General features: G+C 29.8%; 43 protein-coding genes, 1 pseudogene and 1 other annotated feature. Of the genes and pseudogenes, 40 read left to right on the plus strand and 4 right to left on the minus strand.

Annotation, left to right across the window (positions count from 1 at the left end; translation table 11 throughout):
- The 31 genes from BM384_RS00905 to BM384_RS01055 form a co-directional block, all read left to right on the plus strand.
- A partial coding sequence (locus tag BM384_RS00905; RefSeq protein ID WP_278280883.1) for a flagellin occupies positions 1-458 on the plus strand: 458 nt, incomplete at its 5' end.
- Positions 459-592: 134 nt separating this feature from the next.
- A complete protein-coding gene (locus tag BM384_RS00910) occupies positions 593-2,833 on the plus strand; it encodes a tetratricopeptide repeat-containing glycosyltransferase family 2 protein (RefSeq protein ID WP_090009724.1) in 2,241 nt (746 codons plus the stop codon).
- A gap of 783 nt (positions 2,834-3,616) precedes the next feature.
- Positions 3,617-4,468, plus strand: a complete 852-nt coding sequence (locus tag BM384_RS00915; protein WP_090009728.1) for a flagellin — start codon at positions 3,617-3,619, stop codon at positions 4,466-4,468.
- Positions 4,469-4,701: 233 nt separating this feature from the next.
- Positions 4,702-5,109, plus strand: a complete 408-nt coding sequence (gene flgB, locus BM384_RS00920; RefSeq protein WP_090009731.1) for a flagellar basal body rod protein FlgB — start codon at positions 4,702-4,704, stop codon at positions 5,107-5,109.
- 1 nt (position 5,110) lies between these two features.
- The gene (flgC, locus tag BM384_RS00925) at positions 5,111-5,515 is read left to right on the plus strand and encodes a flagellar basal body rod protein FlgC (protein WP_090009734.1); all 405 of its coding nucleotides are present in this window, start codon (positions 5,111-5,113) and stop codon (positions 5,513-5,515) included.
- A gap of 11 nt (positions 5,516-5,526) precedes the next feature.
- Complete coding sequence (gene fliE, locus BM384_RS00930) at positions 5,527-5,829, plus strand: flagellar hook-basal body complex protein FliE (protein WP_090009737.1); 303 nt, start codon at positions 5,527-5,529, stop codon at positions 5,827-5,829.
- Between the two features lie 17 nt (positions 5,830-5,846).
- The gene (gene fliF, locus BM384_RS00935; protein ID WP_090009740.1) at positions 5,847-7,409 is read left to right on the plus strand and encodes a flagellar basal-body MS-ring/collar protein FliF; all 1,563 of its coding nucleotides are present in this window, start codon (positions 5,847-5,849) and stop codon (positions 7,407-7,409) included.
- 6 nt (positions 7,410-7,415) lie between these two features.
- Positions 7,416-8,432, plus strand: a complete 1,017-nt coding sequence (gene fliG, locus BM384_RS00940) for a flagellar motor switch protein FliG (protein ID WP_090009743.1) — start codon at positions 7,416-7,418, stop codon at positions 8,430-8,432.
- Positions 8,416-9,177: a FliH/SctL family protein gene (locus tag BM384_RS00945; RefSeq protein ID WP_090009747.1), complete on the plus strand. Its 762-nt coding sequence runs from the start codon at positions 8,416-8,418 to the stop codon at positions 9,175-9,177. Before fliG ends, BM384_RS00945 begins: the two co-directional genes overlap by 17 nt.
- A gap of 2 nt (positions 9,178-9,179) precedes the next feature.
- Complete coding sequence (gene fliI, locus BM384_RS00950; RefSeq protein WP_090009750.1) at positions 9,180-10,502, plus strand: flagellar protein export ATPase FliI; 1,323 nt, start codon at positions 9,180-9,182, stop codon at positions 10,500-10,502.
- A 15-nt stretch (positions 10,503-10,517) separates the two neighbouring features.
- Positions 10,518-10,961: a flagellar export protein FliJ gene (fliJ, locus tag BM384_RS00955; protein ID WP_090009753.1), complete on the plus strand. Its 444-nt coding sequence runs from the start codon at positions 10,518-10,520 to the stop codon at positions 10,959-10,961.
- A gap of 2 nt (positions 10,962-10,963) precedes the next feature.
- Positions 10,964-12,310, plus strand: coding sequence for a flagellar hook-length control protein FliK (locus BM384_RS00960; RefSeq protein WP_090009757.1), 1,347 nt, complete (start codon positions 10,964-10,966; stop codon positions 12,308-12,310).
- Positions 12,311-12,320: 10 nt separating this feature from the next.
- Complete coding sequence (locus BM384_RS00965) at positions 12,321-12,998, plus strand: flagellar hook assembly protein FlgD (protein ID WP_090009760.1); 678 nt, start codon at positions 12,321-12,323, stop codon at positions 12,996-12,998.
- A gap of 54 nt (positions 12,999-13,052) precedes the next feature.
- The gene (locus BM384_RS00970) at positions 13,053-13,442 is read left to right on the plus strand and encodes a TIGR02530 family flagellar biosynthesis protein (RefSeq protein ID WP_090009763.1); all 390 of its coding nucleotides are present in this window, start codon (positions 13,053-13,055) and stop codon (positions 13,440-13,442) included.
- A gap of 81 nt (positions 13,443-13,523) precedes the next feature.
- Positions 13,524-16,229 (plus strand): flagellar hook-basal body complex protein, encoded by a 2,706-nt coding sequence (locus BM384_RS00975; protein WP_090009766.1) that lies wholly within the window; start codon positions 13,524-13,526, stop codon positions 16,227-16,229.
- Positions 16,230-16,331: 102 nt separating this feature from the next.
- Positions 16,332-16,523 carry a flagellar FlbD family protein gene (locus BM384_RS00980; protein ID WP_090009768.1) on the plus strand — a complete coding sequence of 64 codons (192 nt, stop codon included), beginning with the start codon at positions 16,332-16,334 and terminating at the stop codon, positions 16,521-16,523.
- A gap of 11 nt (positions 16,524-16,534) precedes the next feature.
- Positions 16,535-17,341 carry a motility protein A gene (locus BM384_RS00985; RefSeq protein ID WP_090009771.1) on the plus strand — a complete coding sequence of 269 codons (807 nt, stop codon included), beginning with the start codon at positions 16,535-16,537 and terminating at the stop codon, positions 17,339-17,341.
- A 3-nt stretch (positions 17,342-17,344) separates the two neighbouring features.
- Positions 17,345-18,073, plus strand: a complete 729-nt coding sequence (locus BM384_RS00990) for an OmpA family protein (RefSeq protein ID WP_090009774.1) — start codon at positions 17,345-17,347, stop codon at positions 18,071-18,073.
- Positions 18,074-18,116: 43 nt separating this feature from the next.
- The gene (locus tag BM384_RS00995; protein ID WP_090009777.1) at positions 18,117-18,608 is read left to right on the plus strand and encodes a flagellar basal body-associated FliL family protein; all 492 of its coding nucleotides are present in this window, start codon (positions 18,117-18,119) and stop codon (positions 18,606-18,608) included.
- A 1-nt stretch (position 18,609) separates the two neighbouring features.
- Complete coding sequence (locus tag BM384_RS01000) at positions 18,610-19,005, plus strand: flagellar biosynthetic protein FliO (protein ID WP_090009780.1); 396 nt, start codon at positions 18,610-18,612, stop codon at positions 19,003-19,005.
- Positions 18,989-19,762 (plus strand): flagellar type III secretion system pore protein FliP, encoded by a 774-nt coding sequence (gene fliP / locus BM384_RS01005; protein WP_090009783.1) that lies wholly within the window; start codon positions 18,989-18,991, stop codon positions 19,760-19,762. Before BM384_RS01000 ends, fliP begins: the two co-directional genes overlap by 17 nt.
- A gap of 12 nt (positions 19,763-19,774) precedes the next feature.
- Positions 19,775-20,044, plus strand: a complete 270-nt coding sequence (fliQ, locus tag BM384_RS01010) for a flagellar biosynthesis protein FliQ (protein ID WP_090009785.1) — start codon at positions 19,775-19,777, stop codon at positions 20,042-20,044.
- A 13-nt stretch (positions 20,045-20,057) separates the two neighbouring features.
- Positions 20,058-21,896 (plus strand): fused FliR family export protein/FlhB family type III secretion system protein, encoded by a 1,839-nt coding sequence (locus tag BM384_RS01015; protein ID WP_090009787.1) that lies wholly within the window; start codon positions 20,058-20,060, stop codon positions 21,894-21,896.
- A gap of 37 nt (positions 21,897-21,933) precedes the next feature.
- A complete protein-coding gene (gene flhA, locus BM384_RS01020; RefSeq protein ID WP_090009790.1) occupies positions 21,934-24,000 on the plus strand; it encodes a flagellar biosynthesis protein FlhA in 2,067 nt (688 codons plus the stop codon).
- 1 nt (position 24,001) lies between these two features.
- Positions 24,002-25,147, plus strand: coding sequence for a flagellar biosynthesis GTPase FlhF (flhF, locus tag BM384_RS01025; RefSeq protein ID WP_090009793.1), 1,146 nt, complete (start codon positions 24,002-24,004; stop codon positions 25,145-25,147).
- Complete coding sequence (locus BM384_RS01030) at positions 25,141-26,001, plus strand: MinD/ParA family protein (protein ID WP_090009795.1); 861 nt, start codon at positions 25,141-25,143, stop codon at positions 25,999-26,001. The genes flhF and BM384_RS01030 overlap by 7 nt, the downstream gene beginning before the upstream one ends.
- Positions 26,002-26,011: 10 nt before the next feature.
- Complete coding sequence (locus BM384_RS01035) at positions 26,012-26,602, plus strand: flagellar brake protein (protein WP_090009798.1); 591 nt, start codon at positions 26,012-26,014, stop codon at positions 26,600-26,602.
- Between the two features lie 50 nt (positions 26,603-26,652).
- Entirely contained in the window at positions 26,653-27,378 is a 726-nt protein-coding gene (locus tag BM384_RS01040) for a FliA/WhiG family RNA polymerase sigma factor (protein ID WP_090009801.1), read from the plus strand.
- 15 nt (positions 27,379-27,393) lie between these two features.
- Complete coding sequence (locus tag BM384_RS01045) at positions 27,394-27,840, plus strand: DUF6115 domain-containing protein (RefSeq protein WP_090009804.1); 447 nt, start codon at positions 27,394-27,396, stop codon at positions 27,838-27,840.
- A 197-nt stretch (positions 27,841-28,037) separates the two neighbouring features.
- Positions 28,038-28,805, plus strand: coding sequence for a flagellar hook-basal body complex protein (locus BM384_RS01050; RefSeq protein WP_090009807.1), 768 nt, complete (start codon positions 28,038-28,040; stop codon positions 28,803-28,805).
- Between the two features lie 22 nt (positions 28,806-28,827).
- Positions 28,828-29,595, plus strand: a complete 768-nt coding sequence (locus tag BM384_RS01055) for a flagellar hook-basal body complex protein (RefSeq protein ID WP_090009810.1) — start codon at positions 28,828-28,830, stop codon at positions 29,593-29,595.
- A 43-nt stretch (positions 29,596-29,638) separates the two neighbouring features.
- Here BM384_RS01055 and BM384_RS01060 read toward each other — a convergent pair whose 3' ends face one another.
- The gene (locus BM384_RS01060; protein ID WP_090009814.1) at positions 29,639-31,279 is read right to left on the minus strand and encodes a putative manganese-dependent inorganic diphosphatase; all 1,641 of its coding nucleotides are present in this window, start codon (positions 31,277-31,279) and stop codon (positions 29,639-29,641) included.
- 169 nt (positions 31,280-31,448) lie between these two features.
- Here BM384_RS01060 and BM384_RS01065 point away from each other — a divergent pair, with 169 nt between their 5' ends.
- Complete coding sequence (locus BM384_RS01065; protein ID WP_090009816.1) at positions 31,449-33,992, plus strand: calcium-translocating P-type ATPase, PMCA-type; 2,544 nt, start codon at positions 31,449-31,451, stop codon at positions 33,990-33,992.
- Between the two features lie 52 nt (positions 33,993-34,044).
- Here the strand turns inward: BM384_RS01065 and BM384_RS01070 are convergent, their stop codons facing one another.
- Positions 34,045-34,455, minus strand: coding sequence for a hypothetical protein (locus BM384_RS01070; protein WP_090009819.1), 411 nt, complete (start codon positions 34,453-34,455; stop codon positions 34,045-34,047).
- A 200-nt stretch (positions 34,456-34,655) separates the two neighbouring features.
- Positions 34,656-35,195: a QueT transporter family protein gene (locus BM384_RS01075; RefSeq protein ID WP_090009822.1), complete on the minus strand. Its 540-nt coding sequence runs from the start codon at positions 35,193-35,195 to the stop codon at positions 34,656-34,658.
- 525 nt (positions 35,196-35,720) lie between these two features.
- Here BM384_RS01075 and BM384_RS01085 point away from each other — a divergent pair.
- The 7 genes and pseudogenes from BM384_RS01085 to sigF all read left to right on the plus strand — a co-directional run bounded on the left by BM384_RS01085 (position 35,721) and on the right by sigF (position 43,419).
- Positions 35,721-36,671 (plus strand): annotated as a pseudogene (locus BM384_RS01085) (DUF4003 family protein).
- A gap of 8 nt (positions 36,672-36,679) precedes the next feature.
- Positions 36,680-37,723: a DNA polymerase IV gene (locus tag BM384_RS01090; protein WP_090009830.1), complete on the plus strand. Its 1,044-nt coding sequence runs from the start codon at positions 36,680-36,682 to the stop codon at positions 37,721-37,723.
- Positions 37,724-37,784: 61 nt separating this feature from the next.
- Positions 37,785-38,033 (plus strand) — a binding site (T-box leader).
- Between the two features lie 66 nt (positions 38,034-38,099).
- Positions 38,100-39,263: a tryptophan synthase subunit beta gene (gene trpB, locus BM384_RS01095; protein WP_090009834.1), complete on the plus strand. Its 1,164-nt coding sequence runs from the start codon at positions 38,100-38,102 to the stop codon at positions 39,261-39,263.
- Positions 39,264-39,400: 137 nt separating this feature from the next.
- Positions 39,401-41,683 carry an AAA family ATPase gene (locus BM384_RS01100; RefSeq protein WP_090009852.1) on the plus strand — a complete coding sequence of 761 codons (2,283 nt, stop codon included), beginning with the start codon at positions 39,401-39,403 and terminating at the stop codon, positions 41,681-41,683.
- 183 nt (positions 41,684-41,866) lie between these two features.
- Positions 41,867-42,202, plus strand: coding sequence for an anti-sigma F factor antagonist (gene spoIIAA, locus BM384_RS01105; RefSeq protein WP_090009837.1), 336 nt, complete (start codon positions 41,867-41,869; stop codon positions 42,200-42,202).
- Positions 42,203-42,217: 15 nt separating this feature from the next.
- Positions 42,218-42,649 (plus strand): anti-sigma F factor, encoded by a 432-nt coding sequence (spoIIAB, locus tag BM384_RS01110; protein ID WP_090009840.1) that lies wholly within the window; start codon positions 42,218-42,220, stop codon positions 42,647-42,649.
- A gap of 11 nt (positions 42,650-42,660) precedes the next feature.
- Positions 42,661-43,419: an RNA polymerase sporulation sigma factor SigF gene (gene sigF, locus BM384_RS01115; RefSeq protein ID WP_090009843.1), complete on the plus strand. Its 759-nt coding sequence runs from the start codon at positions 42,661-42,663 to the stop codon at positions 43,417-43,419.
- Positions 43,420-43,487: 68 nt separating this feature from the next.
- On the opposite strand, the gene BM384_RS01120 is transcribed toward sigF, so the two are convergent.
- On the minus strand, positions 43,488-44,369 hold the full coding sequence (locus BM384_RS01120; protein ID WP_090009846.1) for a 3D domain-containing protein: 882 nt from the start codon (positions 44,367-44,369) through the stop codon (positions 43,488-43,490).
- A 287-nt stretch (positions 44,370-44,656) separates the two neighbouring features.
- On the opposite strand from BM384_RS01120, the gene BM384_RS18090 reads away from it, so the two are divergent.
- The coding region (locus BM384_RS18090; protein WP_242945921.1) for a transposase at positions 44,657-44,839 on the plus strand (183 nt) is incomplete at its 3' end.

Consider the following 44,839-nt stretch of genomic DNA (forward strand, 5'->3'; position numbering starts at 1 on the left):
AAGCTGAAATAGATAGAATTGCTCAAACAACAGAATTCAATACTCAAAACCTTTTCTCAAATGGGACAAGTGTTACATTCCAAGTAGGAGCAAATGCAGGACAAACTATTTCAGTTGCATTTGGACAAATGACAGCAGAAGCTCTAAGTGTTAGTGGTGTTTCAGTTAACGATGATGATACTGCAAAATCTGCAATCAGCACAATTAATGCTGCAATAGTAAAAGTATCAAGTCAAAGATCAGCATTAGGTGCAGTACAAAATAGATTAGAGCATACAATAGCAAACTTAGATAATGCATCAGAAAACTTAACAGCAGCAGAAAGTAGAATAAGAGATGTAAATATGGCTAAGGAAATGTCAACTTACTCAAAAGAAAATATTCTACAACAAGCAGCTCAGGCGATGTTAGCTCAAGCTAATCAATTACCACAAAATGTTCTTCAATTATTAAGATAGTAGATATTAAAAAAATAAAAGAAGCTTAGAAAAGGTAAACTCATTTATTTGAGTTTACCTTTTTTGTTCAAGAAATCTGTATTTATTACGATAATTATTTATGTGTTGTTATAGAGTATTAAGGAGTGACGAAAATGAAGCTAAGTGTAGCTATGATTGTAAAAAATGAAGAAAACAATTTAGACAGAACGTTAAAAGCTTTAATGGATTTAAATAAAAAATTGGATCTAGAAATAATTATTGTTGATACTGGAAGTACAGATAAAACAATGGATATTGCAAGAAAATATACAGATAAGTTATATGAACATAAATGGTCTGGAAACTTCTCGGAAATGAGAAATATAAGTTTAAGCTATTGTAGTGGCGATTGGGTTTTAGTATTAGATGCAGATGAAGTTTTAGAAGATCCAGATAAATTAATAGAGTTTTTATATTCTGATAAAGGGGAATTATTTAATTCAGCTACAATAAGAATAAGAAATTATGATAAGGATGATGATAAGTATACTAATGAAGCATCGCTTATAAGATTATTTAGAAATAGTAAAGGCTTAAAATATACAGGAAAGGTTCATGAACAACCAGTATATAAAAAGCCACTAGCAAATAGTGAAGTATCTTTTAAACATTATGGATATAGTGCGGATGATTATGAACTTATGAATTATAAGTTTGAAAGAAATAAAGAACTATTAGAAGATGAATTAAAAACAGCTAAAGGTGATTATAAAATATATGTTCTGTTCCAATTAAGTAAAACATATTCTATGGCTAATAAGAATGATACGGCATTAAAATATATTAAAAAAGCATATGATCTTGAGAAAAAGAGAAAAGATAAAGATACTATACATAGTTTTGTATATCATTGGTATGCGTCTGTACTTTTTAATAGAAAAGAATATGAAAAGACTATAAAGATTTGTAAGGAATTTGAAGAGTATTGTGATGATAACTTAGATTTATTTTATATGATGGCAATAAGTTATTCCTGCAGAGAAGATTTTAAAGCAGCTTATAAATATTATGACAAATATTTTTGCTTGAGAGAAAAAAGACTAGATGGAGAGTTAAATAGAGATTTAAGCTTAACAGAAGGTTCACTTAAAAGTTATGATAAAATGATATCTAATATAATCATATGCTATTATAAAGAGAAAAAATATGATAAAGCTATAAGCGAATTTAAAAAGAATAGTAAGGAAGTTAAATTTGGTAATGATATTGAGGCTTTATATGTATTTTGCTGTATGGTTACAAAAAGATTATCAAAAGTAATAGATTTTTATAAAGATAAAAAAATTAGAGATGAAGATGTTGAAAGCGTTATTATGAATTTTAACAACATTGATACTTATGAATATGTACAAGATATAAAAGAAGTTGAAAAAGTTTTATCTGAAATTGATGAAAGAGTAAAGATATATTTTGATTGTGTTAAAAACAGCTGTTATAAGGATGCTGATAAAATAGATTATTCTATTATGTATGAATGGAAATGTAGTATTTTAGAAAGAGCTATAGTAAATGACTCTAAAAATATTGAATTAATTAAAGATAATACGAATGAAGTTATAAAAGCTTATATTGAGAAAGTTTGTAATAATTTTGAGTGTCTTGAAGTTGTATATAATTATACTAAGGAGAAATTTTTGTCTACTGAAATAAAAGATTTGAATTTTGTATGCAATATAGAAAATGTATTGATGTTTAATGGATCTATTTCAAAGGACAAATTTGAAGATTTAGTATTTAGAGTTTTAGCTAATAAATCATTATATAGAAGTTTTGTATATAATATAGAACAAATAGGTGAAATTAATTTAAGATTAGTATTAGATTCATATGATAGAGTATGCTATGATATAGAAAAAGAGATAAAATCATATTCTAAAGATAGACTAAGCTATGTGAAAAAACTTAGAAGCATAATGGAAGATAGCAAGGCTTATACAAAAGTTATAAAAACATTTATAAGTAAAGTTACAGATAATCCAATAAGTGAAGAAATGATTAGAGAAAAAGAAAATATATTTAACATAATAGAAAATATGATTTCTAATAATAATATAAATGCTGCTGAAGATTTATTGATTAATCTTGAAGAGGTTTTTAAATTTGATGGAAAAATATATAATTATAAAGGAGTTATATATTTTATAAAACAAGATTATACTAATGCTTTAGAAAACTTATCATTAGCTGCAATTTTAATGGAAGATAAGTTTGATTCACTGTTTAATATAGCTTGTGTAATGGAAAATATGAAGAGGATTAATGATGCTAAAAAATTCTATGAATTATCATATAAGTGTTGTGGTGATGATAGTATGAAAGAACAAATAAATGAAATTTTACAAAGCCTAAATTAGAATGATATATAATTATAATTTGTATTAAGTTTAGTTATAAAGATTCTTTATAGAAAAGTTATTAGGATGTTTGGATTATGGCTAGTATAGCCTGTATTAATTAAATTAAAATTATTATTTGAAAGCTGTTAGCAAATGCTGACAGCTTTTTGGTTGTTAGAAGGAAGTGTAAAAGATGTTATGATAATTCATATGGTTCTTGTTGAAGCATCAGGAAGAGTTGGATTAGATGATCTTTTGGAGACTTTCTTTGCAATATAAATTAAAGCTTATTCTGATTTTTTAATTAAAGAAGGAAAACCAAGTGTAGTTATAATAACTCATGTCCCAGCAAGTACATATTTGTGGTATGAGTCATTAAAGGTTATGGGCCTTGATAAAGAAGTTCATATAATATACTGGGCACTGGGATTATGACCTTATACCTAGTATGGAATAGGTTTTGATAAATTGTTAAGTTTTGCTAATAACTATATAGCTATATCTAAAGAGGTGTATAATTAAAGTATAGAAAATTATGTTGCATCTGCTAAAGAGTTTAAAAAGCAAAAAAGTATATAATAAGTTTAAAAAAGCAATAGAAAAATATATTTAGCAATTTAGAGGAATTTAAAAGGTGTAGAAGAATAATTATAACAGAGCAAATGAATTTCAAAATTCAAATATGATGATAAATTTATTTTTTTTTGTTTGGTATAAAAAGGATTTAATTCAAAATTTAGTGCTCTATAAAGAATGAGTACAACTAGACGATAATAATAAAAAGAGTAGGAGGAAATATATATGAGATTATGCCATAATATGAATTCTTTGAGTTTATATAATAAATATAAAAAGAATTTAAGTGTATCACAAAGTACATTAAATAAAATAACTTCAGGAGTAAAGATAAATTCAGCAAAGGATAATCCAGATAAAATAGGGCAGTCAGAAGCTATGAGAATAAAGATAAAAAGTATGCAAACTGCTCAAAAAAATATGCAAGATGGATCATCTATGCTACAAGTGGCAGATGGTGCACTGCAACAAGTTAATAATATGCTTTCTAGATTGAAAGAGTTAGCTGTTAGTGCTGCTGATGATACTAAAACAGAGGGTGACAAAAAAATTATTCAAGAAGAGGCAAAACAAATATTATCAGGTATAAATGATATAGCTTCCAATACTGAATTTAATGGAATTAAGCTTATAGGAAAGGAAACTGTTATTGATAATAAAAAGCCAGAGTATCAGATAGCAACAACAGGAGCTGAAGTTGGAGATAATATGAAGGTTCCTATATATAATATCAATACTGGTTTTATTGAAGATGAAGACGGAAATAGATTGTGCGATATTGATTTAGTCAATAATCCAAGTCAAGCCATTGGTGTTGTAAGTGCATCTATAAATATTGTAAATGAAATTAGATCAGTATATGGAGCTATTAATAATAAGTTTGATTCTTCTTATGAGAGACTTCAAAGTAGTACTGATATAGCTGAAAATGCAAGTAGTAAGTTAACAGATGCAGATATTGCTGAGGAAATGGTTAACTATTCTAAAACACAAATATTATATGAAGCACAAATTGCATTGATTGCTCAAAGCAATAGATTTCCAATGGATGCCTTGAAAGTTTTGGATAAATTATAAAAGTTATGAAGTAATAGCTAAAAACTATAGTTATGGTTTTAAAAGTTATTACTTTTTCTTTTTGAATAAAAATATTCAGACTTTATAAAAAACATAATTTTAGATATGGAAAAATGTGACGTAATAGATTATAATAATCTTATGTAAGTATAAAGGATGAGACATTATATTACAAAAAACAACAATTATAAAATTAAAAAATTAAAGTGGTTTGAGAATATAGGAGGTGTATTATGGCGATAAGTATTGCGGGAAATGACAACAATTCTTATGGATTGATTAAGGAAGGGTTACAAGCAGCTAATACAAGAACAAAAGTTATAGCGAATAATATGGCCAATGTTAATACGGCTAATTATAAAAGGTTTAGTGTAGTATTTGAAGATAACTTAAATGGTAATAATAGTTCAGGGTTAGCTTTAAAAAGAACAAATACTGGGCACATAACTAAGGGTAACATGGATGGGAATATTTCGGTTGTTAGAGATGCTAATAGAAGCATGAAAGAAGATGGAAATAACGTTGATTTAGATGTAGAAAAAGTTGAACAAGCTGCTAATACATTAAAATATAATGCTTTAATTACCCAGGCTAATACGAAACTAAGTAATATAAGATATATAATAAGTGGAGGAAATTAGGATGAGTAGTTTTAATGCAATGAGAATTAGTGCAAGTGGATTGTCAGCAGAAAGACTTAGAATGGATACAGTAACTTCTAATATGGCTAATGCATCTACTACAAGAACTGAAAATGGTGGGCCATATACTAGAAAGGTAGCAGTATTTAAAGAAGTGTTAGATTCTGCAGGTAAATTAAATGGGGTACAAGCAGTGGCAATAAAGGATGATAAGTCTGACTATAGAACAGAATATGATCCTACAAACCCAGATGCTAATGAAGAAGGATATGTGGTGTATCCTAATGTGAATATATTAAATGAAATGGCGGATATGATAGCTGCAACAAGAGCTTATGAAGCTAATGCAGATACATTGGATGCAAACAAAAGTATGTTTATGAAGGCATTGGAAATTGGTAAATAGGAGATGAATTTATGAGAGTTAATAATTATGTTCCAAGTGAGAAAATATTTGAAGTTGATGGTGCTTCAAATAATGGGACGAAAAGTAATGGGATAAAAAGTTTTTCCGAAACTTTAACAAAGGCACTTGATGAAGTAAATGATACACAAATTAAAGCTGATGAAGCTACTAATGCTTTTGTCAGTGGACAAGATATGGAAATTAGTGACGTTATGCTTGCAGCAGAAGAAGGAAAATTAACATTACAATTTGCTGTTCAAGTTAGAAATAAGCTAGTAGACGCATATAAGGAATTATCAAATATTCAGATATAAGGTAAGGAGTGCTATAGATGAAAAAGCTTTCGGAATTTTTTAAAAAGCTTTGGACAAAGTTTAAATCCTTTAGTAGAAAAATAAGGATTGCAATTATTGTAGCAATAGTAGCGGTGTTAATTGCACTTGTAACAACAATAGTGTTATCTACATCGAAAAATTATGAGGTTTTATTTTCAAATTTAGATTCTACGGATGCAAATACAATAATATCAAAGTTAAGTGAAGAACAGATAAGTTATAAAGTCGAAGGAGATTCTATTTTAGTACCAAGTGAAGATAGAGATAAGCTAAGATTAGAATTATCATCAGACTTAACAGGAAGTACCGGCTACGAACTTATGGATAATAGTAAGTCTTTGGGAATGACAGATGAAGAATTTTCAATTATGAAAATTAGAATGGTTCAAGGTGAACTAGAAAAATCAATAAAGAGTCTTGATGCAGTAGAGTCTGCAAGAGTTCATATAACAGAAGCAGAAAATTCAGTTTTTGTAAAAAATGCAACAGAAGGTTCAGCTGCTGTAATTCTTAAATTGAAACCAGGAAAAACACTAACAAAGGAACAGGTTAAATCTATAGTGGCAATGGTTTCAGCAGCAACTGAAGATATACCAGAACAAAATGTTCAAGTTATTGATAGCAATATGAATTTATTAAGTGATGGATTAAACCTTGGTGATTCAGGAGATGGAACAGTAAGTTCAGATTCAATTCAATCAAATAAACAGTTAGAGACTCAAAGCGAAGAAAAGTATGCTAATGCTATTGTAAGTCTACTAGAACCAGTGGTTGGAAAAGGAAAGGTATCAGCAGTTGTTAATGTGGATATGGATTTTGATTCTAAGAAGACAACTACAACAACAATTGATCCAAATAAGGTGATAGTTAGTCAACAAACAAGCAAGGAACAAAGTACATCATCTGATGGAGCAACAGATAGTGGAAGTACTGTAGATAACAACTTAAGTAATACAATAATAAAGGATGATGGTAAAGTAACAAGCAGTAAAGAGGAACAAACAACTAATTATGATTCTGGAAAATCAGAATCAACAATTATTAGTAGTCCTGGAGAAATCAAAAGAATGACTGCTTCAATATTTATAGATGATGGGGCATTACCAGCGGATACTAGAGATCAACTTGAAAAATCAGTTGCATCTGCAATTGGTATAGATACAACAAGAGGTGATGAAATATCATTAGTTGGAATGGCATTTGATACAACAGCATCAGATGAAGCTAAGGCACAAGTTGATGAATTTAATGCTCAAATAGCAAGCCAAAAGAGAAATAAAATGATTATGTGGGGAGCTATTGCAGGAGTTATAGTTTTAGCAATAGTTGCAGGAATAATTATTTTTGCTAGAAGAAGAAAAGAAGATGATGATGAGGATGAAGAATTAGAAAATAGTTTAGATGTAGTAATTGATGATACTACACAATACAAGCCAATTGAGCTAGATATAGAAAATCCTCAAACACAAATAGAAAATGAAATTAAGAACTATGCAAAAGAGAAGCCAGATCAAGTTGCAGATATTGTTAAGTCATGGCTAGCGGAAAATGAGAGGTGATAAAGCTTGACTAGGGAAAATGTAAAGTTAACAGGAATTCAAAAAGCAGCAGTTTTATTCATAACCTTGGGACCAGATGCATCATCTGCTATATTAAAGAAATTACCTGAATCGGAAATACAAAAAATAACTTATGAAATAGCTAACATTACATCTGTCAATTCAGAACAGAGAGAAAGCATATTAAATGAGTTTTTGGAAATGAATAAAGCTAGAGATTATATACTTGAGGGAGGAATGGACTATGCAAGAGAACTTTTATCTAAAGCTTTAGGTACACAAAGAGCATCAGAAATACTTGAAAAAGTTTCTGAAGCTACTCAACAATATAGACCATTTGCCATAGCAAGAAAGGCTGATGCTCATCAGCTTCTAAATGTAATTGCATATGAGCACCCTCAAACTATTGCTTTAATTTTATGTTATCTTCCTCCTGATAAGGCTGCTCAAGTGGTAGCTGAGCTTCCTGAGGAGAAACAAAGTGAAGTGGCTTTTAGAATTGCTACAATGAAAGATACTTCACCAATGGTTATAAAGGAAATAGAAAAAGTTTTAGAAAGTAAATTATCTTCAGTAGTAAGAACTGAAATGACTTCCTTAGGTGGAGTAGAAACATTAGTAGATATATTAAATCAAGTTGATAGAACTACTGAAAAGAATATTACAGAGAGTCTTGAAAGAGAAGATGCTGAACTTGCAGATAGAATTAAGAGCTCTATGTTTGTATTTGAAGATATTCTTACTCTTGATGATGCATCAATTCAAAGAATTCTTAGAGAAGTTGAAGCTAAGGAACTTGCTCTTGCACTTAAGGGATGTTCTGATGAGGTTGGTGAAGCTATTTTCAGAAACCAATCAAAGAGAGCTGCAGCTTCATTAAAAGAAGATATGGAATTCTTAGGACCAGTAAGATTAATGGATGTAGAAAAAGCACAACAAGATATTGTTTCTATAATTAGAAGATTAGACGATGCTGGAGAAATAATTATTTCAAGAGGTGGAGAAGATGCAATCATCTTATAGTCTTGTAAAAAAGAATTATGTATTAGATGGAAATGAAAAGACTATTACTACTGAATATACAGTACCTAATATTATGGAGCTTAGTGAGGATAGATTATCTAAAGATGATTTAGAAAAGAGAAGATATCTTTCTAGCTATGAAAATATAGGTAAAAATATAATAGCTGATGCACAAAAAGAAAGTGAAAGAATAAAATTAGAAGCGCTAAAAAATGCAGAGAAAGTAGAAAAAAGTGCTTATGAAAAAGGATATTCACAAGGTGTAAAAAATGGATATGAAGATGGTAAAAATGAAGCTATCCAAAGTGTTATACCTAAGGCAGAGGCGGAAGCTAAAAATATAAAAAATAAAGCTTTAGCTATGCTTACAAATGCAGAAGCTGATTATGAAAAATATATGCAGGATAAAAGTGATGAAATTATTAATTTAGCATTTAATATTGCAAGAAAGATACTGAATAGGGAAGTTCTAAAAGACGATGGAGTAAATAGTATGATAGAAGAAGCCTTTCAGCAGTCTAGAGGCGAAAGTAATTTTGTCATAATGTGTAATGAGGTTCATATAGATAGTATAAAAACTAGAATAGAAGGATGGAAGAAAAAATACGGTATTCTCGGGGAAATATTTGTTATAGAAGATAATGACTTAGAACCAGGCAATATATGTGTTGAAAAACCATCAGGAAAAGTTGAGGTCGGAATTGATATAGGCCTTGCAAAATTAGAAGAAGCTATTTTTGGGTAGAAGTGAGTGAGAGATTATTGAATATAAATTTTGATGAAGTAAATAGTAAAATACAGAAAACTACATCTATATATGTTGAAGGAAAAGTTAGTAAAGTTATAGGGTTAACTATTGAGGTTGAAGGTATTAAAGCCTTTGTAGGTGAACTTTGTAAAATTTATAATGAGAGTAATGAACCAATAAATTGTGAAGTAGTTGGATTTAGAGATAAAAATGTTTTGCTAATGCCATTAGATGAAGTAAATGGTATTTCAGAAGGATGCAAAGTCATACCTCAAAGAAGACCTTTAGATGTAAATTGTTCAGATGATCTTTTGGGAAAGGTTTTAGATGGACTAGGCAATCCATATGATGATATTAAAATTAAGGGACATATGAGATATGCTTTAGACAATGATCCACCTGATCCTTTAAGAAGAAAGAGAATTAAAGACATAATGCCTACGGGGATAAGAGCAGTTGATGGATTTTTGACTGTAGGCGAAGGTCAAAGAATAGGTATTTTTGCAGGTAGTGGTGTTGGTAAAAGTACAACTTTAGGTATGATTGCAAGAGAAGCAGATGCAGATGTAAATGTAATAAGTCTAATAGGAGAAAGAGGTAGAGAGGTTCTTGAGTTCATCGAAAAGGATTTAGGACCGGAAGGTATGAAAAAGTCAGTAGTTGTATGCGCAACTTCTGATAAGCCAGCCTTAATAAGACTTAAAGGAGCATTAACTGCTACTGCTATAGCAGAGTATTTTAGAGATCAAGGAAAGAAAGTAATTTTAATGATGGACTCTGTTACAAGATTTGCAATGGCTCAAAGAGAGGTAGGACTAGCTATAGGTGAGCCACCTGCAACAAAGGGATATACATCTTCAGTATTTGCAAAGCTTCCAAGATTAATGGAAAGAGCAGGTACATCAGATAAAGGTTCAATAACAGCCTTTTACACAGTTTTAGTTGATGGTGATGATTTTAATGAACCAATAGCAGATGCTGTTAGAGGTATTTTAGATGGACATATAGTATTATCTAGATCATTAGCACATAAGAATCATTATCCAGCCATTGATATATTAAATAGTGTAAGTAGACTTATGTCTCAAATAGCATCAGATGAGCATAAAAAGGCCGCTTCTTATGCAAGAGACTTACTTGCAACTTATAAGGATGCAGAAGATATGATAAATATAGGTGCATATGTAAGAGGAAGCAGTAAAAAAATAGATACTGCTATAAATTACAATGAACCAATAAATAATTTTTTGAAACAAGGTATAGATGAAAAATCTGTTTTTGATGACAGCATAAATACATTGATTTCAATGTTTGGGAAATAGACGAGGATATAAAATATGGGAAAAGGGTATAAATTCAGCTTACAGAAAGTTTTAGAATTAAGAGAAGAAAAGGAAGAAGAGAGTAAAAGATTATTTTCTGAAAGTCAAAGTAATAAACTGAAAGCAGAAAATGAACTTAATTCACTAAAAAATCAATATGAAAATTATAAAGGGATTAAACCTGGAGAAGATGTCGTATATCAAAAAGTAAAAAGACGTTATCTATTTGCACTTCAAGGAGGAATAAAAGAAAAAGAAAAAGAGTTAAAAGCTCGTGAAAGAGAACTTGAAGTAAGAAGAAGAGATCTTAAGAAAAAACAGATAGATAGAAAAACTGTTGAGACACTTAAAGAAAAACAGTATGCAAATTTTGTTAAGGAACAAGAAAGAATAGAACAAAATAATCTTGATGAATTTGCACTTTATGCATATATGAGAAATTTGAAAGGGGGTGAATAAAAATGATAAGTATGGTATCTAATGTTCAATCAATAGCCGATGTACAAGCAGTTGAATCTAAGCAAAATAATTTATCAATTAAAAAGTCTAAGAATGATGATAGCATGAATATTGTCTCTAAGGATTCTGTAGACGATTATAATAAGAAGAATCCTAAAACTTCAAATGATTCTAATGTCTTTGGTGATACTCTAAAAAAAGTTAGCTATAAGTATAATAATAAAACTGATAGCAAAGTGGATGTAAGTAGTAAAAAGAAAAATATAAAAGAAGTTAAAAATGATGATGAAGAATTAGAAGAAAAAATAGAGAAGTTAAGTACCGATGATATTATGCAACTTCTAAAGATGATTACACAATTATTAAATAAAGATAATAATATTAGTTCTGAAGAAATGAATAAATTTACTGAATTACTTGGAATAAATTTTGATGAATTTTTAAATTCAAACTTAATTAATAATAATGTTTCGGAAAATTTAGCAAAGTCAGATGACATATTTAGTAACTTGTTAAGTGCTTTAGAAGCTGTTAATGAAAATGATGAGATAAATGCTGGTGATTTAAAACTTATAAAGGAGTTAGTAAATGAAGCAGCAGAAAGACTTAATGATAATTCAGAGCAAGGGAAGGTTTTAGCACCTATTCAAAATAAGTTAGATGAATTATTAAATTCTACTGATAAAAAAGGTGAAGAACTTAGTCTTGAAAATAGCAGTTTAAATAATGTTTATAAAAATATTGCTGATGAGAATTCTGGTAATGCTAATGAAAAGTCAGGAGATTCAAATGATTCAAAAGACAATAAAGTATTAGAATCTATCCTTAATGATGATAAAAACTCAGTACCTGTGTTTACTACAAATACTATAGTTAATAATGTAAATGGTACAGTTACAGAAGTAAAAGAAGTAGTGAATGCTAATAGCATAGCAAAGGATATTATTCAAGATGTTAAATATATGTCTTCTAATGATGTAAGAGAAATGATAGTTAAAGTAAACCCAGGTAATCTAGGAGAAATAACTATTAGATTAGTAGAAGAAGATGGAGCAATGAAGCTTCATATGAAAGCAACATCTAAGGAAACATATGGTTTATTAGTTCAACAATCTTCAGATATTAAGAATCAGTTAAGTGAGCAAAACATCAAGATTCATGATGTAAATATATCTTTATATGAAGAAGATACAACTTTCTTTAAAGATGGTGAATTTTCAAATTCATTTGACAGACAGAATGAAAGTAAAGGAAATAGAAGAAACTTTATGAGTAATGGAATTATTACTGAAGATGAAGAGTCAGAAGATGATATGTATGATTTAAATTCATTAAACTTATTGGTATAGGAGGGCTAAAATGGCAACAACTAATTTAACAATTAAAGATTACTCAGGTATGGCAGCAACTGATAAAGGGACTAAGATTACTAAATCAGGAGATACTCTTGATAAAAATTCATTTTTAACTATATTAGCTGCTGAACTTGCAAATCAAGATCCAACACAGGATGTTGATTCAACTCAATATGTATCACAGCTTGCACAATTCTCAGCACTTGAACAGATGCAAAACCTTAATCAAACTATGACAGATAACTCTAATAGAGATTTAGTTGGTAAAGGTATAACTGTAAGCAATACTGATGCAAATAATAATCAGATAACAGGTATATGTTATGCAGTAAACAAGCTTGGTTCATCAACTACAATTACATTATTAGTTAATGAAGATGGAACTAATACTTACAAAGATTTTGATATAGATAATGTTGTAAGTGTTGTTAAGGTAGATGATTATTCTATTCCACCATTAACAAGTATTAATGGAACAACTTCGTTTTTACTAGCTTCTTCTTTTATGAATAAGGAAGTAGAACTATCTGAAGTAGATACTAATAAAAATCCGATAAAAGGAACTGTAGTTGGAGTTGTTAAAGAAAATGGAGAAGTAAAAGTTAATGTTAAAACAAAAGATGGAGAAGTTAAATCTTATAGCTACAATACAGTAGTTAAAGTAGGGGAAATGGTAAAATAATGAGAAAAATAAAAAAAATGGTGAAACTTGTAATAAGAGATAGGTGAGATAAATATGGGCTATAGAATAATTAATGGACGAGCTTATACAGTTGGAAATATAGGGGGAGTTCAGAATTTTTCAACATCTAAAAATATGAGTTCTACAAATGGAAGTAGTTTTAAAGATGTATTAAATAAAACATTAGATAAAAATAGCGGGTATATTTTATCAAAACATGCTGCAGAAAGAATAAACGAAATAGGATTTTCTGAAAATGATATGGAAAATATAGAAAAAGGTTTTAAGTTAGCAGAAGAAAAGGGTGCTAAAAACTCAGTGATGGTATACAAAAATGTAGCACTAATTGCAAGTATTGAGAACAAAACAGTAATAACAGCAGTAGATAAAGACAGAGCAGAAAGTAATGTGTTTACAAATATAGATAGTGTTGTTTTACTATAGGGCTGGACCTAAATGAAGGAAAGCCCAAATCTGCTGAATGACAGAAGTAGATAATTATGAAATTTATGGAGGTCAAAAATTATGTTAAGATCAATGTATTCAGGAATAAGTGGAATGAAGGTAAACCAAACAAAGCTTGATGTTATAGGTAACAATATAGCAAATGTTAATACAACAAGTTTTAAATCTTCAAGAGCAACTTTTTCAGATTTATTAAGTCAAAGCTCATCAAGTGCTCAAGCTGGTTCAACAACTAAAGGTGGAATTAATGGAAAGCAAGTAGGACTTGGAGTTCAGCTTTCAAGTATAGATAGAATAATGACTCAAGGGTCAATGCAATCAACATCAAGAAATCTAGATTTAGGACTTGATGGAAATGGATATTTTATGGTAAGTACAGGTCCAGTAATAAGTGGAGATGGTGCAATAGAAGTAAGTCAAAAAGCTGGTTCACATGCAATTAATGAAACTTCTTTATCTGCATCAGGAGCTTCAATAAGCTATACAAGAGATGGTTCTTTCACTTTAGATAATGAAGGAAATCTTTTAACTACTGATGGATATAGAGTTTTAGGTTATTCATTAACTAACGATGATAATAGTCAAGCAGCTACTGCTAAATCACCAGCTGATGGAGTTAAATTAGGAGGATTAAATTTCTCATTTAGCGCAGGAACTCAGTTAAATGGAGTTACAATTCAATTAGGAACAATAGGTTCTGGAACACCAACTTCAGCATCTTTATCTGGTACAGGTAATAATAAGATATTAACAATTAATGGAGATTTTTCAACAACAAGTACATTAGGAGCTGACCAAATTAAAAAAGCAATAAATGCAGAATTACTAGCAAAGGGTATTTCTCAATCAGTAAATGTATCAGGAACAATTCCTAAAATAAGTGATATAGAATCAAAGGCTTTTGAAGGCGGAACAGATGCAACAGCTCCAGGTTCAGTATCAGTTCTAGGATATAATATAAACTTTACTGAAACAGCTGCAGCTAATAAGAAAACAATAAGAGTTGGTAACTTATCAACAGCAGATCCAAGTGGCTTAACTCAGGTTGGTGGAGTAAAGGCTAGTGTAATTGGAGATGATATATTCCTATATGGTAACTTTATGGATGGAAGTATTACAGGTGATGCCATTGCAGAAGCAATAAATAAAGCTGCAATTGATGCTAAAATATCAGATACAGATATTGTTGAAAATGTTACAGGAAAGGTATCATCAGATATAACAGGACTTAAAAAATCTACTCCAGATTTTACTTTGGCAAAAACAGTTACTGCTGCAGGTTCAGTAATGGGTTGTCAAGTTGTTGTTGATGATTATGGAGCAAAATTAAATAATATGCTATTAAAATTTGAAGACTCAAAGGGAGCAAAAAATATTAATGTTAGCTCTGCAAATGGAATGATAACAATTAGCGGAGATTTTGATACTATGGATATAAATAGTATTAATGAGGCAATTAAGAAGAGAGCTGATGAGGACGGAGATATTCTACACTTCCATTTAACAGGAACATTTAGTAAGGATTCTTCAGATAAGTCTGTACAATTTAATAATGATGGTATTAATTCTAGCGTTCCTTATATAAATATAGCTGGGTTACAAATAAACTTCCCAAGTACTGGAGATATAGCTAAGAGTGCTGATGCCGCTGATATAGAAAAGACACTTAAAGGATTAAAGTTTAAAATTGGTGAAACAAGTAAAACAGGTGATCCAACTGTAAGGTTTGACGATGCTTCAAATTCAGTAATAATTAATGGAAATTTCTTTAGTAGTGGAGCAGTAGATGTTACAGCCTTACAAAATGCACTTAATAATGAATTAAGTGGAAAGATTGGGGGATTAAATTTTACTGTTGGTTCTTCAGCAAATCAATCATTAACTAATTTAAAGTCAGATAAAATCACAGGTGGTACTGATTTTAAACAAGCAAGTGCTGAGTCAGGTTTAGGATTAAAGTTTACACCACAAGGAAAAACAGGAGCTACATTAAATGGATATACAATTCAAGTAGGTACAGCTTCTCCAGGAACACCATTAACAGCTAAAGTTGATACAAAGTCAAAGGTAATTACTATCAATGGTGATTTTGTAACAGCTGGTGCAGTCACTGCTGAAGATGTTAGTGATGTATTAAATAAGCAATTGACAAATACATTTGGTTCAGATGTTTCTGTAAAGGTTGAAGAAAGCAGTCAAGGCTCACTTTTAAATTTAAGTGGTCAAACAGAAGCTAATAAAAAGGTTGAAGGTGGTACTTCAGTTCAAAGTATAGCAGAAGATGGAACTATTAATTATGTAAGTGCTTCAACAGATGTATATTCATATGATGGTTCATTAAAGACTTTAAAAATTCCTGAAAAAGTAAGATCTGCTGATGGAATAGAAGTTGCAGTTAAATCTTATTCAATATCTTCAAAGGGTATAATAACAGCAACATTAGATGACGGAACAATTGCAGCTCTTGGACAAATAGCATTAGCAAGTTTCTCAAATCCAGCAGGTTTAGTTAGCGATGGAGGAAATCTTTATAGTGTATCACCTAACTCAGGAAATGCTACAGTAATGAGTGGTATAGGAACAACAGGTGATGATAACAGTGCAGCTTATGCAGATATGTTATCAGGTTACTTAGAAATGTCTAATGTAGATTTAGCTGAACAATTTACAGATATGATTACTACAACTAAGGCATTCCAAGGTGCGGCTAAGATGATTACTACAGGTGATGATATATTAACTGAAATAATTAACTTAAAGAGATAAAAATAAGATAAATTGAAATTTATGAGTTATAAGATGTACAGGATTGTAAAATTAATCCTGTACACTTAATAAATAAAAGACTATAGTGTAAGGGGGATTATTATGATAGAAGTAACAGGAATGAATAATAAGGAGTTCATTCTTAATGCTGAGCATATTGAAAAAGTAGAGGAAGTTCCTGAAACACTCATAACATTAACTAATGGAAAGAAATACCTGGTTCTTGAAAGTATCGATGAAGTAAAAGATGAAGTTATAAGATACAAGAAAAGAATTTTTAGTGGTAGGTTTTAGGAGGCAGTAAAATGAAAAAAACGGATGCTTTAACGGCAATAGGACTATTAGCTGGAGTTCTTTTACTAGGAGTAAGTATGGCAACTGGTGATGGAGGTATAAAGATATTCTGGAGTGCTTCTTCAATTGCTATAACAATTGGAGGGTCCCTAGCAGCAGTTTGTATGACTTATCCTATGGATACCTTCAAAAAATTTGGGACGTTAATAGGACAAGCATTTAAAGAAGAACAAAATTCTACTAAGGAAGTTATTACTCAGTTTGCAGATTTATCTAAAAAGGCAAGAAGAGAAGGGTTACTATCTCTTGAAGATGAGATAAATCAATTAGAGGATAAGTTTTTAAAGAAAGGTCTTCAAATGGTTGTAGATGGTATAGAACCTGAAACAATAAAGGAAATATTAGATCTTGAAATTCAAGCAATGGATGAAAGACACTCAAAGGGTGCTGGTATGTTTACTACTTGGGGAGGATATGCACCAGGTTTTGGTATGTTAGGTACACTTATAGGGTTAATTCAGATGCTTCAAAATCTTTCAGATGCATCAACTATTGCTAGTGGTATGGGTACAGCCTTAATTACTACTTTCTATGGTTCATTATTAGCTAACCTTTTTGCTAATCCAATAGGAGCAAACTTGGCTAAAAAGAATGAACAAGAAATTGGTATGAAGGAAATGATGGTTGAAGGTATTTTAGCAATTCAATCTGGTGTAAATCCAAGAATTGTTGAAGAAAAGTTAATTACTTATTTAGAACCAGCTGAAAGACTTAAATACCTAGAAAGTAATTCTGAAAACAGTGAAGGAGTTGCATAATCTATGGCAAGAAAGAAGAAGAAAGCTGAAGAAGGTGGAGCAACTTGGCTTGATACCTATGCAGATACAGTAACACTACTTATGACATTTTTCGTTTTACTATATTCAATGTCTACATTAGATGAAGCTAAACTTCAACAAATTTCAGCTGCATTTAATGAAGTAATGTCAGGAAAAGCAGCTGATTCAATACTACAGTATAATTTATATGATGGAGAAGTTCCTTTAGTTGGAGGAGAATCTAAAGTAGAATCTAGTGAAGAGTCAAAAGTAATAGATGCTGCTGAAAAAACATATGAAGAAGTTAAGGAATTTGTTGAAAAGAATAATCTTTCAGATGGTATAAAAGTAATACCAAATGAAGATGGAGTCAATCTTCAATTAAAGGATAGTGTACTTTTTGAAACAGGAAAAGCTGAATTAAAGGATAATTCTAAAGCTATTCTTGATCAAATAAGCTACTTACTTGCAAATCTGCCTAATAATATTGAAGTTGAGGGGCATACAGATAATGTGCCTATAAATACATCAGAATATAAATCTAACTGGGAACTATCTACTAATAGAGCAACAAGCGTTGTTAGATATTTTATAGAAGCCAAGCATTTAAATGCAGCTAGATTTTCAGCGGCAGGATATGGAGAGTATCAACCGTTAGTACCTAATACGTCAGATGAAAATAGAGCACAAAATAGAAGGGTAAATATATTAATTCGTGCAGATAAAGAATAACTATGGAATAAATTAAGGAAATAAACTAAGGAGAAATTTTATAATGGGAAAAAATAAACAAAAAGATGAAGCACAAGAGAATTCAGGGAAAAAGAAGGGTGAATTTATAATCTTAGCAGTACTTATACTTGTAGTAGTAGGAGTAGGTACCGTCGGAGGTGTATATATGTATATGCAGAAGAATGGAAATAAAGAAGTTAAAATTGAACCAATAGATTATCCGTTATTAAGTAATACAACATTAAATTTAAGCGGCGCAGGTGGAAGAAGTTATTTAAAAACTTCATTAACTTTATCTTATGATTCGGCAAATGAAGATTTACTTGCAGAATTAGATAAGAAAAAAATAAATCTTCAAGATGCATCTCTTTGGTATTTAAAATCAAAGACAGCAGATGATTTTAGCGTTAGTAAAGAATATGAGCTAAAGCAAGGATTAATTGATACACTTAATAATATTCTAGAGAATGGAACAATATTAGATGTTTATTTAGTAGGTGAAGATGGTACTGGCTTTGTAGTTCAGAAAGTGTAAAATGGGTTTTTATGATATAATTAAGTTTGTAGTTTCTTTGATTATAATTGTGTGCTTAATGGGGGTAACCTTTAAGTATTTAGGAAAAGGAATGAAAGTAACTACAGGCGGTAAATATATAAAAATTATTGAAAAAACTCAATTATCTAAGGATAGTTTTATTGTAGTATTACGAATTGGAAATGAAGGTATGGTCATGTTAACTTCGTCGGGACATACAGAAAAACTTAAAGATATAACAAAAGAAGAAATTGAAGAAATTGAAAGTAAAAAACAACAATCACTTGATGAAATGAGCAAGGTTTATGAGAAAATTTTAAGTTCTTCAAAGGAAAAAGTTAATTTACTTATGAGCAAAATAAAATTAAAGGAAGATCGTGATGAAGAAGAGAAATAATTGGATATTAATGTTTCTGTTTTCCATTATTATAGTTGGAATTAGCGGCGTAGTAGCAAATGCAGCACCTACAACTGTTGATTTACCTAGTGTTAATATAGATGTAGGAGGATCAGGAACTTCAAATGATTATGTTTCAAATATAAAACTATTAATATTTTTCACAGTTTTGAGTTTACTGCCATCTATAATTATAATGGTAACTTCATTTACAAGAATAGTAGTGGTTTTTTCATTCTTAAAAACTGCACTTGGAGCTGCTCAATCAATTCCGAGTCAAATTTTAACCGGACTAGCTATATTCTTAACTTTATTCATTATGCAGCCGGTATATAGTCAAATAAATGAGAATGCGATTAAACCGTATTTGAACAATACTATTACTCAAGAAGAAGCTATTGAACAAGGTGGAAAACCTCTTAGAGAATTTTTATTATTACAAACTAGACAAAAAGATTTAGAATTATTTGTAGAGTTGTCAGGAGAAGATACAAGTGAAATGACAGAACAAGATGTTCCATTTTACATATTAGTACCTGCATTTGCAATTAGTGAATTAAAAACAGCATTTTCAATTGGTTTCCTATTATACCTTCCATTTATTCTTATTGATATAGTAGTAGGTAGTGTACTAATGTCTATGGGAATGATGATGTTACCACCAGCAATGGTTTCACTTCCATTTAAATTATTATTATTTGTAATGGTTGATGGATGGCATTTATTAGTAAAATCACTGGTGATGAGTTTTAGTTAGAGGTGAGAGGTTATGAGTGAAAGTTTAGTAATAGGAATAGTTAAGGAAGGTGTAGTGACAGCAGTAAAAGTTTCTGCACCAATACTTGCTACAGCTATGGTTATAGGACTTTTAATAAGTATATTACAAGCTACAACACAAATACAGGAACAAACATTAACATTTGTACCTAAGGTTTTAGGTGCTGCTGTCATTGGGATTCTTTTGGGAAATTGGATGTTACATAATTTAATGAGTTTTACAGAAAGAATATTTGAACTCATTATAAAAATTTCAACATAGGAGGTAGTGCAGTATGGTGGATACAGCCTACTTTCTTGCATTATTTTTAGTGTTTTTGAGATTGTCAACATTCTTTTTATTAGTAGGAATATTTTATCCTAAAGGAACACCTAATGTTTTTAAAGTTGCTTTAGCTATGATAATTGCATATTTTATTACTTCAACTATCGATAGTTCAGTAATTTTATCTATTGATAGCAATTATTCATTAGCAATGTCTATAATTAATGAAGTTATGACTGGAGCTGTTTTAGGGGTTATAATTAATTTACTATTTAATGTGGTTAAAGCAGCAGGTGGATTTATGGATATGCAATTAGGACTTTCCATGATGAATATGGTAGATCCTAATTCAAATACTCAATCAACATTATTAGGAACAATGTCTTATTATATTGCAGCAGTAATGTTTTTTGTTGCAAATGGACATCATATACTTATAAAATGTTTAACTGCAAGTTTTAATATTGTTAAAGTGGGACAGTCAATAGTATTTACAGATAATTTTTATATAATGCTTCAAGGCTTTATAAAATTTTTTATTATAGGTGTAAGGATTGCATTACCAATTATGTTGATTGCTGTAATAACAGATTTGACTATGTCATTAATATCTAGAAGTGTTCCAACTATCAATGTTATGATATTAGGAATGCCTGTAAGGATTGTAGTTGGATTAATAAGTTTTACAGTATTTTTACCTATACTTGTAAAGTTATTTCTTTCAGCAGTAAACATGATTCCAGATATGTTAGAGACTATTTTAAAAAGTCTTCCTGCAGCTTCGTTATTTATTGTTTTTGCAGATGATGGAGATAAGACAGAAGAAGCAACACCAAAGAGAAAAGCTGATGCGAAGAAAAAAGGACAAGTTCCTAGAAGTAAAGATGTAGGTCTTGCCTTAACAATGCTTACATGTACAATTGTTATATTAGCTTTTAGTACTTATATAGTAGGAAATATGAAGAGCTATATGTTAGAAACGTTACAGCATGGAATGTATGGTGATATCAGTATTAGTGATCTTGGTCCTATATTTAAAGAGATAATTATTCAAAGTTTAACATGTGTACTGCCTGTAACTGTACCTATTATGATTGCTGGAATAACAGCTAGTTTAATGCAGACTGGCTTTATACTTACAGGAGAGGGTCTTAAACCTTCACTTGGAAAACTAAATCCTATAAATGGATTCAAGAATATGTTTTCTAAAAGAAGTGCTGCAGATCTTTTAAAAAATGTGGCGGTTGTAAGCATCTTGACATATATAGGGTACAATTATGTAAAGGATAATTATAACTCCATATTACAAATATCGAATTCTTACTTACCTTCTTTAGGGGAGAATATAAAAAAAATTATACTGGGAATATTCAGTCGTATTTCGCTTATTTTAGTAGTAATTGCTGTTTTGGATTACTTTGTACAATATAAATTTAATCAAAAGGACATGAGAATGAGTAAACAGGAAATAAAGGAAGAGTATAAGCAGATGGAAGGGGACCCTAAAATTAAAGGTAAGATTAAGCAAAAGCAAAGAGAAATGGCTACAAGACGAATGATGGCTGAGGTGCCAGATGCAACGGTTGTTATAACAAACCCAACCCATTTGGCAATAGCTCTTAAGTATGAAGAAGGAGTCACAGGAGCTCCAAAAGTTGTAGCAAAAGGTGCAGATTTAATTGCTTTAAAGATAAAAGAAATAGCAAAAGAAAATGATGTACCTATAATTGAAAATAAGCCTCTAGCTAGAATGATGTTTAAAGAGGTTGAATTGGACCAAGAGATACCACAAGACATGTATGAGGCAGTGGCAGAAATATTAGCTATGGTATATAAACTTAAAAATTAATAAATAAATGTGTAGTATTGTGAAGGATGGGATTAATTTGGCAACTGATAATAAAAAGTTTGATATTAAAAATAATCTTGATATAGTAGTTGCTTTTGCTGTAATTGGAATTATTTTAATGATTATTATTCCATTACCTAAAGCGCTGCTTGATGTATTATTGGCATTAAATATGACATTAGCTATAGTAATAATACTTATTACTATGTTTACAACAAATGTCTTACAATTATCTATATTTCCTACGTTGCTACTTATTACAACACTTTTTAGATTAGCACTTAATGTATCTTCGACTAGATTAATATTAACGGAAGCAGATGCAGGAAAAATAATTACTGCCTTTGGTGATTTCGTTGTTAAGGGAAATTATGTAGTTGGTATAATTATATTTTTGATTATTGTTATTATTCAATTTATAGTTATTACAAATGGTGCAGGAAGAGTTGCAGAAGTATCAGCAAGATTTACATTAGATGCAATGCCAGGTAAACAGATGAGTATAGATGCAGATCTTAACTCAGGAATTATAGATGAAGCTACTGCAAAAGAAAGAAGAGCAGATCTTCAATCAGAAGCAGATTTTTATGGAGCTATGGATGGTGCATCTAAGTTCGTTAAAGGGGATGCCATTGCTGGTTTAATAATAACGGCAATTAATATTATTGCAGGTATAGTTATTGGTGTTATGATGCGTGGTATGGATGCTGCTACAGCTGCTCAGACCTATACAAAGCTTACTGTAGGTGATGGTTTAGTTGGGCAGATTCCTGCTTTACTAATTTCAACTGCATCAGGTATTATTGTTACTAGATCAGGTAATAAAGATAACTTTGGTAAGACATTAGCAAATCAATTAACTTCATTCCCAGTGGCATGTGGTATAGCAAGTGTTATTATGTTCTTATTAGCTTTAATACCAAGTATGCCAAAGCTTCCCTTTCTTTTAGCATCAGCAGCAACAGGGTCATTAGCTTACTTATTAAATAAAGAAGAAAAGAATAAGAAAAAACTTGAAGCTGTTATGGAAGAGAATGAAGCTATTGAGGTAGAACGTACAGAACCTGAAAATGTTATGAATTTAATTTCAGTAGAGCCTATGGAAGTTGAAATTGGATATGGATTAATTCCTCTTGCTGATGAAACTAATGGAGGGGATTTACTTCAAAGAATTGCTTCCGTAAGAAGACAGTGTGCAATTTCAATGGGTATAGTAGTTCAACCTATTAGAATTAGAGATAATCTTCAATTGAAGACAAATGAATATGTTATAAAGATAAGAGGAACAGTAGTTGCTTCAGCTGAACTTATGGCAAATATGCTTTTATGTATGGATCCAACTGGTGAAAATTCAGATATGAGAGGAATAAGAACTATAGAACCTACATTTAAGCTTCCAGCAGTTTGGATAAATAAAGATCAAAGAGAAGAAGCAGAAATTAAGGGATTAACAGTAGTTGATCCAACAACTGTTATGGTTACACACTTAACTGAAACTATTAAGGATCATTCATATGAATTACTTGGAAGACAAGAAGTTAAGTTAATAGTAGATAGTACAAGAGAAAAATATAGTGCTGTTGTTGATGAATTAATTCCTGATTTAATGACAATTGGGGAATTACAAAAGGTTTTACAAAACCTATTAAGAGAAAAGGTTCCAATAAAAGATATGGTAACTATTATGGAATCTTTAGCAGATAACTCAAGAAATACAAAGGACATAGAATTGTTAACTGAATATGTTAGATTTGCACTAGGAAGAACTATCTGTAATCAAATCATAAATGAAGAGAGAGCAATAACTGTTATAACTTTAGATCCTAATATAGAAGAACTTATTGCATCTAACATACAAAAATCAATGCAGGGTTCATTCCCAGCAATTGATCCTGATACAACAACACGTATATTTAGAAGTTTACAAAATGTTACTGAATCAGTTAATTTCTTTAACAATCAACCAGTAGTATTAGTATCTCCAAATATAAGATGTGTATTTAGAAAATTAATTGAAATGGCATTTCCACATGTGATGGTAATATCATTAAATGAAGTACCTAATGATGTTGAAATAAGAACTGAAGGAGTTGTATCAATATAAAATGGTAATTAAGAAGTATACAGCAAATAATATGAATGAAGCTCTTACTAGAATTAGATATGAACTTGGAAAAAATGCAGTTATTATTAGTCAAAGAAAAGTTAGAAAGCCAGGTATTGCTGGCTTCTTTTCGGGAAAGATGATAGAGGTTACTGCAGCCGTTGAAAATTTATCTATGAATAATCAAAAGCCGAGTATAAGAAAAGAAGAAAATTCTGATTCTTTAAATAGCTCAATAGAAAATTTGAAAAAGATTATGTCTAAAGCACAAAGTAGTAGTGAGCCTAAGATTAGTATAAATAAAGATAGTAGTACTAATTCAAATATGGTTCATCTTGAAAATGAGATGAATGAAATGAAAAAATTATTAAATGATGTAGTTAATAATACTAAAAAAGATAATGCTGAAGATAAAATACTAACTTTATTGAAAGAATTAGATATTGATTTAGAATTTTATGATGAAATAAAAAAAAGGACTGAAGGTGAAGATCCTAATATTGCCTTGAAAAAAATAGTTTTTGATGATATAAATATTATAAATACTAAGCTAAAAGGAAAAGTAGTATTAGTTGGACCTACTGGAGTAGGAAAAACTACAACTATTGCAAAGCTTGCTGGAAAGTTATCTTTAATTGATAAAAAGAAGGTAGGTTTAATTACAGTAGATACTTATAGAATAGGTGCTGTAGAACAGCTTAAAACATATGCAGAAATTATGAATATTCCCTTTAAAGTTGTAATAACTCTTAAGGAAATGGAAGCAGCTGTTAAGTCTATGGAAGATTGTGATGTTGTTTTAATAGATACTACAGGAAGAAGTAGTAAGAATTCTATGCAGATTTCAGAACTTAGAGCTTTTATAGAAAAAGCAGAGCCAGATTGTGTAAGTCTAGTAGTTAGTGCAATAACAAAAAATAAGGATATAAATATTATCTTAAAAGGATATAAAGAACTGAATTATAATGATATAATAGTAACTAAGTTAGATGAAACTTCTGTTTACGGAGCGCTTTATAATATTGAAAAGTTATCTAATAAGCCTATTAGATATATTACAACAGGACAAAATGTTCCAGATGATATTAGAAATCCAAATAAAGATGAAATTGTTAGGTTTATCTTTGGGGAGGAATCATTATGCTAGATCAAGCAGAAAGATTAAGAAAGTTAGTTAATGGTGAAGAAAGTATAGAAAACACTAGTAAGAAAACCAAAATAATTACTGTTACTTCAGGTAAAGGCGGAGTAGGGAAAAGTAATTTTGTAGTTAATCTAGCAATAATTCTCCAAAGAAGGGGAAAAAGGGTGTTAATATTTGATGCCGATATAGGAATGGGAAATGATGATGTCTTAATGGGGGTTTTTCCACAGTTTAATATTTTTGATGTACTTAAAGGAAGAGAAATTGAGGAAATAATAATTGAAGGACCAGAGGGAGTTAAGTTGCTTCCTGGAGGTTCAGGATTAAATCAAGTTGAAGACCTTCAAGATAGTGAAAGAGAGATTTTTTTAAGAAAATTAGAAAATTTAAATGAGTTTGACTATATTATAATGGATACAGGTGCTGGAATTAATAGAAGTGTACTAGCTTTTATTTCTTGTTCTGAAGAAGTAATAGTAGTAACTACACCAGAACCAACATCATTGACTGATGCTTATAGTTTGATTAAAGCTACCGATCATTTTAAAATTAAAGATAAAGCTAAGGTTATAGTGAATAAAACTTTTACAGAAGCAGAAGGAATAGAGACATTTAACAAATTTGAGAGAGCAGTAAATAAGTTTTTATCACTAAGAGTAGAGTATTTAGGAAATATAGCCGATGATAGAAAACTAGTGCAAGGAGTAAGGCAACAAATTCCGCTGGTTGTTGCATATCCACATTCAGAAGCTGCAAGGTCTATGGAGGTTATAGCTGATAAAATTTTGGGAGATAAATCAGAAAGTAAAATAGGAGCTCAAGGATTGTTTAAAAAGTTATTTAATCTCTTTTCTTAGGGAGGAACTAATGAAGAAAATTAATCTTAATGTAAATGATATAGTTGTTGTTAGTTATGAAAAGAGTCTTTATAAGTATAATATTCAAGATAAGTTAGAAGAAAATTTTTGCATAAGTATTCCTGTAAATAAAGGTGAATATTTGCTTGTAGATATAGGTGAAGAATTAAGTTTTGGGTATTGTACTGATAGAGGAGAGTTTTTTGAATTTGATGCGAAGATAACAGGAAAAAATAAAGCGGATAATGTTCCAATGTACATATTATCAAAACCATATAATTTAAGGAAAGTTCAAAGAAGAAATTATGTTAGAGTTCCTGTAGTTAAGGACATAGAATATAAGAAACATGGTGAAGATAAATGGAAAAAAGCTATAGCATTAGATTTAAGCGGTGGGGGTATTAAGTTTAAATGTAATGAAGAATTCAAGATAAACGAGAAATTGCTTGTTAAGATTATGACTGTTAAGGGAGAACTAGAGATATATAGTCAAGTAGTAAGAATAGAAAAAATAGATTCAAAAGAATATATGTATGGGATAGAATTTAATGAATTAGGGGAAAGTAAGCGAGATAAAATTGTTCAAGAAGTATTTTGGTAATGAGAAGACAAAGAGAAAATTTATAAAGGTTTATATAGGAGGAAAAGTCAATGACCACTCTTGATATTGTAGAAGGAAAAGAACAAATAGTAACAAAATACATACCACTTGTAAAGTATATTGCATCACGTGTAAGTATGGGTAAGAATAAATATATGGAATACGAAGATCTTGTTAGTTATGGAATGATAGGATTAATGGATGCAATTTCTAAATATGATGAAACAAAAGGAATGAAGTTTTCATCATATGCTTCAATAAGAATAAAAGGTTCTATAATAGATGAAATAAGAAAGAATAGACCAATATCTAAGGGGGCAATGGATAAATTAAATCGATATAATGAAGCCATAGAAAATTTACAAAAGAAACTTTTTAGAGAACCATCAACTGATGAAATTGCTGAGTATATGAATTTAACTAAAAGTGAAATAGGTGAAATTGAAAATTACATAAATTATATTTCAGTAGTGTCTCTTGAAGATGTAATATTTTCAGATGGTGAAGATATGACTGTAATGGGAATTATAGAGGATAAAAATAGTCCAAGCCCTGAACAATGCTATGAAAAAGAAGAAGAAGTTGAAATATTAGCAAAAGCTATTGAAAGCTTAAAAGATAAAGATAGAACAGTGCTTAATCTTTATTATTATGAGGGGTTAACATTAAAGGAAATAGGTAAAGTACTTAATGTATCTGAATCTAGAGTATGTCAACTTCATAGTAGAGCTATACGTAAGCTAAGAGAAAAAATGAAAGCAATGAATTATATGTAAAAGAAGGTTTAGAAAATGCCGTTATTAATTATATTAATAGGAATTATACTTATAGTAGTCAATTATCAAGCCTTAAAAAAGAATAAAGGTTCTTTTTCTAATGTTTATGATAATAAAAAAAATGATTTAACTGATATTGATATGAAGATTGTTGAGCTTAGAAAAGAAATGGCAGAAAGTCTTTTAGAATTGCAGCAAGAAATATTAGAACTAAAGGAAACAAGTGTAAAAGACGATAATTTTAAAGATGTGAAAAATTCTAAAATAGAATCTGATAAGAAAAATGAAAAGGACTATCTTTTAACAACAGAAAATGGAGTTATTAATGATATAAGATTTAAAAATAAAACACAGCAGATAAAAGAATTATTAGATATGGGACTTAATGAAGATCAGATTTGTGAGAAGCTTTCACTTGGCAAGGGGGAAGTACAATTAGTAAAAGGATTATTCAAAAAGTAAAAAAATTATTTGGTTTTTTATGTGATAGTAAAATATTACTAGGTGTAGGTATAGGGCTAATTTTAGGTGTAGTACTAATGTTTGGATATAAATATAAAAGCTCTATGACAGATGCTCAGATTGAAGAAAAAGCCAGAGATATGGGTATGCATTATAACAGTGAATGTAAATCAATCTTTGAAAGGGATGAGAATTAAATGATAAGAAGTTTATACACTGCGGTATCAGGTATGATTGCAACAGAAAATCAACAAGCAAATGTTGTAAATAACATGACAAATGCCAATACGACGGGATATAAGAAAGATTCATTAATTACTAAAAGCTTTGATGAAGTTTTACTTCAAAATCAACAAAAGGTTGGAAAAAACCTTTATACTACTAAAAAACTTGGCAAAATGAGTTTTGGAGTGGCAATGGATGAAGTAAATACAAACTTTGAACAAGGTGATTTAAAGGAAACAGGTAAGAAAAGCGATTTTGGTATTAATGGAAATGGTTTTTTTGCTATTCAAACTTCTGATGGAGTAAAATATACAAGAGATGGTCAATTTAAAGTAAATAACCAAGGTTATTTAGTAAATACTTCAGGGCATCAGGTATTAGGAAGAAATAATGCTACTGGAGCTTTAGAACCAATATATGTTGGTGGTTCAGAATATGTATTAGATTCTGAAAATAATTTAGTTATTAATGGTCAAGCAGCACAAAAGCTTGCTATAGCTGATTTTGCTGATTATACTCAGCTTAAAAAAGTAGGAGATAATTATTATACTACAACTGAAAATCCAACTTATATTAATCCTGATATAAAACAAGGATTTTTAGAAAGTTCAAATGTAAATATATTGAATGAAATGGTAGATATGATAAGTGTAATGAGAAATTTTGAAACTAATCAAAAATTTGTAACTTATATTGATAATACTTTAGAGATGGCAGCAAATAAAGTTGGAAAGGTATAAAGGGTAAAGGGGAGAGAAGAGCATGTATAGAATATTAAGTACAAGTAAAACTGGAATGAATGCATACCAGTCAAAAATGGATGCAATAAGTAATAATTTAGCTAATTCCACTACTACTGGTTATAAATCTGTTGATGTAGCTTTTAAAGACTTAATGTCTGAATCATTAAATAGACAAGGGTATAAAACTAATAAAGAAAACATGGTAATAGGAACAGGTACAAGATCCGTTGATGTTTCTAGAAATCAGACTCAAGGAAGTTTAAGAAATACAGAATTAAGTACAGATATAGCTCTTGATGGGTTAGGATATTTTAAAGTTATTTCTGCAAATGGAAATGAAGCTTATACAAGAGATGGTGGTTTTAAAATTGATGGTTATGGAAAGCTTGTAGATAGCTTTGGAAATAAACTTAATGTAGAGTATGCAGAGGGATATTCTGAAAATAATGTTATCTTAACATCTGAAAACTTTTCTATAAGTAAACATGGTGACTTGTATGTAAAGATGGGTCAAAACTATACTAAAGTAGGAGAAATACCAGTTTATAATGCAATAGGAGATGGATCTTTTGCATCAATTGGAGAAAATCTTTTTGTACCAACGGAAGGTGCTGTAGTAGAGAGAACTACAGACACAGATATGTACCAAGGATTTCTTGAGATGTCTAATGTAGACATGGGATCACAAATGAGTGACCTTATAGTTGCACAAAGAGCATATCAAATGGCTGGTAAGGGAATTACTACTTCAGATGAAATGTGGAAAATGATAAATAATATTAGATAATAATAAAAAAAGCTGTTCCAAAATTGGAGCAGCTTTTTTTATATTATAAAGTATTTATATAGCTAGTTAATGGTGGAACAACTTGTTTCTTTCTTGATAGAACACCAGGAAGGAAAGCTGTTTCATCTTCTAAAGTTACATTGAAAGCTTTTTCTATAACATCTGTATTACCAACTGCTAATATTTGAGAACCTTCATTTAAGATATCAGTTAAAAGTAATAACATTGTATCAAACGAACCTTCGTCAGCTTTCTTATTCATATAGTTAAGCATTTCTTCTTTTAAAGGCATGAATCCTTCTATATCCATTGTATTAACTTGAGAAATACCAACTTTCATATTACCCATTGAGAATGGTTTAAAGTCAGAGTTAAATATTTCATCAACTGTTTTACCTTGAAGAGAAGTACCAGCTTTAAACATTTCTTTTGCAAATTCATCTAAGCTAGAGATTCCAGCGATTTCAGCTAACTTTTTGCATATAGTAATGTCTTGTTCTGTACAAGTTGGGCTTCTGAATAATAATGTATCTGAAATTATTGCTCCACATAAAGCTCCAGCAGCTTCTTTTGATGGATTTAATCCTTGTTCAAAGAAACATTTAGCTACTATAGTTGATGAACTTCCAAGAGGTTCATTTCTAAAGTAAATTGGATTGTTAGTTAATACATCAGCAATTCTATGGTGATCTATTATTTCAAGAACTTCAGCTTCATCTAATCCATCTACTGATTGACCTCTCTCATTATGATCAACTTGAATAACTTTCTTTTTGAAGTTTGAGATTAAGTGGAATCTTGAAATTGTTCCAATAACCTTACCGTCTCTATCAGTTACAGGGTAACTTCTAAATCTAGTTTCTATCATTGTTTGCTTAATATCGTCAACTAATTCATCTTCAGAGAAAGATACTAAGTTTTCCTTAGCCATTACATAGCTTACAGGAATACTTTGAATGATAAGTCTAGATGTAGTGAAGGAATCATGAGGAGTGCTTATAACATTAACTCCAGCTTTCTTGGCAGCTTCTATAACTTCAGGATCAACTTCATGAGATCCAGTTACTACCATAAGTGAAACCTTTATATCTATTAATTCCTTTTGGATTTCAGGTCTATTACCAACTATTGCAATATCACCTTCATCAACTAATTTTCTTAAACTATCAGATTTCATAGCAGCTACAGCTATTTTTCCAGGGAATCTTTGATTATTTTCATCTATATATAATCCCTTAGCTGATAGAGTATCTATTATATTTTCTATAGTAGTATTACTTTTATCTAATATACAGTTATCCCATATATCCATATAGGAAGATGTTAAATTAGAAATAGATAATATACCTACAAGATGGTCATTAGCATCTGCAACTGGAAGAGATTTAACATTTTTATCTCTCATTATATTCCAAGCCATTTTAAGTGAAATATCAGGAGAAATAGCATTTATCTTATCGATATCTAAGTCTTCTACCTTCAGTTTAACAGTTTCTAAGAATGCAGGTGCTTCTATATTAAATCTGTCAAGTATGTATTGAGTTTCCCTATTTACATTTCCAAGTCTTACAGGGATTACAGGGATGTCACTAGTCTTATTTTTTAATTCAGCGTAACCAATAGCTGCACAAATTGAATCTGAATCAGGATTCTTGTGGCCAGTTACGTATATAACATTTTTCAAAATAGACCCTCCTTTAATAATATAAATTAACATATTATATTTTAAGGCTAAAGAATAAAAAAGTAAAGAAAACTTATAAATAGTATATATTAATCATTTTTTATTATGTTCTAAGTTTCTTTCATAAAAATATATATATATTATAAATTATGTTTAAGGAGGAAAAAGGGTGATACAGGAAAAGTCATCAGGACCTGGACTGTCAAGTAAGGAAGCTGATAAGAGAATAAAAGAATTTGGTTTAAATGAGCTTCAACATAAAAAGAAGGTTTCTCCTGTTTTTATATTTTTAGCTCAGTTCAATGATTTTATGGTATGGGTTTTACTTGGAGCTACTATAATTTCAGGAATAATGGGAGATACTGCTGATGCCATTACAATAATTATCATTGTAATAGTAAATGCAATCTTAGGTTTTGTTCAGGAATTTAGAACAGAAAAGTCTTTAGAAGCATTAAAAAATTTGGCTGCACCAACCTGTAAGGTATTTAGAGATGGCAGAATAAAAATATTAAGTTCATCTTATCTTACAATAGGAGATGTGGTTGTATTAGATGCAGGTGATAGAATACCAGCAGATGGAGTTCTTATAGAGTCTTCTGGAATAATGGTTGATGAATCACTTTTGACAGGAGAATCTGTAGGAGTAAGTAAGGATACTAAAAAGAAGAATACTGTTTTTATGGGAACTACAGTATTAAAAGGAAAAGGGCTATTCAAAGTAGATGGAATAGGTATGAAAACAGAGATGGGGAAGATTGCAAACCTTCTTGATAATATAAAGGAGGATAAATCGCCATTAAAAGAAAGACTAGAATCCTTAGGAAAGATTCTTGTTATTATTTGTCTTGTTATATGTGCATTAGTTACTGCACTAGGAATTGTTAGAGGTAATGATATAACTGAAATGTTTCTTTTAGGAGTAAGTCTTGCTGTTGCAGCTATTCCTGAAGGACTTGCAGCTATAGTTACAGTAGCCTTAGCTTTAGGTGTATCAAGAATGCTTAAGAGAAATGCACTAATAAGAAAGCTTCCAGCAGTTGAAACTTTAGGATGTACAAATATTATATGTTCAGATAAAACTGGTACACTTACACAAAATAGAATGACAGTTAAGGAAGTTTATTTAAATGAACGCATATATGAGCTTGATAAAAGTGAGCTTAACAATTATGAATTATTACAAAAGGCTTTTATTTATTGTAATGATTGTAATTATGATTTTAAGGAGAAGAGTGTTGAAAGGTGTCTTCATGGAGATCCGACAGAGACAGCATTAATAAAAATGTTTTTTAATAAAACTAATGAGTTAGAATCTTATGTTAAAAAAGCAAAAAGGATATTTGATATACCTTTTGATTCAACTAGAAAAATGATGTCTGTTATCATGGAAGAAAAGGGAAAGAATACATGCTATGTTAAAGGAGCTCCAGAAAGACTTATAAATAGATGTAGCTATATATTAGAAAATGGTAAGATTAAGCCACTAACACCTCAAAAGAAGAAGAAGGTATATGAATCTATTGAACTTATGTCTTCAAGGGCATTAAGATGTATTGCTGCAGCATATAAGGAGCAGAATTTATGTAAAGATGAAAGATTAGAAAATGATCTTATTTTTATTGGTATTGCAGGAAGTATTGATCCTCCAAGGGATGAAGCTAGAGATGCAGTATTAAAGTGTAAACTTGCAGGTATAAAGCCTATTATGATTACAGGAGATCATAAAAGTACAGCTCTTGCCATTGCTAAGTCTTTAAACATATGTAATAGTGAAGATCAGGTAATAACTGGAGATGAAATAGAGAAAATAAATGATAGAGAGCTTAAGAAAAAGGTTTTAAAAACAAGGGTATTTGCAAGGGTATCACCAGATCATAAGCTAAGGATAGTTAAGGCCTTTAAAAAGAATAATAATGTTGTTGCAATGACTGGAGATGGTGTAAATGATGCACCAGCTATTAAGGAGGCAGATATAGGTATTTCTATGGGATTAACAGGTACTGATGTAACTAAGGAAGCCTCTTCAATGATTTTAATGGATGATAATTTTGCAACTATAGTTTCAGCTGTAGAAGAGGGAAGAGTTATATATGATAATATAAGAAAGTTTATAAGATATCTATTATCATGTAACTTAGGTGAGGTTTTAACAATGTTTTTAGCCTCTTTATTTACTCTTCCAAGTCCACTTACACCTATACAAATATTATTTGTAAATCTTGCAACTGATGGTCTTCCTGCCATTGCATTAGGAGTAGATCCTCCAGATAATGATATTATGAGGCAGTTACCTAGAAAGAGAAATGAAGGTATTTTTGCAAGAGGACTTGCTGAAAAGATAGTAGTTAGAGGAAGTCTTATTGGTATATGTACATTATTATCTTTTATGGTAGGAAGATATTATAGAATGAATCTTGATACATGTAGAACTATAACTTTAGCAACTCTTGTTATGTCACAGTTGTTTCATGTTTTTGAGTGTAGGTCAGAAAGACATTCAATTTTTGAAATAAAGCTATTTACTAATCCTTATTTAGTAGGAGCAGTAAGTGTTTCTATAATTATGTTATGTAGTATTTTATATATATCATTTTTCCAGAGTATTTTTCACACTGTAGCTTTAAATTTAGGGCAATGGATGATTGTTTTATGTTTTTCTGGTGTTATAGCATTAATAAATAGTATTTATCTATTAATAAAAACAAAGTAATTTAGGGCAGAATTTAAGGCAATAGATTTCCCAAAAATCTACTGCCTTATTATTAAAATCTCATTCTTCCTGCTTGTTGTCTTGAACGCTTTAATTGTGAGTGATCTACAGGGATTAAATCTTTTTTAGTAGTTAGGTTAAGAACGTTTTGAACTTGAAGTATTTCAGAGTCTTTCTTGCCTTTAACACCTTTAAGCCCCATGATCATTACTTTATGACCAACTGAAACTTGAATAAAATCTACAGGTTTAAACCATCTTAACTTTTTATATCTAGCTTTAACAATAGCTTTACCTATTTCTGGTTTTATTACAAAATCAACAACTAATCTATGAAATAAAAAATAATTTTTCTTAGTATACTTTATAGAAACTACTGTACCTGCAGTACTAGCTATTCTGTCTCCATATTTTTGCATATATGATTCTTGAAAGTATTTATCGAACTTATCTCTAAAACTCATTTGAAAACTCCTTCTTTATATAAAATACAAATAATTTCTAAAGTTGTTTAAACCTTATCAGTGGTATTATATCATAGTTTGTGACTTTATGAAATATAAATTAATTTTTAGAAAATTTAATAGAATTAGTAAAAAAAAGACATTCTTATTTGATTTATTAATAAGAATATCTTTTTTTGTTATACTGATGCCTTATGGGGCTATATTGATTTTAATTTTTCTAAGTAAGTTTTATTATTTAAATCTATTCTTATAGCTTCTACAAAATGCTTATTTTTAAATAGTACAAATTTAAATAATGGATAACCTATTATAGTCATAATTAAAAATTCACCTATACCTACAGTTAAACAGTTAAACCAGAATGGTTGCTGAGCTACATAGAATAATTCAGCAGCAACGAATATTGCATTTATGATTGTTGGCCATAATGTAGCTACAAAAAGGCTTTTACTTTTATACATAAGGTATGTAGATATTAGTGTTGCAAGACTACCTACAATTACATCTATAAGTCCAAAAGAATAAAGGTTTGAAATAGCGCATCCAAGAGTTAGTCCTACTACATATAATGGATCTATAAAAGCTAAAAAGTTTAATAACTCTGAAGGTCTAGCTTGAATAGGACCATAAGAAATACCTGAAAAGACTAAAGTTACAACTACATATATAGCAGCTGTTAAAGCTATTTTTATTAAACCAGGTACTCCAACTCTTTTTAGTATATTACTTGTTTCCATATTGATTTCTCCTCCGAAAAAACTTTTTTAAATCAATTAACAAGCTCTTAATCTCTTTTAAAACCAGTTAAGTTTTTAATCCATAGGGATTCATTTCTCTTTTGTTTTATTTAATGCTTTAAAAAAATATAAATTTCATTATTTTTAGCAAAAAATAAAGACCTGCTTATGAAATAAGGCAGACCTAGTATTATCTTTAAAAAAGGTGCCTAGTTTTATTTAGAGACAGGAGGCTTGCGAACTGTCATCTATTTATTTTTCTATAAGATTATATAATAGATATTAAAAAAGCACAATAGATATAATTTGGAATATTAAAAGTATTCAAGAATATAGCACATTTAATAATATATTCTTAATAAAATATTAATATAATTATTAGGTTTATGTTATTAATATGTCATAATAGTAAGTTATTATATAATTGATAAGTTAATATTATAGATTAAATATAGCTTAATATAGTATAATTTATGGTAGTAAGGTAGAATTACTTTTACTTTAATTATGAAAAGAGGAAAAATGATGAAGAAAAAGATTATAGATATATGCAATAAAACTATATATAATTATAGAATTTCCAAAGAAGAGTTAAGATATGATGGAGATTATATAAATCATTTTGCAGCTATTATATATGGAATAAGAGATGAAGATATTCCAGTTAAAAAAATTAAGGAAATAAGAAGTGAATTAAAGAAGGAAACTTCAAGAATTTCTTGTTTTAGAGGAGATATATTATATATAATATCCTTTTTAATTGCTTTAGAATAAAATACAGAATATCTTATAAAAGAACTTTTAGAAACATATGAAAAATTAATGGATCTTAATTTTAGAGAAAGTCAGTATCTTGTACTTGCTAGCTATACTATGGTTAAGTATGTTAAAAAGGAAAATAGAGATTCAAAACTAAAAAAAATGAGAGAAATTTATGAAACCATCAGGAGTAGATATAAAAATGTAACTAATCATGAAGATTATTTGGAATGTGCACTTCTTGCTATTGGAGAAGTAGATTCTGAATTTGTTTTGACGTATATGGAAGATATATTTAGGGATTATGGTAAAATAGACAATCTTTCAAAAAATAGTATTCAAGCATTAAGTATGACTTTAATGCTAAATAGTAATGATTGGGCCTATGATAATATTAAGAACCTTTTTAATAAGTTAGAAGAAGATAATATGAAAATAGGACATCAGTTTTTACCTTTATTAGGTGTTAGTTATAAAGAGCATAATCATACTGAATTTATAAATAAGATTAATGAAGTAATTGATTATTTATGTGAAGAAGAATCTGAATATGAATTTTATATGGATAAAGGTTTTAGATTCTTTATAGCATTAATGATTCTTGAAGGTAATAGAAAATGTAAGGAGAAGAGGTATATGTATGAGCTATTCTCAAAGGGAGTATATTCTCTTATTGTAAGTAAAAATCAAGGGATATTCGATGAGGTATTAGCTTAGAAAAGTTTATGGATAGAGTTATTTTACATGTAGATATGGATGCTTTTTTTGCTTCAGTTGAGGTGAAAGATAATCCAAGACTTAAAGGAAAACCAGTAATAGTAGGGGGGACAGGTGAAAGAGGAGTTGTAAGTACTTGTTCTTATGAAGCAAGAAAATTTGGAGTACATTCAGCAATGCCAATATTTTTAGCTAGAGAAAAGTGTCCAAGAGGAATCTTTCTGCCTGTAAGATATGGGAGATATAAAGAAGTTTCAAATGAAGTATTTAAAATATTTCATATGGTAACCAATCAGGTGGAAGGCTTATCAATAGATGAAGCATTTTTAGATATAACAGAAAGCTCTTTTACAGGAGAAGAGGCAGCAAAGTTTATAAAAGATGAGGTGAGAAGAAAGTTAGGATTAACCTTATCTATAGGAATATCTTATAATAAGTTTTTAGCTAAATTAGCTTCTGATTGGAATAAACCTAATGGAATTATGGTTATAGATGAAACTATGGTTCCAGATATTTTATTCCCTCTTCCTGTATCTAAGGTTTTTGGTATTGGAAAAAAGTCTGTTGAAAAATTGAATAATATAGGTATATTTACAATAGAAGATATGTACCAGCTTTCAGAAGATTACATGAAAGAAAACATGGGAAAGATGGGAAGCGAAATATATCATAGAATTAGAGGTATTGATAATAGAAAAGTTGAGCCGGTTAGGGAAAGAAAATCTGTTGGAAAAGAAAGAACTTTAAAGATAAATACTGTAGATAAAGAAGAATTATTAGGGTATATTAAGAAATTTGCGTGTGAGATAAGTGGCATATTAATTAATAATAGTTGGAGTGGAAAAACAGTTACTCTTAAATATAAGACTGGGGAATTTGAAAGTCACACAAGAAGTAGAACTTTAAATGATTATGTAAGTTCAGCAGAAGAAATATATTCTGTTGCTAAAGAAATTTTAATGTCAGAACAAATTGACGAAGAATTAAGACTTATAGGTATAAGTGTATCTTCTTTAAAAGAAGGAAATATAGAACAATTAAGCCTTTTTTAATTAAAATTTACAAAAAATGTTGACAAATTAAGGGATGAAAAATATAATAATAACAAATATAAAAAAGTCAATGACTAAAGAGAGTACTTATTACGTGAATGTCAAAGCGAGCCGGCATTTGGTGAAAGGTCCGGAACAGGAAGTTTTAAGGAAGTGGGCTTTAGTAGATGCAGTTGTGAAATTATTAAAAAAGTAGCTTCTGACGTTTCCAAGCGTTATTTTGGTGAAGTATTATATGTACTAAAAATAAGGGAAATAACTATATGTTATTTCTAAATATGGGTGGCACCACGAGCACATCGTCCCTAAGTTAAGGGATGGTATGCTTTTTTTATTATTAAAATTAAGACAGGCAATAAGCAGGGGGTAAATTATTATGGAAAAATTTTATGGACAATATGGGGGACAATTTGTAGATAATAAGGTATTAGAAGCATTAAATGACTTAGAAGAAGCATTTTTAAGATATAAAGATGACTCAGAATTTATAAAGGAATATAATTATTATTTAAAGCAGTATGTAGGAAGAGAAAATCCTTTATATTTTGCTGAAAGACTTACAGAATATGCAGGCGGATGCAAGATATACTTAAAGAGAGAAGATTTAAATCATACTGGGGCACACAAAATAAATAATGTTTTAGGACAAATGCTCTTAGCAAAGAGAATGGGGAAAAAGAAGGTAATAGCAGAAACTGGAGCAGGACAGCATGGAGTAGCAACAGCTACAGTAGCAGCACTTATGGGAATGAAATGTACTGTTTACATGGGTGAAGAGGATATGAGAAGACAGGCTCTTAATGTTTTTAGAATGGAACTTTTAGGGGCTAAAGTTGTACCAGCTACTGAAGGAACAAAAACATTAAAGGAAGCTGTTGATTTAGCACTTAGAAAATGGATTGAAGGAATTGAAGATAATTTTTATGTTCTAGGATCAGCAGTAGGACCACATCCATATCCAGCAATGGTTAAAGAGTTCCAAAAGGTAATAAGTGTAGAAGCTAAAAGACAAGGGATAGAAGCAGAAGGAAAACTTCCCAAAGCAGTAGTAGCTTGTGTTGGAGGTGGAAGTAACTGTATAGGAACTTTTGCAGATTTTATTGATGAAAAGGATGTTGAACTTATAGGTGTAGAAGCAGCAGGAAAAGGTCTTAATTCAGATATGAATGCAGCATCTATGGCAAATGGGGAAGTGGCAGTTATTCATGGTATGAAGAGTATGTGTTTAGTTGATGAAAAGGGAGAAGCTAAAGAAGCTTATTCAATTTCAGCAGGGCTTGATTATCCAGGGGTAGGACCAGAACATGCTTATTTAAGAGAAATAGGAAGAGCAAAATATGTACCTTGTACTGATACAGAAGCCTTAGAAGCATTTAAGCTATTATCAAGGCTTGAAGGAATTATTCCAGCTATTGAAAGTTCACATGCAGTATCTCATGCAGTTAAATGTGCAAAGGAATATAGTAAAGATGATTATATTATTGTAACACTATCTGGAAGAGGAGATAAGGATGTAGAAGAATTAATGGATAAAATTTGATATTTTTTACAATTAATTTATAAAAAGTATTATCTAAATACACCCTAAAGGAATATTAATATAATATATAACGTATAAGGAGGGAACTGCTTGACTAAGACTGCTCTTTGCAGTTTTTTAAGTGGGGAAGATTATTTATGAAGAAAGAGTTAACTCCAAGGGAAGTATTATTTAATGTTGATTTTAAGGATGCAAAAGGTGAAGGGCAGATTAGAAATATAAAAAAAATATCTTCAGCATATGAGAAAATAAAAAGAGCAATAAATATTAAAGACCAAGGATATAATTTATATCTTATAGAATCTTTTTCTAAAGAGAAGGTTGAATATTTATGCTCTTTTATTGAAAATATGTATAAAGATTTTAGCGCTCCTTATGACATTTGTTATGTTAGCATTGAAGATATAAAAAAACCAAGACCAGTATTTTTAAGTAATGGAAAGGGAAAAGAACTTAAAGAAGCTGTTGAAGATATAAAAAATAGTTATTTTCAAGCTGCCATGGAGTTTTATAATACTTCGTCAGAATCCGAGAAGGATACAATTATTGAAGAAATTCATAGTAAAAGGAGTAGCTATGTTGGAGAACTTGTAGAAATGGCTAAAAAGGGAGGCTTTGATGTAAAGGCTACAACAGGAGGCTTTGCTTTTATTCCTCTAAATGAGGGAGAAGCCATGACTGAAAAGGAATATGATGAGCTATCTAGCAGTAATAAGGATTCTATTATAGAAAAAGCTACTGTTTTAAAGAAAAAAGCTGAAGTTGTCCTTGAAAAACTTAAAAATATTGAATTAGGTTCTATAAATAAGCTTAAGGATATTTATAGAGAATATTTAGATACTGAACTTCAAGAAGATAAAGAAAATTGTCTATTAAGTTTTATAACAGACGATGATGCATATGAATATCTTGAAGAATTGTTTTTTAATATAGAGAAAGAATTAGTTGACTGTTATTCTATTAATATTGAAGATGACGAAGGTACTATAAATGATATTATAAATAAATATGATATTTCTGTTTTTGTAGATAATACAAACTATAATCATCCAAGAGTTATATATGAAGAAGATCCTAGTATAACAAATCTTATGGGTAATATTGAATATGAAAGTCATAACGGAGCATATACAAGTGAATTATCTTTAATAACACCTGGAAGTCTTATTATGGCTAATGGTGGATGTATTATACTAAGACTTAGTCAGCTTATTAATAATGTATATAGCTATCATGCTTTAAAAAAGACATTAATAACAGAAAAGGTTAATATAGATTCAGGCAAAAACTATCTTGATATCCTATCTATAAGTGGATTAAAGCCAGAGGCTATTCCTATTAATGTTAAGGTTATAATAATTGGTGATTATGAAAGTTATGATATTTTATATAATGCAGATGAAGACTTTAAAAATTTATTTTCTTTAAGGGTAGAAATTCCTACTGATTTTAGAAGCGAAGATATAGAAAGTAATGATGTAAAAGAGTATATAATAAAAAGAGCAGAAAAGTATGGAATAAAAGATATAGATGATGAAGCTATTAAAGAAATTATAAAATATTTATCAAGAATATCTGGAAATAGAAATAAGATAAGTGTTGAAGAAAAGTATATTGATAAAATATTACTCCTTGCTAAAAGTGAGAATAAAGATTTGAATAAGATTGCAGGTAAGGAAGTTAATAAAATAATTTATGAAGAAGAAGTAATTGAAAATGAAATAATGGATATGTATAAGGATGACAAAATAATTTTGTCTGTTGAAGGAAAGAGTATAGGAAGTATTAATGCTTTAGCAGTACTTAATTCTGGATACTATTCTTTTGGAAAGCCTATGAGAGTAACTTGCATTGCATGTGCAGGAGATGGAAAGATTATAGATATTCAAAATGAAAGTAATTTGTCTGGAAGTATTCATAGAAAATCAGTTAATATTCTTTCAGGATTACTATCTAATATTGTAAATTCTTATAAAAAGCTTCCTGTAGACTTTCATTTAAGCTTTGAGCAGACCTATGGAAGTATAGATGGAGATAGTGCATCTGTTTCTGAAATGCTATGTATATTATCTGCATTGTCTAAAAAGGGGATAAGACAAAATATTGCAGTAACAGGTTCTATAAATCAATTTGGAGAAGTTCAACCAATTGGTGGAGTTAATGAAAAAATTGAAGGGTTTTATAAGGCCTGTACTTTGAAAAATAAAACTAAAGGAATAGGAGTTTTAATTCCCTCTTCAAATAAAGATGATATTGTATTAAAGCCTGAAGTGGAAAAGGCTATTGTAGATGGAGATTTTCACATCTATACAATGGATAATATAAATGATGCTATAGAGGTTATGATTTTAGATAAAAGTGATAGCATAGAAGAGTTTTATAAAATTATATTTAGTGAAATAGAAAAATATAAGTCTTAAAATTAGTAAGCGAAGCTTGTTTTGTGGTTTTCAACAAGCTTCGCTTGTTATTTTTAGATATTATCCATTAAATGTAATTAATATTCTATACAGTTGACTCAAACTTAACATATATGATAAAATATGGAAAAGAAGAGAGGGAGGAGGTATGAACTCTAAATAAAGCTTTAGGGTAAAATTTATATGAATTTAAAGTTTGATAAAGTAGAAGATAAGATAATTATTAGATTAATTGGAGAATTAGATCATCATAGTGCTGAAGAGGTTAGGGTGAAAATTGATGATAGAATAGAAAGAGAAAACATAAAAAAAATAATTATGGATTTTTCGAGTGTAAGTTTTATGGATAGTTCAGGTATAGGTGTTGTTGTAGGAAGATTTAAAAAAATATCACAAAGGGATGGAAAGCTATATATAGCAGGATTAAAAAAGGGTATTTATAAAGTTTTTGAATTATCAGGATTATTTAAGATAATTAATTGTTGTAAGGATGTAGAAGAAGCACTAAAGCGTATTTAATGGAGGGGTTTTTTCATGTATGATAACAAGGTAAAAATTGAATTTGAAAGCAAATCTCAAAATGAAGGGTTTGCAAGAGTGGCTGTATCAGCTTTTATCTCTCAGCTAGATCCTACATTAGATGAGATAAGTGATGTAAAAACTGCAGTATCAGAAGCAGTTACAAATTCCATAATACATGGCTATGAAGGAAAGGAAGATGAAAAAGTAGTGATAGAAGCTGCTCTTTACAAAAATGAAGCAACTATTACTATTATTGATTATGGTAAAGGTATAGAAGATATAGATAAGGCAAAGGAGCCTTTATATACATCAAGACCTGATTTAGAGAGATCGGGAATGGGTTTTACTGTTATGGAAACTTTCATGGATAGTATGGAGATTGTTAGTTCAAAGGGAGAAGGTACAAAGGTAATCTTAAAAAAGAAGTTTAATTCTATAGGTTAGGTGGATATGGTATGGATAGAGGGAATTTTGAGAAAGAAGAGTTTAACTATGAAGATAACTCACAGCTTCTACCTTTAGCTAAAGAAGGGAATAAAGATGCTTTAAATAGAATGATAGAAATGAATCTTCCTTTAGTATCTTCTATTAGTAAAAAGTTTTTAAACCGTGGCTATGAATATGATGATATATTTCAAATAGGGTGTATTGGTCTTGTTAAGGCTATAAATAACTTTGATGTTAAATTTAATGTTAAGTTTTCTACTTATGCAGTTCCAATGATTATGGGTGAAATCAAACGTTTCTTAAGAGATGATGGAATGATTAAGGTAAGTAGAAATATAAAATCATTAGCTAAAAAACTACATTTTGATAAGCAGAAGCTTACGGTTAAATTAAATAGAGAGCCAACTATTGATGAGCTTTCAGAGTATTCAGGAATTGAAAAAGAAGATATTGTTCAGGCCCTTGAATCTTTAAATAGTCTTCAATATTTATACGATACTATTCATAAGGATGATGGAGCACCAGTTCTTCTTATTGACAAAATTTCTGAAAAAGCTGAAGATGATGAAAAAATGATTGATAAAATAGCATTAAAGGAAGCTTTACGTAGCATTGATGAAAAGGGAAGACAGATAATAATGCTTAGGTATTTTAAGGATAAAACACAGGTGGAAGTTGCTAAAATGCTTGGAATAAGTCAAGTGCAGGTATCTAGAATAGAGAAGAAAGTATTGATTTTAATGAGAGAAAAATTAAATGAATCATAATAAAAAGAACGTATTTATTAGCTATTTTCCTAATAAAATACGTTCTTTTTTTAGTGGATAGAATTAAACTATTTTAATACATATACAGTTACATTTCTTCTACCCCATGCTTTACAATCGCTTTCTGAATTCATATATAAATCAATTATTGAACCTTTTATAGCTCCACCAGTATCAGTAGCAATGGCATAACCATATCCTTCAACATAAACTGTTGAGTTAAGAGGTATTACACTTGGATCAACAGCTATACTACTCATACCAGAAGGAATTCTTACAGGTTTTGTTCCAGTAGCTGTAACTCCGTCACCAGTGTATGCAGTAGCTTGAACTTTAAGTGTTCTTGCAATCCTATCTTGTGATGGTGGATTAGAATAAGATATAAGTGAACTAGAAGAGCTAGAGGAACTTGAAGATCCTGAAGAAGCAGGAGGGCTTGTCTCTACTGGGAGAGAAGCTATCTTCTCATTTCCTTTACTAATATAATCGTTAGCTTTGTTTATTGCTCCAGCCATTGTAAATTGAGGAAGCTTTGCTTTTATAGAAGTTACTGCATTTTGCAGAGCTGTTCTATTAGAACTTGAATCAATAGTGCTTATTTCACTACTTATTAATGCAATTTCATTTTGAGTGATAGTTTCACTTAAACGAGATTGTTCATCTTCAAGTTCCTTTTTTACAACTTCTTGAGAAGCTTTCTTTTCATTTACTTCATTAAGTTTGCTCTTATTTTCTTCATTTAAATTCTCTAATTCTAATTTTTTTGAAGCAATAAGTTCCTTTGTATCATTTTCTTGTGTTACTTTTTGATTTAAGCCACTAATTAATTTGTTATCTTCATTAATTATAACAGTACAAGCTGTAAACCTATCAATTAAATCAGATAAATCTTTTGAGTCAAAAAGAAATGAAATATAATTTACGGCTGAAAAACCGTTGTTCTTATACATTTCTCTAAGTCTTGTAGCAAGTATATTTTCACTTTCTGCAATTTCATCTTTTAAAGAAGAAATCTTTGATTCAGCATTTTCGATTTGTCTTTGATTTTCTTCGATTGAAGCCTGGTTATTTGCAATAGACGACTCAAGATCAGCAATTTCTTTATTTGTCTGTACCAGTTCTGCATCTAATTCTTTTAGCTTACCAGATTGGAGCTAGAATATAAATAGTACAAGTTAAAAGTGGATATTTCTCAAAAAGAGTTATAATAAAGATATGATGAATTGGAGGAATTGAAATGAGTAAACAGTATGATAAGGAATTTAAAGAAAATGCAGTAAGATACTATCATGAACATAAAAATTTGAATATGAAAAGATGTGCTACTAATTTAGGAATAGCTGCTTCTACTCTTGGGGATTGGGTTAAGAAAGCAGATATTAATGATGGTGAAGTCCCTACTAGAGGATCAGGTAATTAT

This window comes from Clostridium sp. DSM 8431 (genome assembly GCF_900116755.1).
Taxonomy (GTDB): domain Bacteria; phylum Bacillota; class Clostridia; order Clostridiales; family Clostridiaceae; genus Clostridium.

Bases quoted from the DNA above. Each gene is read 5' to 3' on its own strand.
- BM384_RS01000 (WP_090009780.1), top strand. From the start codon at position 18,610: ATGGGTTTTTATGATATAATTAAGTTTGTAGTTTCTTTGATTATAATT.
- BM384_RS01050 (WP_090009807.1), top strand. From the start codon at position 28,038: ATGATAAGAAGTTTATACACTGCGGTATCAGGTATGATTGCAACAGAA.
- flhF (WP_090009793.1), top strand. From the start codon at position 24,002: ATGGTAATTAAGAAGTATACAGCAAATAATATGAATGAAGCTCTTACT.
- BM384_RS01045 (WP_090009804.1), top strand. From the start codon at position 27,394: ATGCCGTTATTAATTATATTAATAGGAATTATACTTATAGTAGTCAAT.
- BM384_RS00995 (WP_090009777.1), top strand. From the start codon at position 18,117: ATGGGAAAAAATAAACAAAAAGATGAAGCACAAGAGAATTCAGGGAAA.
- BM384_RS01100 (WP_090009852.1), top strand. From the start codon at position 39,401: ATGAAGAAAGAGTTAACTCCAAGGGAAGTATTATTTAATGTTGATTTT.
- BM384_RS00980 (WP_090009768.1), top strand. From the start codon at position 16,332: ATGATAGAAGTAACAGGAATGAATAATAAGGAGTTCATTCTTAATGCT.
- BM384_RS01040 (WP_090009801.1), top strand. From the start codon at position 26,653: ATGACCACTCTTGATATTGTAGAAGGAAAAGAACAAATAGTAACAAAA.
- BM384_RS00910 (WP_090009724.1), top strand. From the start codon at position 593: ATGAAGCTAAGTGTAGCTATGATTGTAAAAAATGAAGAAAACAATTTA.
- BM384_RS01035 (WP_090009798.1), top strand. From the start codon at position 26,012: ATGAAGAAAATTAATCTTAATGTAAATGATATAGTTGTTGTTAGTTAT.
- BM384_RS01075 (WP_090009822.1), bottom strand. From the start codon at position 35,195: ATGGAAACAAGTAATATACTAAAAAGAGTTGGAGTACCTGGTTTAATA.
- BM384_RS01070 (WP_090009819.1), bottom strand. From the start codon at position 34,455: ATGAGTTTTAGAGATAAGTTCGATAAATACTTTCAAGAATCATATATG.
- BM384_RS01120 (WP_090009846.1), bottom strand. From the start codon at position 44,369: ATGTATAAGAACAACGGTTTTTCAGCCGTAAATTATATTTCATTTCTT.
- BM384_RS01030 (WP_090009795.1), top strand. From the start codon at position 25,141: ATGCTAGATCAAGCAGAAAGATTAAGAAAGTTAGTTAATGGTGAAGAA.
- spoIIAA (WP_090009837.1), top strand. From the start codon at position 41,867: ATGAATTTAAAGTTTGATAAAGTAGAAGATAAGATAATTATTAGATTA.
- BM384_RS00985 (WP_090009771.1), top strand. From the start codon at position 16,535: ATGAAAAAAACGGATGCTTTAACGGCAATAGGACTATTAGCTGGAGTT.
- sigF (WP_090009843.1), top strand. From the start codon at position 42,661: ATGGATAGAGGGAATTTTGAGAAAGAAGAGTTTAACTATGAAGATAAC.
- fliE (WP_090009737.1), top strand. From the start codon at position 5,527: ATGAGAGTTAATAATTATGTTCCAAGTGAGAAAATATTTGAAGTTGAT.
- BM384_RS00990 (WP_090009774.1), top strand. From the start codon at position 17,345: ATGGCAAGAAAGAAGAAGAAAGCTGAAGAAGGTGGAGCAACTTGGCTT.
- trpB (WP_090009834.1), top strand. From the start codon at position 38,100: ATGGAAAAATTTTATGGACAATATGGGGGACAATTTGTAGATAATAAG.
- fliJ (WP_090009753.1), top strand. From the start codon at position 10,518: ATGGGAAAAGGGTATAAATTCAGCTTACAGAAAGTTTTAGAATTAAGA.
- BM384_RS00975 (WP_090009766.1), top strand. From the start codon at position 13,524: ATGTTAAGATCAATGTATTCAGGAATAAGTGGAATGAAGGTAAACCAA.
- BM384_RS00945 (WP_090009747.1), top strand. From the start codon at position 8,416: ATGCAATCATCTTATAGTCTTGTAAAAAAGAATTATGTATTAGATGGA.
- BM384_RS00960 (WP_090009757.1), top strand. From the start codon at position 10,964: ATGATAAGTATGGTATCTAATGTTCAATCAATAGCCGATGTACAAGCA.
- flgC (WP_090009734.1), top strand. From the start codon at position 5,111: ATGAGTAGTTTTAATGCAATGAGAATTAGTGCAAGTGGATTGTCAGCA.
- BM384_RS01015 (WP_090009787.1), top strand. From the start codon at position 20,058: ATGGTGGATACAGCCTACTTTCTTGCATTATTTTTAGTGTTTTTGAGA.
- BM384_RS00965 (WP_090009760.1), top strand. From the start codon at position 12,321: ATGGCAACAACTAATTTAACAATTAAAGATTACTCAGGTATGGCAGCA.
- BM384_RS01090 (WP_090009830.1), top strand. From the start codon at position 36,680: ATGGATAGAGTTATTTTACATGTAGATATGGATGCTTTTTTTGCTTCA.
- BM384_RS00915 (WP_090009728.1), top strand. From the start codon at position 3,617: ATGAGATTATGCCATAATATGAATTCTTTGAGTTTATATAATAAATAT.
- fliQ (WP_090009785.1), top strand. From the start codon at position 19,775: ATGAGTGAAAGTTTAGTAATAGGAATAGTTAAGGAAGGTGTAGTGACA.
- spoIIAB (WP_090009840.1), top strand. From the start codon at position 42,218: ATGTATGATAACAAGGTAAAAATTGAATTTGAAAGCAAATCTCAAAAT.
- fliF (WP_090009740.1), top strand. From the start codon at position 5,847: ATGAAAAAGCTTTCGGAATTTTTTAAAAAGCTTTGGACAAAGTTTAAA.
- fliP (WP_090009783.1), top strand. From the start codon at position 18,989: ATGAAGAAGAGAAATAATTGGATATTAATGTTTCTGTTTTCCATTATT.
- flgB (WP_090009731.1), top strand. From the start codon at position 4,702: ATGGCGATAAGTATTGCGGGAAATGACAACAATTCTTATGGATTGATT.
- BM384_RS01055 (WP_090009810.1), top strand. From the start codon at position 28,828: ATGTATAGAATATTAAGTACAAGTAAAACTGGAATGAATGCATACCAG.
- BM384_RS00970 (WP_090009763.1), top strand. From the start codon at position 13,053: ATGGGCTATAGAATAATTAATGGACGAGCTTATACAGTTGGAAATATA.